Source organism: Porphyrobacter sp. SLTP, assembly GCF_009905735.1.
GTDB lineage: Bacteria > Pseudomonadota > Alphaproteobacteria > Sphingomonadales > Sphingomonadaceae > Erythrobacter.
In genome coordinates this window covers 111,902-168,759 of sequence record NZ_JAAALE010000004.1, presented here as the reverse complement: position 1 = coordinate 168,759, position 56,858 = coordinate 111,902, and the positions used below count along the sequence as shown (strand labels likewise).

Below are 56,858 nucleotides of genomic sequence, written 5' to 3'. Positions count from 1 at the left end.
CGCCGCTTGTTCGACATCTTCCAGGATCACATCACCCGGCCTGAAAACGTCGTGCGCTGGCGCTGGCAGGCAGGCGATGTCGCCTTCTGGGATAACCGCGCCACCCAACATCGCGCGATCGCCGACTTCGGCCTCCAGCGCCGGACGCTGCGCCGGGTGACGATCCAGGGCGATGTGCCGGTGGGGATCGACGGCAAGGCCAGCCAGACGATCCGCAGCGAGACGACGCAGGGGCTTCAGAACGCCTGACGTCTGCTTTTGTAACTCTCTTCCTCAGGCTGTGATGGGGACCTGATCCCGTCTCTGCCTCAGGCTTGGGCCGCGCCGCCTCCTCTCTGCCTCTCCCCTGCGGCGCGGCCCATTACCCTCGAAAGGTTCTCCCATGCGCAGACTGCTGTTCCGCCTGATCGTTCTTGTGCTCGGCGCCATGCCGGTGGTGGGTGCGGGGAAGGAGCCCGCAAAGCCCTCTCGGCCCAATTTCCTTATCATTGTCGCAGATGATCTGGGCTATTCCGATCTCGGCGCGTTCGGGGGCGAGATCCCGACGCCCAATCTTGATCGTCTGGCATTGAACGGCGTGCGCCTCACTGATTTTCACACCGCGCCGACCTGTTCGCCGAACCGCGCGATGTTGCTGACGGGGAGCGACCACCACGTCGCTGGCCTCGGCACAATGGCCGAACTGCAAGCACCCAACCAGCGCGGGCTGCCGGGCTACGAAGGCTATCTGCGCCGGGATGTGGCGACGGTGGCCGAACGGCTTGCTCCCCAAGGGTATCGCACGCTCTATTCGGGCAAGTGGCACCTCGGGCTGACTGACGATCAGGACCCATTTGCGCGCGGGTTCCGTTATAGCTTCGCGCTGCGTCCCGGCGCGCACAACCACTTCGGCACCGACGTGGTCAACCCGCTGACCGGCAAGCCCAATTACAGCGAGAACGGCAAACCGCTCGCCAGCCTGCCCGCGGGCTTCTATTCCTCGGATGCCTTTGCCGACCGACTGGTCGGTCAGCTGCGCGCGTCCTCTACCGATGAGCCATCACCCTTCTTCGCCGTGCTCGCCTTCACCGCGCCGCATTGGCCGCTGCAAGCCCCTGCCGCTGACATCGCCCGCTACAAGGGGCACTATGATGCCGGGTTTGACGTGCTGCGCCAACAGCGCACCGCGCGACAAGAAGCGCTCGGGCTGGTCCCGCGCGGCACGGCCGCCAATGCGCCAAGGCTCCCAGGCGGTGCTTGGGACAGCCTCTCGCCCGAAGCCCGCGCTGCTGCCGCGCGCGATATGGAGATCTATGCCGCGATGGTCGATCGGCTCGACCAGGCGGTGGGCCGGGTTATCGCGGAGCTGGAGCGCACCGGCGAGCTCGATAACACCGTGATCGTGTTCCTCGCGGACAATGGCGCAGAGGGGCTCGACCCCGAAGGCAGTGCCAAACCGCTGCTCGGCCCGGTTCTGGCCCGCGCGGACAACAGCCTTGTCAATCGCGGCGCAGCCAGTTCCTACGTGCTCTACGGCCCCGGCTGGGCGCAGGCCGCAAGTGCGCCGCGCTGGCTGGTCAAAGGATACGCAACTGAAGGCGGCAGCCGCGTGCCTTCCTTCGTGCATTGGCCCGCCTCGGCGCGCGGTGGGCAAATCGCCGACACCCTGGTCCATGTCAGTGACATTACCCCCACGGTGCTCGAACTTGCGGGAGTGACCGAAACGGGCAGCACACCGTCTGCTCTTGCGCCGGTACGGCCGATCACCGGGATAAGCTGGGCCTCCTGGCTGCGCGGCGAGGCATCGCAGGTGCGCCGACCGGAGGATGTGCTCGGCACCGAACTGTTCGGCTCGCGCGCCCTCCGGCAGGGCGAATGGAAGATCACTGACATTGGCGACGGGCGCTGGCACCTTTTCAACCTCGCCGCAGACCCCGGCGAGACGCGCGACCTTGCCGCTATCAACCCCGCCAAACTCGCCGAGCTGACACGACTTTGGGACGCCTATGCCACAGCTAACAACGTCGTGATCCCGACGGAGGCGCGTTACCGGCCATGAGAGTTTTCTGGTTCGGTGGCATCGTCACGGCCGCTTGCGCCTCATGGGCGGCATGGACAATGGCAAGCGTGGGCGGAGCAAACTCTCCGCCCACGCCGCGACACTGTGCCGGAGGCTCAGCGGGCTTCATCGCCGTTCCCGGGGGAACCGCCTTGATCGGCGATGATCGCGGCTATGCGGACGAGCGCCCGGCCATCGCCGTGCCGCTCGCTGCGTTCCGCTTCGCCCGCCACGAGGTCACCAATGGCGAATTTGCCGCCTTTGTCGCCGCAACGGGCCATGTCACCACGGCTGAGCTGCGGGGGGATTCGATCGTCTTTGCACCGCCGCGCGCGGGCGACATCCCCGTCTCGCCCGCACAGTGGTGGCGGGTGGTGGGCGGCGCGGACTGGCGGCATCCTGAAGGACCCGAGAGCTCTATCGCGGGGCGCGAACATTACCCGGTCGTCCACGTCTCGCTCGATGATGCCGAGGCCTATGCCAGATGGAAGGGCGCGCGCCTGCCGACCGAGGAGGAATTCGAATATGCAGCCCAAGGCGGCAAAGATGGTAGCCCCGGAGACGGTGAACAGCCCGCTCCGGATTTCGCCAACACATGGCAGGGACCGTTCCCCATCAGCGATCTGGCTAGCGACGGCCATGCGGGTCCTGCGCCGGTCGGGTGCTACCGGGCCAACGCTCTGGGGGCGCATGACCTGATCGGCAATGTCTGGGAGTGGACGGTAACGAGCTACCGCCCGGGCCATTCGCCGGGCCCCGCTTCCAGCGCCCTGATCGCCGCCTCAGCCCCATCAGCCGGGGAAGATCTGCGCGTTATCAAGGGCGGGTCATTCCTGTGTGCCCCCAATTACTGCGCCCGTTACCGCCCCGCCGCGCGCCATGCGCAGGCACGGCAGGAGACCGCCTCACACCTCGGCTTCAGACTTGCCGCAAACCCCTGAAATGATCGTGTCTCGACATCACCTTGCGGCACGCTATGTTACTCCTACGGGTTCAAGCAGCCTCCCGTCCAAGCGTCCTGTGCGCTCAAGCGTTGCCTCGTCAGGCCGCGTTTTCGCGGCCTTGAACTGTGCGAGGTAGACCGGACGTGATTTCTGGAAACTTTGGGCTCATCTGCGGCGCTCCTGCCGCCCTTGGCGCTGCGCTCTGCGTCTCTGCTCCTGTTTGCGCCGAAGACCCGCCACCGCGCCTGCCCAAAGATGAGGCTCTCGAACTCAGTGGATCGCACAGAGCGCGGTTCGAGACCATCGACGGGCAGGCGCGCACCGGGTTCAACAGCAGTGATGATCTGTTCAGCTTTCGGACCATCCTGACGGCCGATTATCACATCACCCCTGACGTGCATGTCGTTGCCGAATTGTGGGACAGCCGCGCATACAATGGCAATCGTGGCACGCCGATCTCGACCGGGGAGGTGAACACCCTCGAACCCGCGCAGGCCTATATCGGCGTCACACTCCCAGGCGCCCTTGGCAAGGGGAGCAAGATCGACTTTCAGGCGGGTCGTTTCCTGCTGGCGCTCGGCTCGCGGCGGTTGGTGGCAGCGGACGATTATCGTAATACCACCAACAGCTCCACCGGGATGCGGGCCGATGTTGCTGTCCCGGGCGGATGGAAGGCGACGCTGGTCTATATTCTGCCCCAGCAGCGCTTTCCCAACGATCTCGACAGCCTGCTCGATAACGACGCCGCGCTTGACCGCGAAAGTTTCGACACGGTGCTGTGGGGCGGGCTGGTGACGCGCACCAACACCGTAGTCGGCGCGATGGCCGAAGTCGGCTTCATCCATTTCGGAGAGCGGGACGCCCCCGGCCGCGCGACCCGCGACCGCTCGCTCGGCACGGTATCGGCCCGGCTGATCCGCGATCCCAAGCCTTCGACTTGGGACTTTGAGGTGGAGGGTATCGTCCAGCGCGGTACAACCTCCACCGGCCTTGCCGCCAATGCGCCAACGCAGGATGTGCGTGCGTGGTTCGTCCACGGTGACTTAGGCTACACCTTCGCGGGCGGATGGAAGCCCCGCTTTGCGCTCGAATATGACCACGCCAGCGGCGATAGCCGGGGCGGAAGCTATGGCCGTTTCGATCCCATCCTCGGCATGCGCCGCGCGGACCTGGCTCCCGGTGCGCTCTACAACGCGATCCTGCGGTCCAACTTCATCAGCCCCGGCGTCCGGCTGGAGGCCTTGCCGAGCGCCAGGACCGACTTGATGGTCAGCTACCGCCCCTTCTGGCTGGCGGCGCGCGAGGATGCATTCTCCTCCACAGGCGTGCGCGACGCGAGCGGGCGGTCAGGCAACTTTGCCGGCCACCAGCTCGATGCAAGGCTGCGCTACAGCCTCACGCCGAAGATCCGGCTGGAGGCCGATGTGGTGCTGCTCGCGAAGGGTAGGTTCTTGCGCGAGGCTCCGAATGCCCCGCTAGGCAATTGGACGCGCTACGCCTCGCTCAATGCGACCTTTCAATTCTGAGAGGTGGGCATTGTGAACCGCAGCTTCACCAGCCGCCCCCGCAAGCGGAATTGATTGCGTACCTGCCGCGGATGGACGACATTTCTGGTCATGTTTTCGACGCCAGCTTGTTGACGCTTTTTTTTGGCATTGAGCGTCCGGTGGTGTCTGCATGGATGCAAGGTTGGGCCACGCATTTCCGCGGTTTTTGGCGTTGCTGGTGCGCAAGGTGCGTCAACTCGACTGGCCGGTCAACCTGACGCCCCACATCGACGAGGAAGCCTGTGAGCTCCACCTAGAGGCCGGACTCATCAGGAACGGCGCGGATCAAACGGTTATCGCCTTGGTCCTGCTAACTGGTTCAGTGTTGGTGGATGATCGTTTCGCTTTGCTGGATGCGCTACTTTGGAGCGCCCTGCTATCCTGTGACGATCGGTCTTGCGTCGCACGGTCTGCCGGATTGGAAATGGAGGCCGTATCCCATCACCGTTAGGGCGATCAAACCCCTTCAGGTGTACCACCTTGAGTACCAGTGGGGCTCACAAGAGATAGGCAGGAAGCCTAAGTTAGGTTTACCTGTGCGTTAAGCGGGAATTGGCGGAGACGGAGGGATTCGAACCCTCGGTACCCGGATAGAGTACGGTTCCTTAGCAGGGAACTGGTTTCAGCCACTCACCCACGTCTCCGGACAGCTGCGAGGCTGCGAAAGCGGGCCTATAGTCAGCATGACGGGCAGCGGCAAGGTGGCTTGGACAAAAAAGCCCGCCGCCGCCTTGCGCGGGCTGCTGCCGCGGGGAGTGGAGGGCTGGTTCGGCGCGCGTTCAGGCTTTGCCGCGCAGTGGTTAACGGCTCGTCGCAAATCCGATTCGCTCCGGCGACGAGCGGTTGCGTCATGCGCGGGAAGCGATTCTGCTCAATGCGCAATAATCCGGGGCTGACACGTCGCTGCGAAAGGCTGCATGATGAGGATGATGACCGCCCGTTTTCCAGAGCTTGGTCGCCGGATCGCGGGGTTGGCGCTCGGCGCCATGGCTGCGCTGGCGTTGACGGCACCGGCAGCCGCGCAGGACCTCGAGACTTTTGACCCGGATGCTGCCTACAGCGCACAGAATGGCACAAGTGCGGGCGGGATCGATGGCGATCTGGCCGCGCCGGACGCGCAATCGGCACCGGTCAATTCCGCTCCGGCCGATCCAGCGTTCGACAACGAGTTCGGCACTTATGCCGCTGCGCCCGCCGATGCGACGGCGCCTTTGCCTGATCAGGGCGTGGCCCCTGTCACCACCGCCGCGCAGGCCACAGGTGAGACCTACGGCGAAGATGACCTGATCGGCGCAGCGGAAGGCGTGTTCGGCAAGGGCGCGGAGGGCCTCGCCAAGCTGATCGAGGATCTGCTGCAAAAGCAGGGCGAGCCCAATGGCTATATCGTCGGGCGCGAGGCGGGCGGGGCGTTCATTGTCGGCGCACGCTATGGCTCGGGCACGCTCCACCACAAGATCGAAGGCACGCAGCAGGTCTATTGGACCGGGCCTTCGATTGGCTTTGATGTCGGTGCCAACGCCGCCAATACCTTCGTGCTGGTCTACAACCTGTATGACACCGAAGACCTCTACAAGCGCTTCCCGGCGGGTGAGGGGCAGGCCTATTTCGTCGGTGGCCTCAACGCCAGCTACCTGCGGCGCGGTGATGTCGTGCTGATCCCCATTCGCGTGGGTGCAGGCCTGCGGCTCGGGGTCAATGCGGGCTACATGAAGTTCTCCAAGGAACAGAAGTGGTCGCCTTTCTGATTGCGATGATGCGTGTTGCGCGCCATTGCGCGCAGCATGATGCTTGACCGACTCAGCCCCCAGGCGCCCGACGCCCTTCTCGCCCTGATCCGCCTCCACGCTGCCGACCCGCGTGAGGACAAGATTGACCTTGGCGTCGGTGTGTACCGCACCGAATCCGGCGCGACGCCGGTGTTTGCCGCGATCAAGGCGGCAGAGCAGGTGTTGGTCGATACGCAGGATTCCAAGTCCTATCTCGGCCCCGAAGGCGACATGGGCTTCGTCAATGCGCTGATGCCCTATATCTTCGGCGCTGACCCGACGATGGGCGGGCGCATCAGCGGGATGCAGACCCCGGGCGGCACCGGTGCCGTGCGCCTCGCTCTGGCTCTGGCGCTGAAGGCGGGCGTGAAGCGCGTTCACATGGGCGTGCCAAGCTGGCCCAATCACGCGCAGATCCTCGCTGATCTCGGCATGGAGCTGGCGCCCTTCGATCACGCCAACCCCGACGGCACGGCGAACCTCGATGCGGTGCTCGCCGCGATCAACGGCGCGGGTTCAGATGAGGCGGTTCTGCTGCACGCCTGCTGCCACAACCCGACCGGTATCGATTACACTGCCGAACAGTGGGCCGCGATCGCCGAAGCCTTCGCTGCCAGCGGCACCTTCCCGATCATCGATTCGGCCTATCAGGGCCTCGGCCACGGGATGGAGGAAGATGCCGCCGGGATGCGCGCCGTGCTCGCTGCCGTGCCGGAAGCCTTCATCGCCTACAGCTGCGACAAGAACTTCGGCCAGTATCGTGACCGTGTGGGTGCGTTCTACGTGCTGGCCAAGGAGCAGGGCGCGCTCGACACCGCATTCTCCAACGCCAATGCGCTGGCCCGTGCGGGCTGGTCGATGCCGCCCGATCACGGCGGCGCTGCGGTGCGGATCATCCTGCGCGATCCTGACATGACCGCGCAATGGCTGGCCGAGCTGGACGACATGCGCGCCCGGATGCGCGGCGTGCGCGATGCGCTCGCCAAGGCGGGCACGGCCGGACGGATCGACTTGACGCCGCTGGCGCACCAGAACGGCCTGTTCTCGATGCTGCCGGTCACCAAGGAAGAGGTCGCGCAGCTTCGCGAGGAGCACGGTATTTACATGGCCGCATCAGGCCGGATCAACATTGCCGGTCTGACCCCGGGCAACCTGCCTAAATTCATCGCCGCGCTGGCGGCGGTGGCGGGCTGAGGGCGCCTGCGTGCTTGACCGTCAGCCGGTGCTCGAAGGCGAGCATGTCCGGCTGCGGCCCTTGCGCGCCGATGATTGGGACGCGCTGTTCGCGGTCGCATCCGACCCGCTGATCTGGGAGCAGCACCCGGCGCATGATCGTTGGCAGAAACCGGTGTTCCGGGCGTTCTTCGATGATGCCTTGGCCAACAAGGGCGCGCTGATCGCGATTGATACGGCAAGCGGCGCGGTGATCGGTTCCTCGCGCTATCAGGGCCTGGACGAAGCGGATGGCGGCTCGGTCGAGATCGGGTGGACGTTTCTGGCGAGGGCGGTCTGGGGCGGGACGCACAACCATGAGATGAAGCGACTGATGCTGGCCCACGCGCTGGGGAGCGTGGCCGAATGCCGCTTCCTCGTCGGCGAGAGCAACACCCGCTCGCGCCGCGCACTGGAAAAGATCGGCGCCCGCCTGACCGACCGCCGCGAGGAGCGGATCATGGCGGGGGGCGAGGTGATCCCGCATCTGACCTATGTCATCACGCGGGAGAGTTTCGCACAGGACCCGCTGGCCGGTTGATAGCTCTGCATATTGCAGTTCCCGTCACCCCAGCGGAAGCTGGTGCCTAGGGCTACGAAGTACGGTGCTTGCCGCCAGAGGTGCCAGCTTTCGCTGGGATGACGAAGGTGGGGGCGGTCGCAGTCCCTGCTTTCCTCCCAATACTCCCCTAGTCCCCGCGCCGGCTTTCGCGTAGCTTGCCGCGCAACGCATTGACCCGGGAGCCCCTCATCGCAAAGCGCCTGATCTATCGCTCGCAGCCGTTCGGCTTCGATACTGCCATGCTGGCTGGCATTCTGTCAGCCGCGCGGCGTAACAATCCGCGCCTCGGGATCACCGGGGCGCTGGTCTGCCGGCATGATCTCTATCTCCAGCTGATCGAGGGGCCGGATGAGGCGATCGACGCGCTTTATGCGCAGATCGAGGCGGATGATCGCCATTTCGATGTGCGGCTTCTGCTGTCCGAAGCTATGGGCGAGCGGTTGTTTCCTAACTGGGCGATGCTCGACGATACGGCGCCATCGCAGTTCTGGTCGGCGCAGGATGTGGCCGAAGGCGCGCTTGAGGCGGCCAGCCCTGATACTCTGCGCGCACCATTTGTCCGGCTCGCTGCGGCCAATCCGGGCTGATTCCCGCCCACTGCTTACCGCGCTGCGGCGAGGCTCTGCATCCGCTTGAGGTAGCGCGCCAGCACATCGATCTCGAGATTGACCTTGTCGCCTTCGGCCAGCGTACCGAGCGTCGTCACCGCAGCGGTGTGCGGGATGATGTTGAGCAGGAAATCGCAGGTGCCATCAGGGCGGTCGCGCACGTCGTTGACGGTCAGCGACACGCCGTTGACCGTGATCGAGCCTTTTTCCGCAATGAAGGGCGACATATCCGCCCGCGCGCGGATCGCGATCCGCCAGCTGCCCCCGTCCTGTGAGACCTTCACCACCTCGCCAACCGAATCGACATGGCCGGTCACGATATGGCCGCCGAGCTCGTCCCCGAGCCGGAGCGAGGGTTCGAGGTTGAGGAGCGCGCCCGCGTTCCACATGCCCGGCACGGTGCGGCTGACGCTCTCGCCCGACAGGTCGACATCGAACCAGGCATCGCCCGCCGTGCCGCCGCGTTCCACCACGGTCAGGCACACACCCGAACAGGCGATCGACGCGCCGATATCGATCCGCGCGGGATCGAGCGGGGCGGTGATCTTGAGCCGCAGGTCGCCGCGCTGTTCGGCGGCGGCGATGGTGCCAATGGCGGTGACGATGCCGGTGAACATGCTGGTGTCCTTATGAGTTTCGTGACCGCAGATAGGCGGTGAATTGGTCGCTGCCAAGCTGGCGGCGGTCGTGCAGTTGCCAGCAGCCATGGGCGTCGGCGAGACTCGCCAGCCCCAGCGCGCCAAGGCTGCGGCGGCCATCGCCGATCAGGATCGGGGCGGTGTAGAGGTGCAATTCATCGACGAGATCGGCGGCGAGGAAAGCCGCCGCCGTCTCGGCCCCGCCTTCGACATAGAGGTGAAGCACACCGGGAAGCCCTGCAATGGCTTCGGGCGAAGGGATCACCGCCACACCGTCAGGCGCGGCCCCGCGGGTCAGTACCACCCGTTGGGGCGAGCGGGCATCAAGGCCCGGCAGGCGCACATCAAGCCGCGGCGCGTCGGCCCGCCATGTCCCGCCGCCGACCAGAATCGCATCATGTCGCGCGCGCTGGGCGTGGACGTGGGCGCGGGCGGTCTCACCGGTGATCCACTGGCTCGTCCCGTCCGCCAGCGCGATGCAGCCATCAAGCGACATCGCCAACTTCAGCGTCACCCAGGGGCGACCGGCGCGCTGACGAGTAAGGAACCCGGTGAGGCTGGCGGCGGAGGCCGGGTCGCTGAGCAGCCGGGTTTCGATCCCCGCCGCCTGCAACCGCGCTATGCCTGCGCCAGAGGTGCGCGGGTCGGGGTCGCGCTGACCGATCACCACGCGCGCAGGCTTCGCGGCAACAATCAGGTCCGCACAGGACGGCCCGCGCGCCGATTGATGCGCGCAAGGTTCAAGCGTGACGTAGAGCGTCGCTTCGGCGAGCGCAGCGGCGCCAAGGGCCGCCAATGCCGTCGCCTCGGCATGAGGGCGTCCGCCCGCCTGAGTCCAGCCCCGCGCGATGACACGGCCGTGTTGCACCACCAAAGCGGCCACACCAGGATTGGGACGCGCGAGCGGCCGCGCGCGAGCAGCCAGCCGCGCGGTGGCGGCCATCCAGTCGTGATCGCTCGGGAGCAGGCTCGCGGCTATTGGGCTGCGCTTTCGCGGGCAGGGCTGGGCGCAGGCGTCGGGGACGCGGCGGCGGCCCGTTCGGCCTCAGCCTTGCGCTCGATTTCCTCGACATCCATGCCCGCGGCAGCGCCGAGCGCCTTGTACATGTTGCGCTTGGCCTCGGCGATCCGCGCTTCCTCGGCGGCACGCAGGTCTCTCACTTCCTGATTGGCGAGGTTCTCGGCGATGATTTCGGCATCTGTGCGGGCCGGGTCGAGCGTGGTGATATACGTCACCTTGGGCCGTTCCGGCTCGCCATAGACCGTGCTGTTCATGCCCCAATAGAACATCCCGGCGACCGGCAGGACCGACAGCGCCAGTATCGGCAGACGATAGGGCTGCGGGCGCCGGATCTCGTTCCAGAAATCCGCAAAGCCGGAGACGGGATTGAAGCGCGACTTGGAGAAGGACTTGGAGAACATGGCGCGCAATATAGGGGCAGCGGGCGCGAACGCCAAATGGTTCGCGTCAGCCGAAGCTGGCGTAAAGCCCGCGCCCGTGTTCCTTTAGCCAGCGGTCGGCGCTGGCGATCTCGCCTTCGAAGATGCGGGCCAGCAGCGCGTGGAAGGCGGGGCTGTGGTCGAAGTGTACGAGATGCGCGACCTCATGTGCGACGACCGAGCGGCGGACGAAATCGGGTGCCTGCACCAACCGCCAATTGATGCGGATACGGCTTTTGTCCGAGCATGAGCCCCAGCGGCGCTGGGCGCGGGTGAGGCCCATCGGCACCGGATCGAGCCCGGCGGCGGCGCAGTAATCGTGCATATCCGCTTCGGCGAGGCGCAGGGCTTCGGCCTCCAGCCAGCGGCGGATGCGCAGTTCCAGCCCTGTTTCCGGTCCGCCGATCCGCAGCGCATCCCCGTCCACCGCCGGACGCCGCGGCGCGCGGGCGTCCCACGCCACTTTCAGTGAAGCGCCGCGATAGCGCACCTCGCCGCCCGGCTCAGGCGCGGTGCGGGCGGGCAGTTTGGCGAGCTGGTCCGCCAGCCACCCCTTGCGCGAATGGGCAAAGGCAATCGCCTCGCGCGCCTGCGCCCAGGCGGGCAGGCTGATGCGCACCTCGCTGCCATCGGGCGCGAGCCGCAAAGTCAGCCGCCGCGCATTGTGCAGCCGCTTCAGCACGATCGGCAGGCGCTGGCCGCCAAGGTCGATCGCGGGATCGAGCGTCCGTTCGGTCGAAGCGCCGCGCAGCCAGTCGATCATACCCCCGCCTCCTCGTCGCGGGCAGGCCAGTGGCGCGGGGTGGGCCATTCGGTGATGTGATGCTCAAGCGGCCCGGCATCCACCTCGCTCACCACCCGGCCAACCACCGAAACCCCGGCGCGGCGCACCGCGTCACGGTCTCCGGAAAGGAGATAGTGCCAGCCCGGCAGCGGCCGATCATCGGCGCGCAGGCGGTAGGCGCAGGTGGAGGGCAGCCAGCTTACTTGCTCCACGATCCGCAAAGTCAGCCGCAGGCAATCGGGGACGAAGGCCTTGCGGTTGCGATAGTCGCTGCACTGCGCGGTTTGGGAGTCGAGCAACCGGCAGGCGATATTGGTGTCGAGGATTTCGCCGGTGTCTTCGTCTTCGATCTTGTGCAGGCAGCAGCGTCCGCAGCCATCGCACAGCGCCTCCCATTCGGGCCGGGTCAGCTCGCCCAGCGGCAGCTCCCAGAAGCGATCTCTCACTTCACCCATCGGTCCAGTTCCGCCGCAATGGCATCGGCGCCCTTGTCGGTCGGCAGAGTGGCTAGCGGCTCGCCATTGGGGCCGAACAGGTAGGTGATGTTGGTGTGATCGACGAGATAGCCGCCGCCTGCGACCGGCTCACCTTTCGCATAGTAAACCTTGAACGCCTTGGCAGCGGCAGCGATCTGTTCGGGTGTGCCGGTCAGGCCGATGATGTCCGGTGAGAAAGCGGCGGTAAATTCGCCGACCACCTTTTTCGTGTCACGCTCGGGATCGATGGTGATGAAGAGCGGCGTGATCATCGCCGCCTTGGCTGGGTCCTTGCCCTTCAGCGCCTTCAGCCCCTGCGCGATACGCTGCATATCGGTGGGGCAGACATCGGGGCAGAAGGCATAGCCGAAATAAACGATGCGGTATTTGCCCGCAAAATCGGTCCAGCGCACGGTCTGGCCTGCACTGTTGGAGAGCGCGAAATCGCCGCCGATGGCAGCGCCGGCCAGCGGTGGCTCCTCGGCTGGGGCGGCGGCGCCGCACCCGGCAAGCGACAGCGCGCCCGCAATCAGCAGAGCAAGGATGGGGGAAGGCTTGTTGATCTGGTTCATGCTCTGCTAACTGGTCGCTTGCGATGGGCGCCGATGACAGGCCAACGGGTCTGCCCCGCGCCCGGGCACACACGAGATGTGTGACAGGTAATGCGAAAGGATCAAACCGTGGCCTTCGATGTTTTGCGCAAATTAGGGCCTCGCCGCGGGATTGCCAGTGCTATCCTGCTGCTGCTGGCCGCAGCTGTTACCGTGCCGGCTGCGGCGCAGTTCCAGTCGGAGGGGTACAAGTTCCTCGAAGCGGTCAAGGATCGCAAGGGTGACGAGGCGACCGACATGCTCAGCAAGCCGGGCACCCAGATCGTCAACGCCCGCGATATCACCAGCGGCGATACCGGGCTGCATATCGTGGTAGCCCGCAGCGACGTCTTGTGGGTCCGGTTCCTGCTGCAACGTGGCGCTGATCCGAACATCCGCAACAAGAAGGGCATCACCCCGCTCCAGCTGGCGACCTCGCTCAGCTTCACCGACGGGGTTGAGGCGCTGATCAAGGGCGGGGCGAGCGTCAATGTCTCCGACCAGACGGGTGAGACGCCGCTTATCTCGGCGGTCCATGCGCGCAATGTCGCGATGGTGCGGCTGCTGCTGGAAAAGGGTGCAGACCCCGATCACAACGACAATTCGGGTCGCTCGGCGCGGGACTACATGGAACTGATGAGCGGCAACTCGCTGCTCAAGCAGGAATTCGCCAATGCCGATGCGAAGCGCGCCGAGTCGGGAACCAAAAAGAATTACGGGCCTTCCTTCTGACATGACCCAGACAGTGGATTTTGCCGACCTTACGCTCGACGAGCTGCGCGTTGCGCTGGCGCCCGACATTGCGGCGTCCGCGATTTTTGATGGGTGGAACGAGACCGCCTTGGTCGCCGCGGCCGAGATGGCAGGGTGCGATGTCGATGTGGCGAAGCTCGCTTTCCCCGGCAGCAAACCGATGGACATGGTCGAAGCGTGGATCACCAGCGTCGATCAGGCGATGGAGGCCGAATGGCCGCAGGAACGCCTCGCCACGCTGAAGATCCGCGAACGCATCCGCACGCTGGTCGCCTTCCGGCTGGAAGCGGTCGCGCATATTGATGAAGCCGTGCGCCGCGCCCTCGCCGTGATGGCGCAGCCGCAGAACGCGCGCCGCGCGCTGCGGCTGGGCTGGCGCTCGGCCGACATCATGTGGCGGCTCGCGGGCGATACCGCGACCGATTACAACCACTACACCAAGCGCGCGATCCTCGCGGGGATCTACTCGGCGACGCTCGCTGTGTTCGTGAACGATGACAGTGATGGGAAGACCGATACCCACGCCTTCCTCGAACGCCGGATCGACGGGGTGATGAAGTTCGAGAAGGTGAAGGCGCAGTTCCTCGGCAAGGACCGCGAACTGCCGAGCCTGACGCGGTTTCTGGGGCGTTTGCGCTATCCGGCGCGTTAAACCCATCCGAACTGGTGATTATCCGTAAGCCATAGTCGCGCTGGCGGCTGCCTTTGCCTATTGCCTGACTCGGATTCGCGGCGCATCTTGCGCTGGCGGGATCAAGACATTGATGGGAAGGGTATTTCGATGGCGGGTTCGCTCAACAAGGTCATGCTGATCGGCAATCTGGGCGCTGACCCTGAAATCCGCAGCTTCCAGAATGGCGGCAAGGTCGCCAACCTGCGGATTGCGACGTCGGAACAGTGGAAGGACAAGGCCACGGGGGAGCGCAAGGAAAAGACCGAGTGGCACACCGTCGCGATCTTTTCCGAAGGCCTCGTCAGCGTGGTGGAGCGCTACCTCAAGAAGGGCAGCAAGGTCTTCGTTGAAGGCAAGCTCCAGACCCGCAAGTGGCAGGACCAGAACGGTCAGGACCGCTACAGCACCGAAATCGTGATCCAGGGCCTTGGTGGCACGCTGACCATGCTTGATGGTCCGCAGGGCAGCGGTGGCGGCGGCATGGGCGGCGGCGGTGGCCGGTCGGGCGGTGGCAGCTATGGCGGCGGCAATGCTGGCGGCGGTGGCGGCTGGGATCAGGGCAGCGGCAGCAGCGGCGGATCGGGCGGCGGCTTCGGCGGCGGTCCTTCGGGCGGCGGCGGTGGCGGCTACGACGATCTGGACGACGACATTCCGTTCTGATCGGGTATCGTGGTCAACCGCAGGAACGGCTTGCTTGGAGAGGAGGGCTGCCGTTTGGCTAGCGCTACCTTGCGGCCAGTTTTCTCTCTCCCCTTGCGGGAGAGATACGAAGAATTGGCAGCTTGCTGCCTAGTCGCAGTTGAGAGGGGGTAAAGGCCGGAGCTTTGCTCCGGACCCCTCTCCCAACCCTCTCCCGCAAGGGGAGAGGGCTAAGGCGGCGGACCACCCAATCCCAGACATTCCCCTTCAGCAGCGGAAAGCCCAAAGCCGGACGCTAGCCAAGCCCATTTTCGCCCGCTGTTGCAGCTGAAACTCTGGCGATCAGTCGCGCCTCAGTCCCGCCAGCATCGCCGCCAGCGGCCCGTCCTGTTCGCCTTCTTTCACGATCCCGGCCGCAGCCCGCACCGCTTCGGCGTTCGGCCCTTCGGCGTAAGGATCGATGGCGAGGCCCAGCGTCTGCGCGACCGCTTCGCCCAGATCGAACATATCGCCCGAGTATTCGATCTCGTCGCAATCATCCGCTTCAAGCTCGATTTCGTCCCCCTCAGCCGCAGGACGAGCATTGTCCTCGACAAACCTGAGGTCGACCGGCTCATCAATGGTGACAGGGAAAAGCTCGGTCGAAATCGCACAGGGCTGCATGATCGCCGCCTGCAAACGCCCGGTGACCCGGATCGCCCGAGGCTTCTGCTCCAAACGCATCTCAGCCCGCAGGCTTTCAACCGCGCCCAGCCCGAACCGCGCGGCGAGCGCGGCGCGTTCTTCCGGGGTCGCTTCGATCACCACTGGCCCACCCGGCAGAGGGCGGACCTTGATCATGCGGGTGAGTTCGGAGGGAGGCAAAGGCGCGCTCACCAGATCGCGCTCGCTTTCAGCATTTCGGCATCGGAGAACCGCCCGAGCCGCTCGAACAGCTTCATCACCCGCTCGGCCACGGCGCGGGCGCTGGCCGCCTCGTCGGCGCCTTCGGCAAAGGTGACATTGCGCTGGATCGCAGCGGTCAGCTTGTCCAGATCGCCCGCGTTCAACGCGCTGCGATAGGCCCCGAGCCTGCCGCCCAGCACGCTCATCAGCTTGCCGATGCGCTTGCCCACGACAACGTCATTCACGCCGAATTCGCGCAATTGCCCGTCCATGTCTTCCACGAACAACTCGGCCAGCAGCGCGCTTTCGGCCCTGAGATCCGAGGCTTCGACCCGCACCATCACGGCGCTGAGCACAGCGGTGATCATGTCGAAGCGGCCCGCGATCGAATCTGCCACGCCGCACTCGGCATAATAGGCGGAATCGCGCGCCAGCTCGATCACGCGATGCCACAGCGGCCGCACGTTTTCGCGCGGGTCAGGAGCGGTGCCGAGCAGGCGGGAGAGGAAAGACATGGGATGCTTGGCCTTTTGCGCGGGTGTTCCAATGCAGGCGTGGGGCCGCGCGGCCCCTTCGCTTCCTACGGCAACGCACGAAGCGCGGATGCGTTCAACTGCCGTTCAACGCGAGCACGCCACCGCTTTGCCATATGGTGCGTTGCAAGCTTGCGCCTAGCCCCTTAAAGCACGTCGCCCAAGGGACAAGTGCGCGATTATGCGCGAGTGCAGGACGGGATTGAGACGGTTTGGCTCAGATGAATAAGGCGAGCGCAATGAATTTGAGCTGGCGCAGGCTCCGCAGCGTGTTGCTGCTGGCCGGCGTAGCGGCGACGCTGCCCGCGTGCACGGCCATCCGAGAATCGCGCGGCTACATCGTCGATCCGGTTCTGACGGGCGCGATCCAGCCGCAGATCGACAATCAGCAATCGGTGGAAGGCACGCTTGGGAGGCCGACCTTTACCAGTCAGTATGGTACGCCGACCTGGTATTATGTTTCCAGCATCACCGGCCAGCGCCCGTTCAACCGTCCGCGCATCCGTGAGCATTCGGTTCTGGCCGTCACGTTTGACGCGGCGGGCAAGGTGACCGGCGTCAAGCGCAGCGGTGTCGATCAGGTCGTGTTCCTCGATCCCAACGGCAACAAGACCCCCACCCTCGGCCGGGAGCGCGGCTTCCTTGAAGACCTGTTCGGCAATATCGGTCAGGTCGGCGGCGGCGGTCTGCCGGGTGGCGGCGGGCCGGGCGGCCCGTAATCGGTTGGCACTTGCGCGCTTGATCCTGCGAGAAGGCGCGCCATATTCCCCGACATGACAAGCGATAATGCCAGCCATGGCCTCGTCCAATGGCACGGAACCACCATCATCGGCGTGCGGCGTGACGGCAAGACCGTCATCGCCGGAGACGGCCAGGTCTCGATGGGCAACACGGTGATGAAGCCCAATGCCCGCAAGGTGCGCCGGATCGGAGACGGCTCCGTGATCGCGGGCTTCGCCGGAGCGACGGCGGATGCCTTCACCTTGTTCGAGCGGCTGGAAAAGAAGCTTGAGCAGTATTCCGGTCAGCTCATGCGCGCGAGCGTGGAGCTGGCCAAGGATTGGCGCACCGACAAGTATCTGCGCAACCTTGAGGCGTTGATGATCGTGGCCGACCACGACACGCTGCTGGTACTGACCGGCAACGGCGATGTGCTGGAGCCGGTGGGCGATATCGCCGCGATCGGATCGGGCGGTAATTTCGCCCTCGCCGCCGCACGGGCAATCGCCGATTACGAGGCCGATGCCGAAACCATCGCGCGCAAGGCCATGGCCGTTGCGGCTGACATCTGCGTCTTCACCAATGGCAACCTGACGGTCGAGACCGTTTAGCCCACATCCGTCACCCCGACGCAGGCCGGGGCCCAGCATCGCAACGCCGGAATCTGGGTTCCGGCCTCCGCCGGAATGACGAACAGGATTATGATCGAAAATCTCACCCCCAAGGCGATTGTCGCCGCGCTCGACGAACACATCATCGGACAGTCCGAGGCCAAGCGCGCGGTTGCCGTCGCGCTGCGCAATCGCTGGCGCCGCCAGCGGCTCGGCGCGGATCTGCGCGACGAGGTGACGCCCAAGAACATCCTGATGATCGGCCCGACGGGCTGCGGCAAGACCGAGATCAGCCGCCGGTTGGCGAAGCTGGCCGAAGCACCGTTCATCAAGGTCGAGGCGACCAAGTTCACCGAAGTCGGCTATGTCGGGCGCGATGTCGAACAGATTGCCCGCGACCTCGTCGAAGAAGCGATCCGGCTCGAAAAGGAACGCCGCCGCGAGAAGGTGCGCGAAGCCGCGTCGGAAGCCGCGATGGACCGGCTGTTGAACGCGCTGGTCGGCGATAATGCCTCCGAAGCGACCCGCGCCAGTTTCCGCCAGCGGATCGTCCAGAACGCGATGAATGATGTCGAGGTCGAAATTGAAGTGCGCGATACCCCTGCCGCCCCGTTCGACATGGGCAATATGAGCGGCCAGATGGGGATGATCGACCTCAGCGACATGATGGGCAAGGCGTTGGGCCGCAAACCCACCCGCCGCCAGAAGCTGCGCGTGCCCGAAGCGTGGGACCGGCTGGTGGACGAGGAAGCGGATAAGCGGCTCGATCAGGACGATGTTGCCCGCGCGGCGTTGCTGAATGCCGAGACCAATGGGATCGTGTTCCTCGACGAGATCGACAAGATCGCAGTCAGCGATGTGCGCGGCGGCTCGGTGTCGCGTGAAGGCGTACAGCGCGATCTGCTCCCCTTGATCGAAGGCACCACGGTTGCCACCAAATATGGCCCGATGAAGACCGACCATGTGCTGTTCATCGCGAGCGGCGCGTTCCACGTTGCCAAGCCTTCGGACATGCTGCCCGAATTGCAGGGTCGCCTGCCGATCCGGGTGGAGCTGCGCGCGCTGACCGAGGCGGATTTCGTCCGCATCCTCAGCGAAACCCGCGCCAATCTGGTTGCGCAATACAAGGCGCTGCTGGGGACCGAGCAGGTGACACTCGATTTCGCGGATGACGCGATCAGTGAGATTGCCCGCATCGCGGCGCAGGTGAACGCGACTGTCGAGAATATCGGCGCGCGGCGGTTGCAGACGGTGATGGAGCGGCTGCTGGAGGAAATCAGCTTCGAGGCGGAGGACCTCACCGGCCAGACGATCACGATCGACGCGGCCTATGTGAAGCAGCGGCTCGAAGGGCTGGCGGGCAACACCGACCTCAGCAAGTATATCCTTTGATGCGTTCAGGGCCGGTCAGCGACCTTGCGGGGATGCTGGCGGGCATGGCGCCGGTGCTGGACGCGCGCCGGGGGGATTTCGCTCTGGTCGCGGGCGATACGCCAGCCGATGCCTTTGCCCTGATCCGCGAGGACGAGGGGCTGACGGCGATTATCGCTGATGCAGACGGCGCCTTCGCCCGGATCACTCTGATGGTGCATTCCGCGCTGGACGGCGTGGGGCTGACAGCGGCGGTGTCCGGCGCGTTGGCGGCAGCCGGGATCGCCTGCAATGTCGTCGCAGGCTTCCACCACGATCACCTGTTCGTGCCGTGGGAGCGGCGCGAGGAGGCGCTGGCTCTTCTCCAGCGCCTCTCGCAATCCGGCTGATCACTCGCCCAGCAGGTGCTTCTTCCAGAACACCAGTTCGGCCAGAAAGGCGTAGTCCGAATTGGCTTTCTTGCGGAAACCGTGGCCTTCGTCTGCCGCCACCAGATGCCACACCTCGCCGCCATTGGCGCGGATCGCGGCGACCATCTGATCGGCCTCGGACTTGGGTACGCGCGGATCATTGGCGCCGGTGATGACGAACATCGGCTTCGTGATCTCGTTCACGCGGGTCAGCGGGCTGATTTCGGTGAGCTTGGCGCGTTGCACCGGATCGCGCTCGTCGCCGTACTCCACCCGGCGCAGGTCCTGACGGTACGGGTTGGTGTTTTCGAGGAAGCTGACGAAGTTGCTGATCGCCACGGTGCACTGAGTCGCTGCGAGCTTGTCCTTCAGCTGCACCGCTGCGGCATAGCACATATACCCGCCGTAAGACCCGCCGCTGACACCGACCTTGGTCGGATCGACCGCGGGATCGGCACGGACGGCGTCAATCAGCGCGGCCATGTCCTTGACCGAATCCTCGCGCTTGAACGGGCCATTGTCGAGGCTGACGAAGGTCTTTCCGAACCCGGTCGAGCCGCGCACGTTGGGCAAGAAGACCCCGATGCCCATTTCGTTGAGCATGTAGTTGCCCGCCCCGGCAAAGCCCGTCTTGCTCTGCCCTTCCGGGCCGCCATGGACATCGACGATCAACGGGCGCTTGCCCGGAAACTTGGCCGGATCGGGGAGATAGAGCAGGCCGGTGACCTCAAGCCCGTCAAAGCTCTTGGTCGTCACGATGCGGGGTTCGACATTGACGGACGGATCAAGCCCGCCCGTCTCGCTTGTGGTCCAGCGGGTCAGCTGCATCGTTTTGGGGTCCAGCGAGCACACATCCGCCGCGCTCTTGGCACTGGAGAAGGAAAAGCCGATCTCGCCCCACGGCGCGATTTCCAAGCCGCCGATCTGGCCTGCGGGCAGAACATCGACCTCGGTTACCTTGCCGCTTGCGACGTCAAGGATGCGCATCCGGTCCGACCCAGCCTCGTTGACCTCATAGACGATGGTCTTGCCGTCATCGGAGACGTCGAAGCTGTCGACGTCCCATTGCTCCTTGGAGACTGGCGTGAACTTGCCCGACGCCGGATCGAGGCGGCCGAGACGCTGGAAATCGGAGCCGGCATCGCTTGTCACCCACAACGTGCCGTCGGGCGCGATCTCCATGCCGCTGAAGGCAATCTCCGCCTTCGGGTCGCCAATCGGTGTCATCGCGCCGCTGGCGAGATCGAGCCGGTAGATATCGACATCCTGCACCGAGTTGTAATCAGCGACATAGGCAAAGCTCTTGTCGGGCGAAAAGGCGATGATCGCCCAGCCGCCGCCCTTGCTTTCATGCACCAGCCGGGCCGAGGCGGGATCGCGCGGGTTCATCACATAAAGGTCAGAATCCATCCCGTTGCGACGGGTCGAGCTGAAACCGATCAATTCGCCATCCTTGCTCCAGGCGTTCGGCTGGTTGCGGCTCTTGCCGTCGGTCAGCAGCGTGAGGCGGCCATCTTTGAGGGTGTGGAGCTGATAATACTCGTCCCCGCCGCGATCCTTAGTGACGAGGATCACGTCGCCCTTGGTCGGGGCATAAGAGCCCGACACCGGCTCGGCTTCAAAGCTAATCTGCGTGCGCGCGCCCATCGGCATCGCGATCCGGTGCAGCTGGCTGACATTGGCGAAGCGGGTGGTGATCAGCACCGCGCGGGTTTTCGGGTCCCACCCCGCGAAACCGGCGCCACGCGATTCGAGATAGGGGCGGACGTGGGCCGCCAGTTCGAGCGGGATCGGCGGCATCTCCTCAGCGGTGAGCGCAGCGGGCACCGGCACGGTCGGCACCTCGGCGGGTGGTGCAGCGGTATCCTGCGCAGCGGCGGGGGTGAGGGCGGCGCTGCCGAGCAGCAGGGCAATCAGACGAGCGTGACGCATGTTGTTAGGTCTCTCTCCATGGGCACCCCGCGCAAGGGCGGGGGTGATGGAGCAGAGGTAACGCCGCCCTAGCGTGCTAGCAATCCTGCCCCGCTACTCGGCTGCCTCGGCATCGACTTCGACATCTTCCTCGCGCCGCTCCGCAGCCTGGCGCGACCACATTTCCGCATAAAGCCCGCCGCGCTTGAGCAGACCGACGTGATCGCCGCTCTCCACCAGCCGTCCGTGGTCCAGCACCAGAATATTGTCAGCATCTGCAATGGTCGACAGCCGGTGGGCAATCGCGATCGTGGTGCGGCCCTGCGCAATCCGCCGCAGTGTGCCAAGGATTTCCTGTTCGGTCCGGGTGTCGAGCGCGCTCGTCGCTTCGTCGAGCAACAGGATCGGCGGGTTCTTCACCAACGTGCGGGCAATGGCGACGCGCTGCTTTTCCCCGCCCGAAAGCTTGAGGCCGCGTTCACCCACCATCGTCTCGAACCGGTCGGGCAGGCGCTCGATCAGCGGGGAGAGCGCTGCATCGCGGGCGGCCTGCTCCACCATCGCCTGATCCGCGCCTTCCGCACCATAAGCGATGTTATAGGCGAGGTTCTCGTTGAACAGCACCGAATCCTGCGGGACGATCCCGATCGCCGCGCGCACGCTTTCCTGCGTGACGCTGGCGATATCCTCGCCCCCCACCAGAATGCGGCCGGACAGCGGGTCATAGAAGCGGAACAGCAGACGCCCAATCGTGCTCTTGCCCGCGCCCGAAGGCCCGACAATCGCGGTGGTGCTGCCGGCTGGCACTTCAAAGCTCAAGCCGTTGAGGATCGTGCGACCCGGATCATAGCCGAAGGTAACATTGTCGAAGGCGACCGTCGGCGTGCGGATGATCAGCGCAGGCGCGCCCGGCTTATCTTTCACCTCGATATCGGTGTCGATCAGGCGGAACATCTCGGCCATGTCGATCAGGCCCTGCCGGATCGTGCGGTACACCCAGCCCAGCACATCGAGCGGGCGGAACAGCTGGATCAGCAGCGAATTAACCAGCACCAGATCACCCACGGTCATGGCGCCGGTGCTCCAGCCCCACACGGTATAGGCCATCGCCGCGCCCACCAGCGCATTGGTGATGACCGATTGCGCCATATTGAGCAGCCCGACCGAGTTTTCGGACTTCACCGCCGCTTCGGCATAGGCGCGCGCGGCTTGACTGTAGCGCGCTTCCTCGCGCTTTTCGGCGCCGAAATATTTCACCGTCTCGTAGTTCAGCAGCGAATCGACGGCGCGGTACAGGGCCTTGCCGTCGAGCTCGTTCATCTCGCGCCGCAGCTTGGTGCGCCATTCGGTGATTGCGCGCGTCACCCAGACATAGGCGACCACAGTGACGGCTGTGGCCAAGACCAGCTCGATGCCGAAATTGATATAGAAGATGATCCCGACCGCGATCAGCTCGACGATGGTGGGGGCGATGTTGAACAGCAGGAAATACAGCATTTGGTCGATGCTCTTGGTCCCGCGCTCGATGATCTTGGTGACCTCGCCCGTGCGCCGCGCCAGGTGGAAGCGCAGGGACAGGCGGTGGAGGCGGTGGAACACGTCCTCGGCCAGATGGAGAGTGGCGATCTGGCCGACCCGCTCGAAGGCGATGTTGCGCAGATTGTCGAAGGCGACCGAGGTGAAGCGCCCCAGCGCATAGGCGGCCACCAGCGCGAGGGCAACGGTGGCACCGTCGCTCGCCGCGTCCGCGCCTGAGGCTGACATGGCATCGACCGCACCCTTATAGGCAAAGGGCAGGGCGAGCGTGACGCCCTTGGCCGCCAGCACCAGCACCATCGAAACCGCAATCCGCATTCTGAGGCCAGGATTATCCTTGGGCCAGAGATAGGGCAGGAATCGCTTGAGCGTCGCCCAGCTTTCGACGTCGCGCGCGCGAGTCTTCTTATTGGCGTCGGCAGGATCGGCGGGAGCGGAGGTTTCAGGCGGCATGGGCCCTGATGTGGGCGTGCTGCTGCCTTACCGCAAGGCGAGCATGACTCTAGTAGCGCGGGCGATAGTTCGCCGATTGCTTGGCCTGCCGCAGCGCCCGGGCAACATCGGCGGGGACATCGAACAGAATGCGCTGGCGGCCAAAGTCGATCGCCACCCGGTCGAACAGCGCGAGATGCTGCATCCCGATCGAGAGCACCGGCTGATCGCGCAGTCCCAGTGCATCAAAGGCCGGGGTATCAGCAAAGGTCAGCGGTACATCGGTCAGCGCGAGGCCTTCAATGTTGAGCGAGCGCACGATCGCCAGCTCGCCGACGATATCGACTCCATTGACGTCGGTTGTGATGACCTCCTGCGCGCGCTTGGCCCGGATCTTGTCGCGCAGCGCCATATTGCCAAGGCTCGCCTGCGCGCCGGTATCAATGATGACCGTCACCTTGACGCCTTCAACGGTCGCGTCGGTGATCAGCAGCTGACCGAGGCGGCTCCGCGCCCGCACCACGATTTCGAACCCGCCGCGCTTCTCCTTCACGCTGGCATCTTCGACCGCGATGGTCTGCTTGCGGAAATCGATCAGGACGCGGAAGTCCTGAAGCGCGTCCAGCCCGATGATCCCGTCCGCCCCGACATTCTCACGTGAGAGCACGGGGGCAGAGAAGTTGGTATAGCTGTTGGTGCCAAACTCGATCCGTCTGACACTGGCGAGTTCCACCTCCCGCCGGCTCGCCATCCCGACCAGCACCGCTGTGCCCGCAGGCGCGAGATTGGCCGTGGTGCGGATCTCGTGGGTGACGGCGGTCGCCTGGCTGCCGGTGTCGATCATGAAGGCGAACGGCCCGGTGCCTTCAACCAATACAGGGAGAGTCAGGCGGCTGTGGCGCTCTGTCTCAAACGTAAGGACTTCCGCGGCAGGATCGATTGCTGCGCTGACCGGCGTGGGAATCGTCGGGCCGGCAGTCGGGGTCTCTGCCATTGCGGGTGCGCTGGTGGCGAGAACGGCTGCGGCCATAAGGGTGCGAGCGGACATATAGGCTATCTCCCCATGCGGCAGGATACTGACGGCCCTGTCCGGCGCCGGCCATTCTAGCACCGCTGAGGAGACATCCCAACAGCGCGAAGGCGAGGGGACGAATCATGGTGGCGTAGTGAATCGGGTCTGTTGGGTCGGGAATCTCGGGCAGACCGGGGGAAACAGAGGATCTGTCCTCCAGAATGAGGCTCAAAACCCGATTCAGACCCCCGATTCACCCGGATTCGGGCCGTCAAACAGGCGATTCACCCCGGCACAAAGGCCCTATGGGGGGGTGAATGATGGGAAAAAATGGCGGAATTCTGCGGTTCTTGCGTGCCAGTGAAATAAAATTGCAAAAAGCCGTTGACCGAATCACGAACCCCTCATAGATGGGCTCCACCGACGCGGCGCTGACGGCTTCCACCGCCACCGCAACGACCGGTCGCCAACATAAACGGATAGCCGGTCCCCCGGTGTAAATCGGGGAACCAAGCGCTGTCCGCTATTACTGTCTGGTGGCTCTTTGACATTGTTGGTTTTTGATGAAGGGACATGTGGGCGACGGCGCCCGGTCCGGGGAACTCAAGGCTCCGGTAACCGGTTAATTTAAGCCGATGCCACATTCGTCGCAGACACCACGTCTGCGCGGATGGTAAGCATGTTCATTCGTATCCATTACGTTTGACAGTGCAGGTATTGGCTCCTTGCAGCTCATGCTAGACTGGAGGGTGGGGTTTTCCCCATGCTAGTTTAGTGTGTGACACAACTTGAGAGTTTGATCCTGGCTCAGAACGAACGCTGGCGGCATGCCTAACACATGCAAGTCGAACGAACCCTTCGGGGTTAGTGGCGCACGGGTGCGTAACGCGTGGGAACCTGCCTTTTGGTTCGGAATAACAGTGAGAAATTACTGCTAATACCGGATAATGTCTTCGGACCAAAGATTTATCGCCATTAGATGGGCCCGCGTAAGATTAGCTAGTTGGTGGGGTAAAGGCCTACCAAGGCGACGATCTTTAGCTGGTCTGAGAGGATGATCAGCCACACTGGGACTGAGACACGGCCCAGACTCCTACGGGAGGCAGCAGTGGGGAATATTGGACAATGGGCGAAAGCCTGATCCAGCAATGCCGCGTGAGTGATGAAGGCCTTAGGGTTGTAAAGCTCTTTTACCCGAGATGATAATGACAGTATCGGGAGAATAAGCTCCGGCTAACTCCGTGCCAGCAGCCGCGGTAATACGGAGGGAGCTAGCGTTGTTCGGAATTACTGGGCGTAAAGCGCACGTAGGCGGCTTTTTAAGTCAGGGGTGAAATCCCGGGGCTCAACCCCGGAACTGCCCTTGAAACTGGGAAGCTAGAATCTTGGAGAGGCGAGTGGAATTCCGAGTGTAGAGGTGAAATTCGTAGATATTCGGAAGAACACCAGTGGCGAAGGCGACTCGCTGGACAAGTATTGACGCTGAGGTGCGAAAGCGTGGGGAGCAAACAGGATTAGATACCCTGGTAGTCCACGCCGTAAACGATGATAACTAGCTGTCCGGGCTCATAGAGCTTGGGTGGCGCAGCTAACGCATTAAGTTATCCGCCTGGGGAGTACGGTCGCAAGATTAAAACTCAAAGGAATTGACGGGGGCCTGCACAAGCGGTGGAGCATGTGGTTTAATTCGAAGCAACGCGCAGAACCTTACCAGCCTTTGACATCCTAGGACGACTTCTGGAGACAGATTTCTTCCCTTCGGGGACCTAGTGACAGGTGCTGCATGGCTGTCGTCAGCTCGTGTCGTGAGATGTTGGGTTAAGTCCCGCAACGAGCGCAACCCTCGTCCTTAGTTGCCATCATTAAGTTGGGCACTTTAAGGAAACTGCCGGTGATAAGCCGGAGGAAGGTGGGGATGACGTCAAGTCCTCATGGCCCTTACAGGCTGGGCTACACACGTGCTACAATGGCATCTACAGTGGGCAGCTATTCCGCAAGGATGCGCTAATCTCCAAAAGATGTCTCAGTTCGGATTGTCCTCTGCAACTCGAGGGCATGAAGGCGGAATCGCTAGTAATCGCGGATCAGCATGCCGCGGTGAATACGTTCCCAGGCCTTGTACACACCGCCCGTCACACCATGGGAGTTGGATTCACCCGAAGGCAGTGCGCTAACCGCAAGGAGGCAGCTGACCACGGTGGGTTCAGCGACTGGGGTGAAGTCGTAACAAGGTAGCCGTAGGGGAACCTGCGGCTGGATCACCTCCTTTCTAAGGATATTCACGAAAGCGCCGGGGCTAGCCTCTGGAAGAGCTTCGTGGCTTCCAAAGAACATTGCCGTCGTCCTCATGTCCTTTCATCAATCGGATACAGCTTGCAGCACTTCTGTGCCTGTAAGCTGTGTGCCTGAGCCGGCTCACGCCCACGCGGCAGCCTGTTCCTTCGGGAATGGCGGCCGGATGCGGTGGTGTGGGCCTGTAGCTCAGTTGGTTAGAGCGCACCCCTGATAAGGGTGAGGTCAGTGGTTCGAATCCACTCAGGCCCACCATTACCTGTAAGGGGCCTTAGCTCAGCTGGGAGAGCACCTGCTTTGCAAGCAGGGGGTCATCGGTTCGATCCCGATAGGCTCCACCAGGTACACATGATGCGGCGCGGCTTTATGCCAGCGCGCTCAACATATCCGATAGATGAAACGAAAACTGATCCCGCTTCGGCGGGTTAGGTGATCGCCATGTTTTGCATGGGATTACCGCTCTTTGACATTGTGAATGGGTTTTTAAATCGATGCCGTGGCGGTATCGTCGTGCTGGTGCAGACCTTTGGGTTTGTGGCTGGGCGGCGAATATCATCACATTAATCAAATTGATTATCTGGCTGAGATAATTCTCCTCACTATCGCAAGACGCCAGGCTCTATGCAGGCCTGTCGTTGATAGTGTGGATTCTCAAGCGTGAGGTAAGAGCATTTGGTGGATGCCTTGGCATGTACAGGCGAAGAAGGACGTGGCACGCTGCGATAAGCGTCGGGGAGTTGTGAGCAAACTTTGATCCGGCGATTTCCGAATGGGGAAACCCACCTTCACCATTTCTTCCAGTTGGCTTTCGGGCCAGCCGGGCGAGGTGGATAAGGTATCACCGAGCTGAATAAAATAGGCTTGGTGAAGCGAACCCGGGGAACTGAAACATCTCAGTACCCGGAGGAAAAGACATCAACAGAGATTCCCGTAGTAGTGGCGAGCGAACCGGGACCAGGCCAGTGCCTTCATTTCAACTAGCAGAACACTCTGGAAAGTGTGGCCGTAGCGGGTGACAGCCCCGTATGCGAAAGTGATGATGAAGGACTAGAGTAGGGCGGGACACGTGAAATCCTGTCTGAACATGGGGGGACCACCCTCCAAGCCTAAATACTCGTACATGACCGATAGCGAACACAGTACCGTGAGGGAAAGGTGAAAAGCACCCCGATTAGGGGAGTGAAACAGTACCTGAAACCGAATGCTTACAAGCAGTTGGAGCCCCATAGGGGGTGACAGCGTACCTCTTGCATAATGGGTCAGTGACTTAATCTAGCATGCGAGCTTAAGCCGTTAGGTGTAGGCGAAGCGAAAGCGAGTCTGAATAGGGCGACTGAGTATGTTGGATTAGACCCGAAACCCGGCGATCTAGGCATGAGCAGGTTGAAGGTGCGGTAACACGCACTGGAGGACCGAACCGTTTAATGTTGAAAAATTATCGGATGACTTGTGTTTAGGGGTGAAAGGCCAATCAAGCCGGGAAATAGCTGGTTCTCCGCGAAATCTATTGAGGTAGAGCGTCAGATGTATGCCGATGGGGGTAGAGCACTGGATGGGCTAGGGCTGCGCGAGCGGTACCAAACCTAACCAAACTCCGAATACCATCGAGTCTTGTCTGGCAGACAGACGGCGGGTGCTAAGGTCCGTCGTCAAAAGGGAAACAGCCCTAACCTACAGCTAAGGTCCCCAAGTCATATCTAAGTGGGAAAGCATGTGGGAATCCCAAAACAACCAGGAGGTTGGCTTAGAAGCAGCCATCCTTTAAAGAAAGCGTAACAGCTCACTGGTCTAAATAAGGGTTCCTGCGGCGAAGATGTAACGGGGCTAAAGATATGCACCGAAGCTTAGGGTTGCAGTTTACTGCAGCGGTAGCGGAGCGTTCCGTAAGCGAGTGAAGGCGAAGGGTAACCGACGCTGGACGTATCGGAAGTGCGAATGCTGACATGAGTAGCGACTAACAGGGTGAGATACCCTGTCGCCGAAAGACCAAGGGTTCCTACGCAATGCTAATCAGCGTAGGGTGAGCCGGCCCCTAAGACGAGCCCGAAGGGGGTAGTCGATGGGAACCACGTTAATATTCGTGGGCCTGGTGGTGTGTGACGGATCTCGTAAATTGTTCCTCCTTATTGGATTGGTAGGGGCAGTGAAGAGGTTCCAGGAAATAGCCCCACCGTATAGACCGTACCCGAAACCGACACAGGTGGTCAGGTAGAGTATACCAAGGCGCTTGAGAGAAGTATCCTGAAGGAACTCGGCAAATTGCCTCCGTACCTTCGGAAGAAGGAGGCCCCATCTTAAGGCAACTTTTGGTGGGGGGCACAGGCCAGGGGGTAGCGACTGTTTATCAAAAACACAGGACTCTGCTAAGTCGGCTTCAAGACGACGTATAGGGTCTGACGCCTGCCCGGTGCTGGAAGGTTAAGAGGAGGAGTGCAAGCTCCGAATTGAAGCCCCAGTAAACGGCGGCCGTAACTATAACGGTCCTAAGGTAGCGAAATTCCTTGTCGGGTAAGTTCCGACCTGCACGAATGGCGTAACGACTTCCCCACTGTCTCCAGGATATGCTCAGCGAAATTGAATTCTCCGTGAAGATGCGGAGTACCCGCGGTTAGACGGAAAGACCCCGTGCACCTTTACTGCAGCTTCAGAGTGGTATTAGGAAAGAGTTGTGTAGCATAGGTGGGAGGCTTTGAAGTGTCGGCGCCAGCTGACATGGAGCCATAGGTGAAATACCACCCTGCTGTTTTCTGATATCTAACCTCGCGCCGTTATCCGGCGTAGGGACCCTCTGTGGCGGGTAGTTTGACTGGGGCGGTCGCCTCCTAAAGAGTAACGGAGGCGCGCGATGGTAGGCTCAGGACGGTTGGAAACCGTCTGTTAGAGTGCAATGGCATAAGCCTGCCTGACTGCGAGACTGACGAGTCGAGCAGAGACGAAAGTCGGTCATAGTGATCCGGTGGTCCCTCGTGGAAGGGCCATCGCTCAACGGATAAAAGGTACGCCGGGGATAACAGGCTGATGATTCCCAAGAGCTCATATCGACGGAATCGTTTGGCACCTCGATGTCGGCTCATCACATCCTGGGGCTGGAGCAGGTCCCAAGGGTTTGGCTGTTCGCCAATTAAAGTGGTACGTGAGCTGGGTTCAGAACGTCGCGAGACAGTTTGGTCCCTATCTGCCGTGGGCGTCGATACTTGAAAGGAGTTGCCCCTAGTACGAGAGGACCGGGGTGAACATACCTCTGGTGTACCTGTCATTCTGCCAAGAGTGCCGCAGGGTAGCTATGTATGGACGGGATAACCGCTGAAAGCATCTAAGCGGGAAGCCTCCCTTGAGATTAGGTATCTTTGAACCGTGATAGACCATCACGTTGATAGGCCGGGTGTGGAAGTACAGTAATGTATGGAGCTAACCGGTCCTAATAGTTCATATCATGCTTGAGAATTCGCACTGTCAACGACAGCCCTGCCTTCTGGTGGCGCACGTTGGTGGAGAATGTCTCCGGCCAGATACGCCCTTTACCACTCACCCAAGTGAGTGTGCATCGATTTAAAAACCCGCATCCACTGGCCCCATTGCTTGGTGGCCATAGCGTCTGTGACCCACCCGATCCCATCTCGAACTCGGCCGTGAAACCAGACAGCGCCGATGGTACTAACGCTCAAGCGTTGGAAGAGTAGGTCGTCGCCAGGCATTGAGGCCAGTGGGAGCGGGTATAACCCATTCACAAGTCAACAGGGCTGACCCGCAAGGGCGGCCCTATTGGCGTCTTTGGTGCATATGCATCAATAGCGCCCTCCCTGATGCCCTTGGCAGACGGGAAGGCCGCGAAACCCAGGTTTCGCAGGGCCACCAAGATCGGTATCGCGGGATGGAGCAGCCCGGTAGCTCGTCAGGCTCATAACCTGAAGGTCGTTGGTTCAAATCCAACTCCCGCAACCAATCTTTTCAAGCGCTTATGCGAAATTCTTTCAACCTCAGAGCCGCGCGTGTCCGTGTGATGTCCGCGGTTCTTATCGCCTGTGGGACTCCGCGGTTCCGCCGACTGGATCTGGCGCAGCTTGAAAGATCGCCTTAGTTGAACACCCATTTTCCGCACATTGGGATACGACCTTGGCGTTAGGCGGCTTGCTTGGCAGCTACTGCGCTCGTTCCCCGAAATGCAGACATTCAGCAATCGACCCCGAAGCGGCCATAGCGATAGCTCTTGCGCTTAAGTCGTTGGTGCTGCGATAAACCTTTCAGAGCCGGCAAGAAATCGCCGTTTCCCGCAGCGGAGTTACATGGTTCGACGGATTGGCTTCTGGTCGCTGGGCATCCTTGGGGCGCTCACCCTTGCCTTACTGCTGGGCGTTTGGATGCTGTTGCCGCCCGATGTTCCGGTGCCGCCTCGTTCCAACCAGATGATTGCGATGGTCACGATCTGGAATCCCGGCGAGCCCTTGCAGCCCGATCAGACTATCATCGTCAAAGACGGCCTCATCACCGAAATCAGACCAAGTCGACCAGACGATGATCCGCCGATCTGCCCGGGCTGTATCGCCATGCCCGGCCTGATCGACGCCCATGTCCACACACCGCCAAAGCTTGCGATCGGCAACCAGCGACTGTTTTCGCTGCTCTACCTCAAATATGGCGTGACGAGCGTTCGTGACCTTGGCCAGACCGATGACAGCATCGCCGATCTGCAAGCCGACATTTTGGCCGGGCGCATTGCGGGCCCACGGATGTATCACTGCGGACCGGTGCTCGATGGCGAGCGGCCAAGCTGGCCAAGCGCCTTGCGGATCGTTGACGGACCGCAAGCGATCAGTGCTGTGAAAACCCTCAAGGCAGGCGGCGCCAGCTGCATCAAGACCTACACGGGGTTACCCAAAGCCGCATTTGTCGCGGCTGCTGCCGAAGCGAAGCGGCAGGGCTTGCCGCTGCTCGGCCACACGCCGCATGCTGTGAACCTGCGTGATGTGTCCGACTTCGAGGTCCAGCACTTCAACGGCATTCCCTATCTCCACAAACCACCCCCCGAGAATGCCGATTATCGCAGTCAGGATGTGTCCGCGATGACCGGAAGCGACATTGCCGAAGTCATCGCGCTGATGAAGGCCAACCGCATTTCGATTCTGCCGACACAGGCGAACCAGAAAGCCCGGTTGACTGCATCAGACCGGCAGCGGTTCCCTCCGACCGAGGGCCTCCGGCATCTCCCGGCGTTCTGGGAGCAGGCCTGGCCGATGATCGTCGCGCACCCGGAAACCGCCGAAGCCGTCGCAGCCGACCTTGATGGCATTGCGGCAGAAATCGCCTTTGTCGGCAAGGCCCAGTTGGCAGGTATTGATGTGCTGGCGGGAACGGATGTCGTCATGCCCTATGTCGTGCCGGGCGAGTCCCTGCATCTCCAACTGGCGATGCTGTCCGAGGCATTCGGCGGCGACGAAGCTGCGCTTGCCGCTGCGACCGGGGTCAATGGCCGCCATGTCGATCGGGGCAAGGTTGGCCGGATCGCGGTTGGTAACTTTGCCGATCTGCTGATCCTGCCCAAGGGCGCGCGTCGCGATCTGGCAACAGTGCGAAGCTGGCAGTTCGTGATGGTCGGCGGACGAATGTATCCGCGCGCGCAAATCGAGGCTGCGGTCGAGCGCCACGACCAGCATTTCCGCGGAGCCTATTACGAGACCGTGATGAACGGGCTCGCCCGTACTCTGGCTTCAGCCTTTGGCCGCGAGGAGAGCCATTAGTCCGATGGATTGAAACCGGAATTGTCGAGCCCCAGCCGGCGGCCGACAGGCCCCTCCCGTGGCGGCAAGATCCGCCATTCAGAAATCCACCCACTAGCAGTCATCAGCCGCGAATACGCATGAACCTGAAACCAGCCGGGCAGCTATGGCCTCGCTTGTGCCGAAAGTTGCCTTTCAGCAAACGACCCCAATTCTGTCTTTCAATGGCTATTGGCCATGCAGCCGACCTCATTTTTGAGGAAGGTGGACATGGGCGACCTGTGCCACAACCACAGCCGGGCAAATCACCGTTCAACAACCGAATTTTGCATTTTACCAATGAACGTGCAGGCCCCGGCAAAGAAGCCTGTCGCAAGGGCGACGACGTGACCTACTTTTACACCGCCATGTGCGCTGACGAACACATCGAGTATGATTGACGCAGCAATTCCGGCCACAGCCACCCACCATGCTACCGACATCCGCCCGACCAGCAGCATCGCAAAGCCACAGAGGGCGAGATACGCCTGCGAAGCCCCGGAAATGTAGGTCTGGGGTTGTAAAATTAGTGTTGCAAGCTGCGCGAGTGCGCCACCACCAATTCCCACGCAAAGCATCATCCGCCAACCAAAGGCTTGCTCGACCGCGCTGCCAACGACGGCAATGACCAAGACGTTGAACAGCATGTGCGCCGGCTTCACATGCAACCACTGAGAAGCAATGAGCTTCCAGGAATCAATGACCTCAAAGTAGGCGCCTCTTTCCGCTCCAAACTGTATGAGGTCTCTTGAATGCTGCGGATGCCAGACGGGTTGATCGAGCAGCAGTGCTGTTGTCAGCCAAGCCAGCAAGATGCTGACCGACCATAGCAAAGCAACAGGGGAATGCGCCGCGCCGCAGTTCCACCGGGCCGTTGCTCCTCTCATTGAAGCGCGCAACCTGCCAGCCAGACATCGTTCAGTCCCGTTGGGCGGCAGCGACCTTGCACGAGGCGTTCAATCCGCACTGTGCGTTCCGCAAGCGCTTGATTTCGCCGTTGCAGATTAAACTTTCTCGGAGCAATTGGCACTGCGACTAAGGAAAAGAACTCTCTGTCCGTAAGCTCCGATGGAGGCTTGCCATATATCCGTTCGCTCGCGGTGTAGAAACCGATCATCCAACCGTCGGGTCCACGGCCCATCCCGACCCAATCCAGCCAGAGTGCGATGATCTGCGCCTTGGTCAGGCTGTGCTCAAGGCCGATAGCATAGCCGATCAAGCGGATCTTCATGAAGCCCGGTTCGAAGCGGTCAAATCCCGCTCGTTTCGCGACCGACTGGCTGAGCGTAGTCAGCCCTGCACCTGCGCTTGAGAAATCGACACCCGAATGCCCCTCAAAGGCTGGGTCCTCGACCATGAGAAGTTGTTCAATTCGCCCTGGCCCCAAGCCTGCACCGCCCCTGCCATTGGCAATTAGCATGTTTGCTCTCTCACCCAGTTCGGCGGAATCGGAGCGCGCGTCGACATAACCCGAAAGGCCATAGGCCAGTGCAGCTGCAAGCGCTCCACCCGCCAAGGCAGCGACAGATTTGCCTACCGGCTTCCACCTCGAACGTTCAGTCATGGGCCAATCGATATCCGTACCATAGCTACGGATAACGTCTAACTGCTGCGAAGATCGTTTTCAACTCCGGTTGCAAATCGCTCCGCAACAGCGAGAAGTTCGTCGACGGTTTCAGGTTTGAGCTGCGCGATAATCAAGCGGAACAGCATCACGCGGCGCTGGGCTACCTCGATGTAGAGCTGTTCTCCAGCGGTGCTAAGCCGCACTACACTGACCCGTTTGTCTCTGGAATGCGGCTTACGCTCGACAAGACCGGATCGCGCCAGCCCGGCGACAATCCTGCTGATGGTCGGATGAGCCACGCCCTCGCGCTTTGCCAATTCAACTATGCTGGTATCCGGATGCTCGTAGAGCAGCGCCATCAATGAGTATTGCGAGCTGGTGAGTGCATGACCCTTATGTGTGGTTCGGGCGATCCGAAGCAGCCTCGTTGCAAAATGCTGGAGGCGGGCAGCAGGGTCAGATGCGTCAACTGTCATCGGCAAGAGAATATGTCACTTTGCGCTTGCGGGAAAGCGAGTGGGAGCTTCGTGCACTCATAGCCGTTTGCACGTCCACCATACCAAATCCGTGGGTAATCAGATCAGAAGTGCAACAAGCAGAGAAATCCGCAAGAGCCACCATTCGCCTATCCACCCACTTCCAGTCATTCCCGGCAGCACGCCGCGCGCCTGAAATCGGACGTTCTTCCTTCAACAAAACGCAATATCGAGGGCGCATTGGTATGTTGGTTTCTTACTGTGCGCACTATGTTTTCAGAGGCAGGCCAGCGCGTTCCAAAATGCAGTCACCAAATGCCTCCGCATCGCCACCGACATCGTCCAGCAAGCGCAAAAGGTGAGCTCGATACTGCTGCGCCATGAATCGAAGGGCCCTTTGATAATCCGCCTCTCTGCGCTCTGTGACCTTGATCTTCTTGGCTTGGATCTCGAATGCCTTGCTCGAGAACTCGACGAGCCACTCTGTCACTCCCCAGAGTTCATCGGGCCTGATCGTGATTGCTTGCTTTCTCGCTGTGCGATTTTGCGGTTTGAATTCAACTTCTGCGCGAACAAGGCAGCGTAGCTCCTCCGTCAGTTCGAGTCCTTGCTTTGCCGCGAGCTCAAGACCCTTCTCGTACACGCGGAGGACTACTTGGGATGACCGAGAACCAAGCACGATGGTGCGCCCCGCATCTGGGGTGATCCAGTCGCCTTTTGGCTCCCATTTCAAACCATAAGTTCTAGCTAGCTTGCGCGTAATTCGGACGTGGCGTTGGAACAGCTTCGGCGCAGAGCGGTCAATCGCCACATCTAGTCGGGCGGGGCGATGGTCGAATTCACGACGGAGCAGCGACGAAATAAGAGGCGAGACCGCACCTTTGCACTCTACGAAAGGAGTGCCGTTAGCGCCTCCCCAGCGAACTGAGCAAAGGCGCTTGCCGAACTCATCCAGCAGAACCGCATTTTCCTCATAGAAGCGAACAGGAGGACCGCTTTCGCAAGTTGGCTTCTCGCCCGCGTCAGTCAACTCATGCAGCAGTTGGTCGATTAGCCAGCGGGGCTCATCATAAACCGAAGCACAGTACGCATCAAATTTCGATTCAGCGGCAACACTTCCGGCATTCTCATTTGAAGGGTAGACCCCCCTATTAGGGTAGACCCCCCTATTAGAGTAGGGGAGCCTAGCGCCGACCTTTGATGCAGAAACTCCTCGCTCGATGCACTCGCTGCGAGTTTCTGCCTCGTGCATAGAACCTCGAGCAGGACCTTCGGCTTGCTGGGGAGTGCGACCGCTCAAGATCCGTTCCTTGGGGGAGTTTTGATGTGCTGAGCCAGCCAGCAATACAGGCCGCTGCGAGGGTAGAGCACTCTCCCGGCCTCTTGATGGTAAGCGGGACCAGTGCCTTCCGCACGCTTCCGCGCAAGAGTACGAGGGCTCCGCCTGAGTAGCTTTGCAGCTTCAGCAGGTGTCAGATATTCATCGAAATTCGGACGATTGTCCATCGAGAGGGCTCCAAAGCTAAAGGTGCCTTGGCTGCGTACAGCTTTAGAGGGCACCCATATGTGAGAAGGGTGCGGGACTGTTGCCCTCAACTCTTTCGTGGTGGTGCCTCTATGGACCGACTTGCTTTGGGTGGTCTAAGATCTCAACGCCGTGCCCAATCTCTTCGGGGCATCACGGAAACGTGCCTAATGGTATGACCTATCCCTACCGCATCCCTCTTTTGGCTCTCGAAATTCTCTAGGGATGGGCATCCCGCAGAAGCAGAATGCTCCGTAAAACCAGAAGTTCAAGCAGATTGTGCAAGTTGGCCTAAAATGTCTTCCTATGGCTACGTTTGGCACCTCGCGCCTTTGAGTCTGCTCATCGAAGGGCAATCGACACGCTCTCAGCGGCTGCACGCAGCGAGTCATCGTACAAATTGGCGTACCGCTTTGTCGTCTGAGGCGTTGAATGGCCAAGGAGCTCGCCCACCACGAGGAGAGATTGCCCGGAGGATGCCAACAGGCTGGCAAAGGTGTGCCGTAGGTCGTGGATGCGAACTCCACTAAGACCAGCCTTTTCGCAGGCAGCTTTCCATGTCCGTCGCACATCGCACAACGGCGCGCCGAGACTTCCGGGAAATATGGAGGTCCCTACAGTCTCGGCGCGCCTCCTGTCGAGAATGTCCGCGACTGCTTGGGAATAGGGAACCCGGTGTTCACGGCGCTGCTTTGTTTCCGCGCTGGCTTTCGTCCAGACACGCCGCTCAAGGTCGAATTGCCCCCAAGTCGCGTTCAGCGCTTCACCTCGCCGACAGCCAGTTAGCATCATAAAAAGCAGCGCATCGGCCGAGGATCGCTCCGGATGTTCTTCAAGCGCTGCCATCAAGCGAACAACCTCGACTTTGGACAAGTACCGAGTTCGCTTCGGCTCGGGATTGCGCCGAGCTCCCGACGCGGGGTTACGCTCGATCCAGCCCCAGCGGATTGCGAGGTTCAGCGCCTTGCGGAGTACCTCAATAACGCGGTTGGCGCGCGTAGGACGGGTCGTTGAAATGGCTCGGTGCAACTCGTCACAATCGCGTGGACTAATCTCGGCAACCTTTTTGGGGCCGAGAACCGGAAGGATATCCTTTTGCCACATAGAGCGATCATCTGCCGCAGAGCGTGGAGCCTTGGTCGGCAGGTGTTCAGAAGCATAGCGGTCGAATAGCTCACGAACGGTTGGTGCGGACCGCTCTGCGATACGCTCGTCGAGGGGATCCTGTCCGAGATCAATCTGGCGACGCAGTTGTTCGGCTTGCTTGCGGGCAGCAAGCACTGTCCACGTAGGATACTGACCGATAGTAATCCGCCGCTCACGTCCCTTGGCCCGATAGTTGAGGACGAATGCACGTGCTCCGCTGGCTGTGATCCGCACACCGAAGCCGCGAAGGTCGGCGTCGTAGAGAACCCTGTTCCCAACATCAGGGGCAACTATTTCGCGTACCAGCCTATCCGACAGCCTCTCACGGATCGCTCGTGTCCGCACTGTGTCCGTGCTCGAACGAGATGTAGTTGGCATTCAGTGTCCTCCTGCTGCTGCAATTGGCACTATCGAAGTGCCTGTAGATCAACGGTTTAGTCCAAGTTTGCCCGAACAATCAATAGCTTCCGGAAGAGCGTTCTGTCAGGCTCATAACCTGAAGGTCGTTGGTTCAAATCCAACTCCCGCAACCACTCTAAACATACATCCGCCGCTGGCCCTAGGGTCTGCGGCTTTTTTTGTTTGGGGAGTGCGAGACGGAAGATAAACGCCAGCTGATCGAACAAGATCAGATCGACGCCAACCTTCCCGTTAAGGCGCTGAGTGCCCTCAACTTAATCAACCAAACGGTTACGCAGTCAGCGGGCCTGCTGCATCGTCGCGCTATTTGTGCAGTTGCCAGTCTGACGACGGGCTCCGCAGACCTGACGACTTGTCGATATGGCCTGCAGTCCCCCCGAAACGCGGCGGGGCTCAGGATTGCCGGAGCAATCACGTCCAGCCACGGGGTTCGGCCAAGTCAGTCTGCCGCGTCGGTATCGACCACAGGCACTTCTAGCGTCAGGCGTGTGCCATCCGGCCCGCTGTCGATGGCCAACACACCCCCAAGGTTGCGGGCGCGGGTCTCCATGCTGGTGAGCCCGCGGCCCCGACGATAGCCTTCGGGAAGGCCGTTGCCGTCGTCCTCGATGACGATCCGGATCGGCCCCAGCGCTGATGCGCTGCCTCTGACCGCGATCCGCCGCGCGCCTGAATGGCGCAGCGCATTGGTCACCGCTTCCTGCAAGATCCGCAGCACCTGCAAGGTCGGGCGCGGACCGAGATCGATCGCCTCGTCCACCTCCGACACGAAATCGAGCGCGATGCCGGCTGCTTCGATCTGGGGGCGCACCCGATGCTCGAAAGATCGCAGGGTTTTCGCGAGGCCATCTTCCGCGGAATCCATCGAATCGACGATCAGCCGCAAGTCGGCAATACTCGCCTGCAAGCCCTGCTCGACCTCGACCGGGCTGGCCCCGCCGCTCCTCACCTGCATCATCAGCCCCAGCAGCTGCCCCCCGATCCCATCATGCATGTCGCGCACGATGCGCTGGCGCTCGACCAACATGACCTCGCGCTGGAGCATCTGCTTTTGCGCATCATAGCTGCGTTCGAGCTTGGCGGTTTGTTCGGTCAGCTGGGCGGCGAGGATTTCATTGGAGCGCACCACGGTGCGCCGCGCCTCACTCGCTTCGCGCGCAATTGATGCGACCACCCCGAGGCCAAGCAGCAGCCCTGCGGGCGCGGCGGCATAGAAAGTCAGCGCAAGTTTCTCGGCGAAGGGCAGGGCAAGGTCGAACACGGTGTCGGCCGCATCGACCGACAGGGCGAGAAGGCAGAACATCAGCGCGATCCGCTCCAGCCAGCGCCCGTCGCGTCGCACGGCGACGCCCCAGGCGAGCACCGCCAGCCCGCCGAGCGCGAGCACCAGGAGCATCCCGGCATTGCCCATCGCCAGATATTCGAACCACGGCATGATGGCCGGCCCCACCATAAAGCCCGCCGCCGTCACGACCGTCAGATAGAGCAGCAACGCCGCCCACAGCCAGCCGAGCCAGTGCTGCCAGCGCTCCGTCCCCGTTTCGCCCGCCAGCAGATGGCGCGCGAAGGCGATCACCACTGAAAAGCCGAGCAGGTAGTAAAGGAAGGCGGTGATCAGGAAGGGCACCTCGAACGGCGTCTGAAAGCTGATGAAATAGGTGCGCGCGGCCCATACCCCCATCAGCCCCATCAGGCTGCGGATGCGTGCGCGGTCTTCGGCGGGCCAATTCGTGACGAGGCAAAGCAGGGTCGCGAAGACCAGCACCGAAATGGCGATGGTGGGGGTAATTCTGGTGATGATGTCAACCGCACCTGCCGCACGCGCCGCTTCGACCGCTGGGCCGATGTGGAACGGGGCTAGCGCGTGGATGCTGCTCTGGGTCTCGATCAGAACCGTGACGCGGTTCTCGCCCGCACGCAGCAGAGCCGTCGGGATCGGGTAATAGTGCGCGGTCCCATCGGCCGCGCCGCGCAGCGTGTCGAGCGGGATGTTGGGCTGGATCACGGTGCCGTTGAGCTTGATCTCCTGCAGGCCCGGCGTTGCGCCGATGAAGAAGGCCAGGTCGTCCTGCCCCGGCGGCGGGGTGAAGGGGATGAGGAATACGACCCGCGGGCCTTCCTCGCCGACCGGCGCGCGGTAGATCGGGTTGGGTTGAAAGGCGGCCTGCTTGTGCATTGCGCCGGGGACGGGATCGCCTGCGGCATCGGCCGGCACGTAGTCCAGCATCGGCGGCGGCGCCATGCCGTCCGGGCGCACCGCGCGCTCCCCCAGATACAACGCCCCCCAGAACGCAGCGAGCACCGCCAGCAGCGCGAAGCCCGCCTTTGCCCGGTTCAGCCAGATTGCCACCCGCCAATTCCCCCCCCGAATATCCTGCGCCCGCCTGTGCCAGTCCTTGCCCCCCGGCACCTGCGATGCGGTTTTGCTCTAACCCGGTATGGCCCGGTAGGTCTGGAGCCATTGATGCAAGGGTATTCCGTAACAGCTCGGCATTTCAACCGCGTCGACCATGTCGAACACCCGGCCCGTCCACGCCCAACGCCGCCGCCATCCGCATTTCCCGTCAGAATAGGCGGTGAGCAGGCCGCTGTCCGGATCGAAATCGCTGTTGGGCAAGATCGGCATTTCTGCCGGACGGCCTTGTTCGGGGCGCGGCAGCAGGAAGGGCGCAAAGCCCTGTCCGGGCGTCTCGATCAACCACAAACGGCGCGGCGCGTGACGATTGTCCGAACAGCCGACCGCGATCAGAAACTGGCCGGTCGCAAGCCGGTAACGGGCATATAGCGGATCACGGGCGGCGAGATCTGCCACGGGACACAATTGGGCGCGGGACGCAAGCACGCCGACCGCGATTCCGACCGGCATGTCGAGCGCCGATTCCTCACCGCGTACGACGGTAAGGCGGGGGCGCGAAGGTTCGGGCGGAACGGTGCGCGCTGGCCTTGGCCCCTTGGCGAAGATCGCGGTCACCGTGCCGCGGCGCTGCTGTCTTTCGTCGATGTAGCGCATCGCGGCTGTCAGCCCGCTGGTCGAGATGATCCCGTGCATGGTCCCGTCGGCAAAGCGGGTTGCAGCGCGGCGGCTGGCGACGCTTTCCGCCATGAAGGCGGCGACCTCGGCGGGGGCGAGTTCGTAGCGCCCTCGCTCGATCGGGATCAGGCGATAGGCGCGTCCGGTGCAGTCGCCGTCGCAGTCGTAATAGACATGCAGGGTGGCAGGGCCGGGGCCTACGCCCGCCTCACCCCATACCGTGGTGTCGACGAACACCCGCGCCGGCTCGCGCGGCCCTGCCCGACGCTTCACCCATAGCTTGGGCATCGCATAATCGCCGGGATCATGGGCGGTTACGCGTGCGACATATTCGCGCGATACGCTCAGCGCAGTGCAGTCCCGGGCGTTGTCGCAGGCCACCGACCAGTCGGAGAACTCGTTTACTTCGGGCGCTGTCCACTGGCCGGGCGGCGAATCCTCCGCGCGCGCGCTGCCACCAAACGCGGCCAGCGCAAGCACGACGCAGACAGAAGCGCGGGCCAAAGCGCTAACCACGGCCCGCCATGCGTTGCCGCCAGCCGCGCCGCATCAGCCATGCACCAGCCAGCATCATCGCCGCCATCGCGGCATAATACTGGACGAAATAGACCGCAGAGGTCTGTGCCTCGACAGTCGAGACCAGCTTCATTGTGCTCGGATCACGCGGCAGGAAAGTGACCGTCTGGCGCGAACCGACCGGGCTGGCCGCCAGTTCGGGCTGAGAAACCTCGAAGGTCGTTGTCGACAGCGCCGGAAAGCGCGAGCGGGCCAGTTCCGCCCCTTTGGCCCAATCGGCATAGGAGGTGCGTGCCATGACATCAAAGCGCACTTCGAGGAGGTAGGAGGTGGTCGAGCGGTCCCGCCCCTTGCGGCTGGTGCTGCCGTTTTCGCGTCTGTCGTGGGAAATGATCTCCCCTTCAGCGACCACGCCATTGGCTTTGAGCAGGGCGAGCTCGTCGGCTTCGGTGTGGATGATCACCAGCACGAAAGGCGCGATCAGGAACAGCGCCAGACCGATCATCAGCGTCAACTCGCCCGGCTTGCCCCGGTTGCGCACCGGTAGGGCGTAGTCCGCGCCGCTCATCCACCTGCGCCCGGTACAGGGAGCGGGAACACCTCCGCCGCGCCTCGAACGGCCGAGGCGCGGCTGATCCGCCAGCCAATCACGGCAAATACCAGCATCGCTATCAGCGACAGGGCGATGCCGGGGTAATAGCTGGACGGATCGAAATCGCGGATGTCATCAAACAGTTCAGGCCCGTCGCCGCTGTAAGGCGTGTCCACCACCACAAAGCTGTCCCCCACCTTGGTTGCTTCGAAAGCGGCGTTGGACACCCAGATTACGTCGCTGAATTCCGAATCCGCCATCGGATTGCCTGTCGGCGGCGGAGCCGAGGGAATGTCGGCCTGTCCGGTATAGTCGGCATATTTGAGGCCGGACTTGGGGTTGAACCGCACGGTCAGCACCTGAATGTCGGTGCTGCGCGAGCGGCCCTTGCGGGTGGTGGTGGTCAGCGTATCCCGCTCCATCCCGATAATCACTGCGCGCGACACCGTGCCTTCGGCGCGGTAGCGGTCGATGAAGGACTGATCCTCCTGCATCCGCATGAATAACACGAAGGCGACAATCAGCGCGAGCGCCGCGCAGCATTTGAAGACGAGGCCAATCCACGGCCGGGCAATGGCATTCATATGACGTCCCCCTGTCAGACGGTGATCAGGGTGGACTTACTCCCTCGGCCGAGAGGGGCGCATTCCCTCCATCTGAGGGGGTGCATCGGCATAGCGCCAACTGGTCGGATACCAGACCTTGGGCCAGAAATCGTAAGGCACCAGGCGGCAGCGGTCATAGCGGCGGTGGAGGATCATCTCGAACGCCTGTCCCGAAAAGCCGAACTTGGCCCAATGGCCGCAATCGATCCGCCCCTTGCGCGGGAGTTGCACCGCCAGGAGCGAGTCTCCGCCGAACCCGGCATAATCATGGCGGCGGATTTCTCCTGCCGCATTGCGCAGTTTGAAGTGGATCGGATCGGCGCCATCGGGGTGCATGAAGATGTGATTGCCTTCGGGACATTCGGCGATCCACAGCCTGTGCTGCGGGCCAATGCGATAAACGAAAGGCCGGTTGGGCAGCGCGCGGTCGGCGCAGGCGTGCTCGACTGCGTCGGGAACCGCGCCCGGCTCGGCAGTCTTGGCGCGTAGCACGGTGTAGTGATATTCCTTGAGCCACTCCGTACGCTCGGCATCGGTCAGGCGCGGGCGGGCAGGGTGTTGCAGACGGTCCATCCGCCGCATCAGCCGGTCCAGATTGCCACGCGGGATCCGGGCGATCACCCTCTCCCCGTTGTGCACCGCAGCCCCCGGCCAACGGCGCAGCGCGGCAATGATGGCGGCAGCAGCCTCGGGCGAGGCGCGGTAGGCGCCGTCGGCTTCGCGCTCACCGAAGCCGAGCGGCAAGGCCACTTCGCGCCGCAGCCGTCCGCGCGGGATCAACCGCCAGTGATCCTCCGGCGGCGGCACGGCGAGGGCGCCGGTCGAATCGAGGAACGCCATGCGCAGGCGCGGTCGCGCATCGCGGGCAACCCCGCGGTCGATCATCACCACCGTGCGCACGCCCACATGATTACGCGGCGGGGTGACCACGCCGATGATCTGGCAGACCAGCGAGGCGTTGCACTGCAACGTCCAGTCACCCGCATTCACCGGACGATCGAGCTCACGCAGATAGTCCGGCATCTTGTCACCGGCGCTGGCTGGGCCAGCCATGACCAACAGCATCGGACCAAAAAACAGGGCGGCAAGGCGCACGTCAAATGTCCGATGTGTGGCGGATGCGGCACATGGGCACACCTCTCAAGATGCTGATTTCCCATGTTGCTTTCGACCTATCACGAGAAGGATCATATCCCCTCAGAGGAGGGGATGATCCGGCCGCGCTTACTCGCGGTCGATGCGGATCAATTTGGCCTGGATCGCCTCGAACACCGCCTCGCCGCGCGATCTGACGTGCAGCTTGCGGTAGATGCCCTGCACATATTCGGCGACCGTGTAAGGCGAGAGGTTCATCACCCGCGCCGCTTCCTTGCGGCTTAACCCGCGCGCGAGATATTCCAGCAGTTCGCGTTCACGCGGGGAGAGGTGCGGTGCATCGGGCCCGGCAGTTTCTGCGACAGGCTCATCGCGCACAAGGCTCAGCAAGTGGCTCGCGGCGCGCGCGCTGATCGGGGTCTCGCCCGCCAGCGTCGCCCGGACATGAGCGAGCACCATGTCGGCGCTCGTATCCTTGAGGATATAGCCATCCGCCCCGGCCTTCAGCGTGCCGAGCACACTTGCCCGGTCCTCGAACACGGTGAAGACCAGCACCCGGCAGGCCGGCACCTTGGTGCGGATCGCCTCAATCACAGTGATCCCGTTGCCATCGGGCAGGCCCAGATCGAGCAGCGCCAGATCGGGCATCAGATCGACCAGCGGCAGGCCATCGGCCAGCGTGCCTGCATCGCCGACAACGGCGATATCCCGAGCCGCCGCCAGCGCCCCTTTGGCATAGCTCCGCAGCCGCTCGTCATCCTCGACGATGATGACGCGGGCCGGGCGCGGCGGTGCCTCGGGGGCGGGATGCTGTGTGCCTTGCGCCATGGTGTTGCTCGTGGTGCCTTGCGGTCGGGGCCTTGTCCACTCTCCGGTGGCACTATCGCCTTGCCCGACCTCAATCGCATCCCCGCCAGATGAGGGGATGGCCCGCACGGCGTCATCGCCGCACCATGGGAGCGTCAAAGCCGCAAGGGGAGGGCATCATGCGCAAAGTCTGGATCGCCGCTTTAACATTGGGATGCACGGCGCTGGCTGGGACGGAAGCTGCTGGGCAGGATCCGTTCAAGCGGTTGCGTGACGTGATCGGCAAACCCGCGGCCCCCACGCGGGAACGGCCCACGCGCCGCCCGCTCCCGCAGCCCGCCGTCGGCCCGGCACCGGCCTCGTCCTTGCAAAGCAGTGGCAGCATTCCCGATCAGGGCGTCCACAATGCCGTTCACGCCGCCCATCAGAGCCAGATCGTGTTCACCCGCCGCGATCTCGGCATCAGCGCAATCACCGAAAGCGACATCGCAACTGACTTTACGTTGGGCGAACCGATGTTCTTCCGCGTCTTCACCGAAAAGTCCGCCGTCAACGCTATCGCCGCCGCCAACAGCATGGGCGCGCGCGAGGTCTATGCCGACGGCGTCCACTACATCGCCCGCTTTACGGTGGGCGGGCAGACGTTCGACACCGACATCTTCCCTTGGGGCAATCGCAAGGATCACGAGACCTGGACCACCTGGCGCGGACAATTCGTCAATCCCGGCAACGCACAGCTGACGCCCGGAACCGACGCCTTCCTCGAACTGCTCTCGCGCGCCACAATGGCGGGTGTGCTGAACCCGGGGACGCACACGGTGACGATGGAGGTGATCCCCCAGACAAACACCGAGGCTCAGACCAAGCTGAAAGCGGACGTCGTCGCCAAGGGCAGTTTCACACTGCGCGTTCCGCCCGGCATCTTCAAAGCGGGCAACACCGCCGTCTGCGGCGCAGGGCGCGGCGGGGCGGGAACCGCGGCAACCGAGGCCCGCGCGCTGAGCGAAGCCAAGCGCTATTGGGACTGGCCCGATCTCACTCCGGTCAAAGCGGTCGCGGTGGGGCGCGAATGGAAAATCACCGTCAATGAATTGACCAGCGTGCCCATCGAACGCGCGACGGACGTGACGATCATGTCGCGCGGCGCGAAGTATTGCGCCGCACACCGTCACACCGTGACCGAAGCCTATGCCGGCGGCGGCACCTATGCGCCCGGCGGGCTTTCGGTGAATTTCACCCCCGGATACATCCCCTGCGGCTGTCTGGACTGAAGCCCGCTCATTTCCAAGGAAATCTCTATGAAACAGCTGCTTGCCACCTTCCCCCTGATCGCGCTCCTCGCCGCCTGCGGGCAGGCCGACGGAGAACTCAATCCGGGCAACTGGAAAAGCACGATGGCCATGAGCAAGTTCGAAATCCCCGGCGCGCCCCCCGAAGTCGCAGAGCGTGCCAAGACCATGCTCGGTCAGAGCCAGACCACTGAGGCTTGCATGAGCGAGGCCGAGGCCAAGGCCGGGGTGCGCTCGATGTCCAACTCGATGCAGCAGGGCGACTGCACGATGGAAGATTTCAAGCAGGGCGGCGGCACCATGTCGGGCACGATGGTGTGCAAAGGCACCGGCGGCGGCTTCGGCGCGCCAAAAATGGCGATGACCGGAACGTACACCGCCGACAAGGTGACAATGCTCATGGCGGGCGAGATCACCGACGACAAGCTGCCCGGCGGCAAGGCCAATATGGAAATGAGCCTGACCAGCGAACGCACAGGCGAATGCAAAGGCTGATGGGATATGGCCCGTTCGGGAAGGGCATGCCCAAATGCGCCGATGTTCAGCCGAGGGATATTGGCTCAATCCGGCCGTTGGACAGTCGCCAGATAACGTCCTGAGGCACTGGCAAGCACAATGCTTCTGCTCTGGGCATCCCGCTGTATGCGCCTCTGATGATCCGGCTGACCAGCCCGTGAGATACGGCGATCATCACACCCTGTCGTTCGCGCAACCAGCTTTCGGCTCTCAGGAAAGCAGCGTCGTAGCTCTCCCCGTCAGGTGACCTGAAAAACCAGTCGAAGGGTGTCGCGCCATCCAGCAACCCCGGCCATTGTGCGTCGATATCGATGTCAGTCAAACCATCCCATGAACCCAAGGACACCTCGGCAAGACGATCATCACACTCAGCGGCAGGCAGATTCGCGCTTTCAGCAATGATGGCTGCGGTCTGGCGCGTTCTTCCCAGCGGACTGGAGACGAACGCATCGATTGAGAGCTCCAACCCGGCGAGGCGTCTGCCGATCGCCTCGGCTTGCCTGACGCCAGTCGCAGTCAGGGCTGAATCCAGCTTTCCCTGGAAACGGCCCTGAACATTCCATTCCGTTTCCCCGTGGCGGATCAAATAGATTTCGGTCATTGGGGCCGCACTATGCCGATTGGCGGAGCGTGCGCAAACCTTCCGCAATGTCCGTAAGTGACCCGATCGCTGCGCGCGAGAAGACCTCCGGGAGCAAAATCGTCACACGCTCCACTCGGCAGGATTGGGATCATTGCCAATCAGCGCAAGACCATGCGCAATGGAGGTCAGCTCCCCGCCGGTCGCAATCTGCTCGGCACTGAACCGCCGTTCAAACAGGGCGCGGATAGCTGGGATGAGTGACGACCCGCCGGTGAGGAAAACGCGGTCGATGGCGGCAGGCTCGAGTCCGGCCTTCGCCAGCGCGGCATCCATTGCGGCTTCGATCCGGCGCAAATCCTCTGCGATCCACTGCTCAAATTCTCGCCGGCTGACGACCGCATTGATTGCAACGCCGCCGCCAGAAAATGTGAACTGCGCTTCGTCACCGCTCGATAGCGCGCGCTTGGTCCGGCCGACGGCTTCGTAGAGCGGAAAGCCCTGTTCATGCTCAATGAGTGCGATCATGCGCCCGATCGGGGCGGGATCGATCGCGTTGCGTTGCAGCTTGCGAAGCTCCTCCAGCGTGCGCTTGTTGCGCATCAGTGCAAGCCGGGACCAATCGGCAAAGTCGTTGAAATAGCCGCCTGGTATTTCGAGGATCTTGTCGAAGGACCGATACATCCCGCGCTTGCCAAGCAGCGGCAGGACGAGATGGTCGACGATCCTCTTGTCGAAGAGATCTCCCGCGATGCCGACGCCGGACGAGGCCAAGGGCTGACAGCGCCGCCTGCTGCCCGGCTCTGCCACGCGAACCACGGAAAAGTCGGTCGTGCCGCCCCCGAAGTCAGCGACGAGCAAGGTCGTTGGACGATCAAGCCGTGAGGCAAAGCTGAATGCGGCACCCAATGGCTCGTAAACATAATGGAGCTGCGAGCCCCATTGCGCAAACATCAGATCATAGCGCTGCCGCGCCAAGGCTGAATCAGGCCGCGCGCCGGCATATTCGACAGGCCGGCCGACGACGATGCGCGGCGGCAAGCTTGATAGCTGGCCGCCGGCATGATCGCGGAGCTTTTGCAGAAACAACTGCCCGAAATCTTCGAACCGGAACGACCGTCCGAAGATTTGCGCGCGCTCGAATAGTGCACTTGCGGCAACCGTCTTGAACGATTGCACGAAGCGGCTGTCGAGGGGCGACTGAAGAAACTCGGCGATTGCCCACGGACCGGCCTCGCTGGCAATGCTGTTCGGCCCGCTGCCTTCTTCCCAGAAGCATAGCGCCGACCGAAAAATCTCGCCCGTCGCCTCCTCACCCTCAAAGGCAATCAGTTGCGACTCGTCTCCGCCGCCGCTGAGCGCAACAACGGTATTCGTTGTGCCGAAGTCGAGGCCGAGCGCTGTCGGCGCAATACCAGTCACGGGGCCGAGCCTTTCGATTTGAGCATGAATCAGGAGGGCGGCGCCTATTGCACGCCCCGCTGGGACCCACAAGGCCGCCAAGTGCGGGACCTGTGGCCCGACATGCTCACGCTGACCGTCAGGTCGTGCTCGACTCTACGCCTGCCGTCGACGTCAAGCCGTCAGAAAAATGCTGATCAGGATTGCCAATATTCCCGCACGGCCGGCGACACCCGTTGGATCAGCCCTTTCGCCGCGGAACACGTTGCCGCGACGACGGGATCACCCCATCCGCACCGTGCGCAGGAAGCCGCGAACCTGTTCGCCCAGATGCGAGGCCTGCGCCTCCAGCTCGTTGGCGCTTAGCAGCACCTGCGAGGCGGCCGCGCCGGTTGAGAGCGACAGCTGACGCACATCCTCGATATGGCCGGAGACCTTCTCGGTTCCGCGTGCGGCCAGATCAATGCTCTGCGCCAGATCGCGCCCGGCGACGGACTGCTGATCGACTGCGGTGGCGATGGAGACGGCGGTGGATTCCAGATCCTTCACCTGTCCAGCAATCGCTCGCAGCGCCTTGACGCTGGCGCCGGTGGTGGATTGCATCGCGCGGATCTGGTCGGCGACCTTTTCGGTCGCACGGGTGGTTTGCATCGCCAATTCCTTGACCTCGCTCGCCACCACCGCGAACCCGCGTCCAGCCTCGCCGCCGCGCGCCGCTTCGATGGAGGCGTTGAGGGCGAGCAGGTTGGTGCGCTGGGCGATGGTCTGGATCAGTTCGACGATCTGGCCGACTTCATCCGCCGAGGCAGCGAGTGCCGAAATCGTCTCATCCGCTTCACCGGTCGCAACCGTCGCGAGCCGTGCGAGTTCGCTCGACGACGCGGCCTGACGGCTGATCTCGCTGATCGACAGGGCGAATTCGTCGCTCGCAGCCGCAGCGGCTGTGGCGCCTGCGTTCGCTTCTTCCATCGACAGGGCGACCTCGCCGGTGCGGCGGCTGGCTTCCTCGGCGCTGGAGGCCATGCGGCTCGCTGTGGTGTGGAGCTGGCTCGATGCGGCGGCGACCCCATTCACGACTTCGCCGACGGTGCGTTCGAACTGGCGCGCGACTTCATCCAGCAGCGCGGCCTTGCGCGCTTCGCCCTCGAGCCGTTCGCGTTCGCGTTCCTGTTGCAGCTGCAATTCCTGCTCTGCACGTTCCGAGCGTTCACGCGCGCGGTCTTCCATCCACTTGTTCGCGCGCTTGAACAGATCGAGCGCGCGGACCATCTGGCCGACCTCATCCTTGCGCTCGGCGCCTTCGATGGTGAAATGCCGGTCGCCCGCTGCCAACTGGTTCATGCCGCCTGCAATCTCGACGATCTTGCGCGAGAAATCGCGCGACAGATAGGCAAGCCCGAGCAGCAACACCACGCCGCCAACCAGAGCCAGCGCCCCGAGGATCAGGATCATGTTGAAGAAGTAGCCGATGCCGGTGGTCTTTTGGGTCTCGCCGAGGGCCGCCAGGTCGGCGGAAAGGCGCGCGCTGGCGCCCATCAGAGCGCTGCCTTGGGCAGAGACTTTCTCGGCTGCGGCGTTGGTATCCGCCCCGCCGCGCACGGCTTCGCTGGCGCTGTCGAAGGTGCTTTCGAACTGGCTGAGTTCTTCACGCAGCGTTACCACGCGCGGAGCGAGTTCGGGGGCGTCCTTCGCGAGCGCAGCTTCGATCGCCGTCACTTGCGACAAGAGGGCGCTTTCGCCTTTGCGCTGCTGTTCGCGAAGATCGGGGTTGCGGTCATACAGCACCCGCACCGAGTGATAGCGCAGTTCGCCTGCGGTCGATTGCAGCTGCCCTGCGGCGACGAGCGTTTCCTGCACCCGCGCTGAAGCATTGTAGCGGTTCCAGAGTTCGCCGAGGCCTGCACCCAGCACCAGCACCATGAGCACGCCGGTGGCAAGGAAGGTGCCGAAGATCGCGTTGATCTTGCCCGAAAGCGAGAGGTCGCGGAACCAATCGATCCGCTCCAGCATCGTCGCGCGTGGCGCGGTGGGATGTGCGGCCGCAGCCTCGTCGCTATGGTCGAAGTTCTCTTCCATTCTGATCTGGCGCACGAAGTCGGGAACAGCCTGTTCCTCGCGTCGCTCCTGCAAGCTCATCATGTTCATGCCGCAATTCCCCGGGGTCCTGTTTCAAGCAATTGTGAAGGAAAATCCTTTCCAAATGCTTGAGTCGCGTGGATTTATTGGCGGTTAGCCCGCGCGTACTCGCGAAAGGAAGCTCTGGACCTGCGTTCTCAGGGTCGCGGCCTGCGATTCGAGGCTGGTGGCGCTGGAAAGCACCTGGCTTGCTGCAGCCCCGGTTGACAGCGACAGGGCACGAACGTTTTCGACGTGGCCGGCAACCTTCTCTGTCCCGCGCGCGGCGAGATCGATGCTGCGGGCCAGATCATGGCCGGCGACCGATTGTTGATCGACCGCGCTGGCGATGGACACCGCTGTGGTTTCGAGACTTTCGATCTGGGCAGCGATGTCGCGCAGCGCACTGACGCTGGCGCCGGTGGTGGATTGCATCGCGCGGATTTGATCGGCGACCTTTTCGGTGGCGCGGCTGGTCTGATTGGCGAGTTCCTTGACCTCACTCGCGACCACCGCGAACCCCCGGCCCGCTTCGCCGCCGCGCGCGGCTTCGATGCTGGCATTCAGGGCAAGCAGATTGGTGCGCTGGGCAATGGTCTGGATCAGTTCGACAATCTGGCCGACTTCCTGCGCGGACGCGGAAAGCGCGCCGATGGTGCTGTCTGCCCGCCGCGCCGAGACGCTCGCCTCGCGGGCAAGTTCGGCCGACGAGGCGGCCTGACGGCTGATCTCGCCGATCGACATGGCGAATTCATCGCTGGCCGCCGCTGCTGCCGTGGCGCCAAGGTTCGCTTCCTGCATGGCGGAGGATGCTTCGCCGGTCCGGGCGCTGGCGTCTTCAGCGGTGGTCGCCATCAGAGTGGCGGTCGATTGCAACTGGCTGGAAGCGGTGACGACCCCTGTCACGACTTCTCCCACCGTGCGTTCGAACTGGTCCGCGATGCCTTGCAGCACCCGTTCCCGCTCAAGCCGCGCTTCCTCACGCAGCACCTGCTGACGGGCCTGTTCGTCCAGCTCGGCCTTGGCGCGTTCGGCGCGTTCGCGGCTGAGGCGTTCGAGCCTGATCCCGGCGCGGTGGAACACTTCGGTGGCGCGCGCCATCTCGCCGATTTCGTCCTGCCGGTCTTTGCCGCTGATCGTGACATCGCGCTCCCCGGCAGCGATCCGGCTCATCTGCTGGGCAATCGCATTCAGCGTCGCCCCCACGGTACGGTTGAAATAGCGCTGAGCAAACAGAGTGATCAGCGTGAGGATGGTGGCGAGCACGATCCACATCACCAACAGGCGCGAAATCAGCGCCGCGCCGTTATCGGCCATGGAGTCGGCTTCTTCGCCGAGCGTCACGGTCATCGCCCGCGCGGCTTCGAGCACGGTGCTGCTGGTGGCGGCAATCTCGGCGGCTTGGCTCCGGCGGGCGGTGGCATCGGCGGTTTCGCCATCAAATGCGGCGACCTGACCGCCCAAATCGGCCACCCCTTCGCGGATCAGGGCGAGCCGGTCATCCGCGTCGATGCCGGCGGCATCGGCCCGTTCGGTCAGCGCAGCAACGCTCGCGGCGGCCTGTTCAAAGGCTTCGCGTGCCGCGCGGGCGCGGGCGCGATCGCCATCGGCGACCAGCAATTCGGCATGGCGCTGGCCCTCGGTCAGCTGGACCAGCAGCCGTTCGGCCTTGAGCGCGGCCTCGTGGGTCGTGCGGATCCGCTCCCCGCGCTGACCAAGTTCAACATAGCCGCCGACGACGAACAGCCCGGCCAGCAGCGCGAAGGCGAGGTTGCAGCTGAAGAACAAGGTGATCTTGCTGCCGATCGAAAGCGTGGCGAACCAGCGCTGCGCACGGCCCACCCGGCTCGCGGGCGCGCTGTGCTCGTGCGCGGCCTGTTCGGCGTCAAGGTTGAGGGCAATATCCTGGAGCGCGCTCATGCCGCGTGTTCGTCCTTTTTGTCCGGCCCGGCGACCTGTGTGTCGGCGCGGTTCTGTTCGGCCATCAACCGGTCGATTTCGGTGGCGGGCAGCGCGCGGTAGTAAAGCCAGCCTTGGATCTGATCGCACCCGGCGAGTCGAACCAACTCGGCCTGCTCTTCGGTTTCGACGCCTTCGGCGGTGACGCCCATGTTGAGCGCGCGGGCCAGTGCAATGCTGGAAAGCATCATGGCGCGGCTTCCTTCATCGACGCCGGCAAGTTCCACAAGGCTGCGGTCAAGCTTCAGCTTTTCGAACCGGAAGCGCCGCAGGAACCCGATCGAGGCGTAGCCCGTGCCGAAATCGTCCAGCGCGATCCGCACGCCGAAGCTGCGGATCACATCCAGCGTGCGTTCGGCAACAACGGGATCGAGCACAAGGCAGGTCTCGGTCACTTCGAGTTCGAGCCGGTGGGGCGGAAAACCGGTTTCTTCCAGCACTTCGCCGAGCTTGATCGGGAATTCGGCATTGCGCAGCTGGGCGGCGGAAATATTGACGGACAGCGTGATGTCGCCCCAGCGCAATGCATCGCACACCGCCTGACGCAGCACCCAAAGGCCCAGCGGGTTGATCAGGCCCGAATCCTCAGCCACCGGCACGAAGACATTGGGGCCGAGCGGGGGGCGATTGCCCCGATCCCAGCGCAGCAGCGCTTCGACCGCGACGATCCGCGCATCATCGGCGCTGACCAGCGGCTGATAGGCGAGGTTGAATTCGCCCGTGGCGATGCCGCTGCGAATCTCGTCCTCGATCTCGCGCAGGCGTTCGCGGCGGCGGTCGAAGCTTTCGTTGAACCAGGTGCAGCGCATCTTCCCGCCGCGCTTGGACATGTCCATCGCCACATCGGCGCGGCGCAGCATTTCGGATGAGGGCACGCGATTATCGGCGGTCGAGCGGGTCAAGCCAATGCTCGCGCCAACCGCGATCTGGCGGTGACCGAGCGTGACCGGGGTGCCGAGCCGTTCGAGCAGCGTGCGGCACATTCCCTCAAGAATGGTGCCCGACACCTTGCCCGCCATCACGGCAGCAAATTCGTCTCCACCAAGGCGGTAGCAGCGCGCTTCCTCGCCGCAGACGTCCCGGATCAGCTGCGCGCACAGCTCGATCAGCTGATCGCCGACCGCGTGGCCATAGTGGTCGTTCACCTGCTTGAAGCTGTCGAGATCGATCATCGCCAGTGCGACTTCCTCGGTCCCGTTGGAGATGTGCAGAATATCTTCATGCAGCGCGTGCCGATTGGGCAGGCCGGTCAGCACGTCGGTGTTGGCGCGCAGTTCCAAGCCGCGGACGCTGGCCATGCCGCTGCGGCCAAGGAAGAACAGCGTGGCGGTGTAGATCAGGATCGCGGTAACCATCAGGCTGCTATGCGATCCGATGACCCAGTGATCGCTGAAGCTGACCGCCAGCACCAGCGCGCCGGTCATGACGCTGGCCACTCCGATGGGAATGAGCACCAGTCCGACCGAGGTCAGATGCAAGGGTTGCTTCGCCGTGAACACGATCAGGTTTCCCGATAGGCACGCCGTCTGGCGGGCTGTTACTCGATCATGCTAAACAGAAGCGGCTAAGGAAGGGTAAAGCCCGCGACCACGTCGGCCGCGGGTTTACGCGATCTTCTGAAGTGCGGCGGGCAGGCCGACGGGCTCGAAAAAGCTCGCGCGCCGGGCTGTGGGGACGAAGCGGTCAGTCTGACCAACCACAGTTTCGCCCGCGCCAAGCATCAGGAACCCGTCTGGCATCACCGCGCTCGACAGGCGGGCGAAGGCCTGCGTGCGGACCTGCCGGTCGAAATAGAGCAGCACGTTGCGGCACAGCACCAGATCGAACGGCATCCGTCCGGGGAAGGGGCCGAGGATGTTATGCTGATGAAAGCGCACCTTGCAGCGCACATCCTCGCGCACTTGCCACCCGCGCGGGGTCTCGTCGAAGTGGCGCAGCATCTGGGTGACGCCGAGCCCACGCTGCACTTCGAACTGGCTGTAGCACCCGCTGCGCGCGGCGTTGATCGCGCGGTGCGACACGTCGGTGCCGAGGATATCGATCGTCCAGCCCTGCCACCGTTCCGCCTGTTCGTTGAACAGCATCGCAAGCGAATAGACCTCCTGCCCCGTCGAACAGCCCGCTGACCAGATCGAAAGGCGCCGGACATCGCGTCGGCGGTGGGCGATTTCGGGGAGGATTTCCCCGGGAAGCTGGTCGAAGGTCGGCTTGTCGCGGAAGAAATAGGTCTCGTTGTTGAGCAGCGCCTCGACCACTTCCTGCGACAGGTCGGGGGTCTCCGGGCCACCCGGAGGCGCGGCGAGCAGGCACACGAGCTGATCGACATTGCTGATCCCGTGCGCGCGGAAAATCCCCGCGAGTGCCGAATTGACGCGCCAGCGGCGGCTTTCGGTCAGGTGCTGCCCGGTCCGTGCTTCGAGCAGATCGGCGATGATCTGGTGGGAGGCTTCGCTGACTTCGATCACGCGCGCGGCCTACCGCAGGGCCGGGGAAGCGGGTGTGGCGGCTTGAGCCATCACCGCATCGCCGAGCCGGTCGGGCGGTGCGATCATGCTGGCGAGCCCCGCGCGCGCGACGGCACCCGGCATGCCCCACACCGCGCTCGAATCGGCATCCTGCGCGTAAATCGTTCCCCCGGCATCGACGAGGTCCTTGGCCCCAAGCGCTCCGTCGCGGCCCATGCCGGACAGGATCACGCCCAGCGCGCGGCCGTCGCAGGCTTCGGCAAGACTGGTCAGCATCGGATCGACCGAAGGCATGCAGCCGCTCGCCGCAGGTGCAGTGCTGACCTGAATGGTGAGGGCGGAGGCGCCCTTGCGGCGCACCACCATGTGGCCATGGCCCGGCGCGATCAGAATCCGCCCTGGGCTCAGGATCAGGCCATCCGCGGCAATATCGGCAGCACGTCCGCAAGCAGCCTCAATCTGGCGCGCGAAGACCGGCATGAACGATCCGGGCAGGTGCTGGGTGATCAGAATCGGCAGATCGAAATCCGGACCGAGCCGCCGCAGCATCAGGCCCAGAGCGTGGATCCCGCCGGTCGAAGCGCCGATCGCGATTGCCTCGGGCCGCGAGCTGCGCCGGGAATAGCCGGTTCGGGCAAAGCTGGGTTCGGCAAGGCGGGCGGGCAGTCGGTCACTATCGTCGAGGCGGCTGCCCAGCGCGCGGATCTTGCCGAGCAATTGAGCGCGGTACTCATCGGTAAAGCCGCCGGGCCGCGGTTTGAGCAGCGTATCGGCGGCGCCCATCTGCAAGGCGGAGAGCGTGTGTTCGGCCCCGTCCATCGTCAGCGACGATACGACCAGGACCTGCGGGCGGCCGGGCGTGGCGAGGATCGCAGGCAGGGCGTCCAGTCCGCCCATGCCGGGCATTTCGAGATCGAGCAGCACCACATCGGCAGGCTCGGCGGCAAGCTGGGCGATAGCGCGCTCGGCGCTGCTGGCGGTGCCGACGATCATCAGCGCGGGATCGCTGTCCACCATCCGCTTGAAGATTGTGCGGACCGTGAGCGAATCATCGACGATCATCACCCGGATCGCGGCGGCGGCACCGGCGCGGGCGAAGGGGCGGCGATCGCTCCCCTCAGCTAGGGCTGGCGGGGGCGTCCGGGGAATGAAGGAGGAGCGGTTCACGCAAACCCGACAAGCTGCAACTTGATCTGGAGCGTCTCGTGATCAAACGGCTTCATGACATATTCGTCTGCGCCAGCCTGAATCGCCTCGCGGATATGGGCCACGTCGTTTTCTGTGGTGCAGAACACCACCTTGGGCCGCTCACCGCCGGGGCGCTGACGCAGGTGGACGAGGAATTCGATCCCCGTCATCACCGGCATGTTCCAATCGAGCAGAACCACATCGGGCATCGACGCATCGCAGGCGTCCAATGCCAGCTTGCCGTTCTCGGCTTCTTCCACGGCAAAGCCGAGCGTCTCGAGGATATGCCTCGAAACCTTGCGGATAACCCGGGAATCATCGACGATGAGGCATGTTTTCATGGGCGTTCCTGCGGTTTGAACCCTGAAACTAGGCGCACTTGGTAAGCATAGGATTAAGCTGCGGCTTCGATTTCGTGTCTTGCGGTCTCCGGCCCGGCCAGGAGGGCTGCCAGATCGAGCATCAAGGCGGGGCCCGCCATGGTCTCGACCATGCCTGTGGCAACGCGCGACCACTCCGGCCCGAACCCGCCCGGCACTTGCCCCGCTTCGTCCGCCGCCGTGGTGATGTCTTCAATCGAATCGACCATCAGCGCATAGGAGTGACCCCCATCCGCCACGACGGCAGCGCGGTGGTCGGTCGGCCAGTCCGTGTCGTCAGTCCCGCCGCCAAAGCCGAGCGCGCGGCGGCAGTCGATCACGGTCAGCGCCTGACTGCGCAGGGCGGTAATCCCCGCAATCCAGACCGGCGCGCGCGGGATGGGTGTGATGGTGCCGATTTCGATCACGGATTTCACGTCGAGCGCGGAGAGCGCGCAGCGGCGACCGGCGATCTGGGCGATGACAAGCAGGTCTCCGGTCATGCAGCCTCTCCTTCGGCGCGGGCGGTGCGGTTGGCTTCGGCCAGCGCGGCGAGCAGGCCTTCGCGGTCATAGCGGTAGATCGTTGCGCAGCCCGGTGGCGCGTCGGGCTGATCGCGCAGGCGAATCACCCGTGCTGGCAGTGCGCGGCCCAGCGCTTCGGCGACTTCGAACACGTCTTCGAACACGATTCCAATCGCCGCGGCGTCCGTCGTGCCTTCGGGCAGGATGTCATACCCGGCGCTGGCAACCAATGGGGCGAGGATGGTGCGCGCCCATTCGCCATCGGGCAGCACGCAGCGCGGGCGGGCGGCGGCCAGCGGCGGCTCGCCATGCAGCGCGAACAGCGCGTGAGCATCGATCAGCGTGACCGGCTGGCCGCCGATCAGCGTCATGGCTTCGGCCAGCGGATCTTCCGGCACGGGGTGCAGCGCGTCCTTGAGCTCGACCGCATCTTCGACTTCGCGCACCGCATACAGCAGTTCGCAGGCTCCGTCGGACAGGCGCAGCAGGCGCAGGCGCGGCATGCCAAGGGCTTCTTCGGGCAGGCCGATCAACGGCAGGATCAAC

Annotated in this window: 51 protein-coding genes, 4 tRNA genes and 3 rRNA genes (2 of these 58 running past the window's edge); 24 read left to right on the top strand and 34 right to left on the bottom strand. The window is 63.0% G+C overall.

Going from position 1 to position 56,858, the window contains the following annotated elements; genetic code table 11:
• From GVM20_RS05050 to GVM20_RS05035, 4 genes are all read left to right on the top strand, one after another.
• Positions 1-249, top strand: the end of a protein-coding gene (locus GVM20_RS05050; RefSeq protein ID WP_166546195.1) for a TauD/TfdA dioxygenase family protein. 699 nt of this gene lie to the left of the window's left edge; 249 of the gene's 948 nt are visible here — the last part of the coding sequence; its start codon lies off the left edge, out of view; it ends in the stop codon at positions 247-249.
• Positions 250-382: 133 nt separating this feature from the next.
• Entirely contained in the window at positions 383-2,038 is a 1,656-nt protein-coding gene (locus GVM20_RS05045) for an arylsulfatase (protein ID WP_166546194.1), read from the top strand.
• Complete coding sequence (locus GVM20_RS05040) at positions 2,035-2,979, top strand: formylglycine-generating enzyme family protein (protein WP_502706186.1); 945 nt, start codon at positions 2,035-2,037, stop codon at positions 2,977-2,979. The genes GVM20_RS05045 and GVM20_RS05040 overlap by 4 nt, the downstream gene beginning before the upstream one ends.
• 146 nt (positions 2,980-3,125) lie before the next feature.
• Positions 3,126-4,508 carry an alginate export family protein gene (locus GVM20_RS05035; protein ID WP_353653105.1) on the top strand — a complete coding sequence of 461 codons (1,383 nt, stop codon included), beginning with the start codon at positions 3,126-3,128 and terminating at the stop codon, positions 4,506-4,508.
• 574 nt (positions 4,509-5,082) lie between these two features.
• Here GVM20_RS05035 and GVM20_RS05030 read toward each other — a convergent pair.
• Positions 5,083-5,173: transfer RNA gene (locus GVM20_RS05030), tRNA-Ser, on the bottom strand.
• A 276-nt stretch (positions 5,174-5,449) separates the two neighbouring features.
• Between GVM20_RS05030 and GVM20_RS05025 the strand changes: the two genes are divergently transcribed.
• From GVM20_RS05025 to GVM20_RS05010, 4 genes are all read left to right on the top strand, one after another.
• Positions 5,450-6,274, top strand: a complete 825-nt coding sequence (locus GVM20_RS05025; RefSeq protein WP_166546193.1) for a DUF1134 domain-containing protein — start codon at positions 5,450-5,452, stop codon at positions 6,272-6,274.
• A gap of 39 nt (positions 6,275-6,313) precedes the next feature.
• Positions 6,314-7,489: an amino acid aminotransferase gene (locus GVM20_RS05020; RefSeq protein WP_166546263.1), complete on the top strand. Its 1,176-nt coding sequence runs from the start codon at positions 6,314-6,316 to the stop codon at positions 7,487-7,489.
• A 10-nt stretch (positions 7,490-7,499) separates the two neighbouring features.
• Positions 7,500-8,048 carry a GNAT family N-acetyltransferase gene (locus GVM20_RS05015; protein WP_166546192.1) on the top strand — a complete coding sequence of 183 codons (549 nt, stop codon included), beginning with the start codon at positions 7,500-7,502 and terminating at the stop codon, positions 8,046-8,048.
• Between the two features lie 191 nt (positions 8,049-8,239).
• Positions 8,240-8,656, top strand: a complete 417-nt coding sequence (locus GVM20_RS05010; RefSeq protein WP_199799466.1) for a BLUF domain-containing protein — start codon at positions 8,240-8,242, stop codon at positions 8,654-8,656.
• 14 nt (positions 8,657-8,670) lie between these two features.
• Here GVM20_RS05010 and GVM20_RS05005 read toward each other — a convergent pair whose 3' ends face one another.
• Genes GVM20_RS05005 through GVM20_RS04980 form a run of 6 tightly spaced genes read right to left on the bottom strand, consistent with a single transcriptional unit; the run spans position 8,671 to position 12,587 of the window.
• Positions 8,671-9,294 carry a riboflavin synthase gene (locus GVM20_RS05005; RefSeq protein ID WP_166546191.1) on the bottom strand — a complete coding sequence of 208 codons (624 nt, stop codon included), beginning with the start codon at positions 9,292-9,294 and terminating at the stop codon, positions 8,671-8,673.
• 10 nt (positions 9,295-9,304) lie between these two features.
• Positions 9,305-10,258 carry a bifunctional diaminohydroxyphosphoribosylaminopyrimidine deaminase/5-amino-6-(5-phosphoribosylamino)uracil reductase RibD gene (gene ribD / locus GVM20_RS05000; protein ID WP_166546190.1) on the bottom strand — a complete coding sequence of 318 codons (954 nt, stop codon included), beginning with the start codon at positions 10,256-10,258 and terminating at the stop codon, positions 9,305-9,307.
• Between the two features lie 32 nt (positions 10,259-10,290).
• On the bottom strand, positions 10,291-10,737 hold the full coding sequence (locus tag GVM20_RS04995; RefSeq protein ID WP_166546189.1) for a hypothetical protein: 447 nt from the start codon (positions 10,735-10,737) through the stop codon (positions 10,291-10,293).
• Positions 10,738-10,783: 46 nt separating this feature from the next.
• Positions 10,784-11,518: a M48 family metallopeptidase gene (locus GVM20_RS04990; protein ID WP_166546188.1), complete on the bottom strand. Its 735-nt coding sequence runs from the start codon at positions 11,516-11,518 to the stop codon at positions 10,784-10,786.
• The gene (locus GVM20_RS04985) at positions 11,515-11,994 is read right to left on the bottom strand and encodes a YcgN family cysteine cluster protein (protein WP_166546187.1); all 480 of its coding nucleotides are present in this window, start codon (positions 11,992-11,994) and stop codon (positions 11,515-11,517) included. The genes GVM20_RS04990 and GVM20_RS04985 overlap by 4 nt, the downstream gene beginning before the upstream one ends.
• Positions 11,982-12,587 carry an SCO family protein gene (locus GVM20_RS04980; RefSeq protein ID WP_166546186.1) on the bottom strand — a complete coding sequence of 202 codons (606 nt, stop codon included), beginning with the start codon at positions 12,585-12,587 and terminating at the stop codon, positions 11,982-11,984. The genes GVM20_RS04985 and GVM20_RS04980 overlap by 13 nt, the downstream gene beginning before the upstream one ends.
• Positions 12,588-12,695: 108 nt before the next feature.
• On the opposite strand from GVM20_RS04980, the gene GVM20_RS04975 reads away from it, so the two are divergent.
• The 3 genes from GVM20_RS04975 (at position 12,696) to ssb (ending at position 14,691) form a co-directional block, all read left to right on the top strand.
• Positions 12,696-13,337 carry an ankyrin repeat domain-containing protein gene (locus tag GVM20_RS04975; protein ID WP_353653104.1) on the top strand — a complete coding sequence of 214 codons (642 nt, stop codon included), beginning with the start codon at positions 12,696-12,698 and terminating at the stop codon, positions 13,335-13,337.
• 1 nt (position 13,338) lies between these two features.
• Positions 13,339-14,010 (top strand): COQ9 family protein, encoded by a 672-nt coding sequence (locus GVM20_RS04970; protein WP_166546184.1) that lies wholly within the window; start codon positions 13,339-13,341, stop codon positions 14,008-14,010.
• 129 nt (positions 14,011-14,139) lie between these two features.
• Positions 14,140-14,691, top strand: a complete 552-nt coding sequence (gene ssb, locus GVM20_RS04965) for a single-stranded DNA-binding protein (RefSeq protein ID WP_166546183.1) — start codon at positions 14,140-14,142, stop codon at positions 14,689-14,691.
• Positions 14,692-15,012: 321 nt separating this feature from the next.
• On the opposite strand, the gene GVM20_RS04960 is transcribed toward ssb, so the two are convergent.
• On the bottom strand, positions 15,013-15,510 hold the full coding sequence (locus GVM20_RS04960; RefSeq protein WP_199799465.1) for a YceD family protein: 498 nt from the start codon (positions 15,508-15,510) through the stop codon (positions 15,013-15,015).
• 32 nt (positions 15,511-15,542) lie between these two features.
• The gene (locus GVM20_RS04955; RefSeq protein ID WP_166546181.1) at positions 15,543-16,070 is read right to left on the bottom strand and encodes a ubiquinol-cytochrome C chaperone family protein; all 528 of its coding nucleotides are present in this window, start codon (positions 16,068-16,070) and stop codon (positions 15,543-15,545) included.
• A gap of 257 nt (positions 16,071-16,327) precedes the next feature.
• On the opposite strand from GVM20_RS04955, the gene GVM20_RS04950 reads away from it, so the two are divergent.
• From GVM20_RS04950 to GVM20_RS04935, 4 genes are all read left to right on the top strand, one after another.
• Entirely contained in the window at positions 16,328-16,807 is a 480-nt protein-coding gene (locus GVM20_RS04950) for an outer membrane protein assembly factor BamE (RefSeq protein WP_234031857.1), read from the top strand.
• A 54-nt stretch (positions 16,808-16,861) separates the two neighbouring features.
• Positions 16,862-17,419 (top strand): ATP-dependent protease subunit HslV, encoded by a 558-nt coding sequence (gene hslV, locus GVM20_RS04945; protein WP_160759260.1) that lies wholly within the window; start codon positions 16,862-16,864, stop codon positions 17,417-17,419.
• Positions 17,420-17,509: 90 nt separating this feature from the next.
• Positions 17,510-18,811, top strand: coding sequence for an ATP-dependent protease ATPase subunit HslU (gene hslU / locus GVM20_RS04940; RefSeq protein WP_166546260.1), 1,302 nt, complete (start codon positions 17,510-17,512; stop codon positions 18,809-18,811).
• On the top strand, positions 18,811-19,179 hold the full coding sequence (locus GVM20_RS04935) for an ACT domain-containing protein (protein ID WP_166546180.1): 369 nt from the start codon (positions 18,811-18,813) through the stop codon (positions 19,177-19,179). The genes hslU and GVM20_RS04935 overlap by 1 nt, the downstream gene beginning before the upstream one ends.
• Here the strand turns inward: GVM20_RS04935 and GVM20_RS04930 are convergent, their stop codons facing one another.
• The 3 genes from GVM20_RS04930 to GVM20_RS04920 form a co-directional block, all read right to left on the bottom strand.
• Positions 19,180-21,132, bottom strand: coding sequence for a S9 family peptidase (locus GVM20_RS04930; protein WP_166546179.1), 1,953 nt, complete (start codon positions 21,130-21,132; stop codon positions 19,180-19,182).
• A gap of 93 nt (positions 21,133-21,225) precedes the next feature.
• Positions 21,226-23,100, bottom strand: coding sequence for an ABCB family ABC transporter ATP-binding protein/permease (locus GVM20_RS04925; protein ID WP_166546178.1), 1,875 nt, complete (start codon positions 23,098-23,100; stop codon positions 21,226-21,228).
• Positions 23,101-23,149: 49 nt separating this feature from the next.
• On the bottom strand, positions 23,150-24,127 hold the full coding sequence (locus tag GVM20_RS04920) for a retroviral-like aspartic protease family protein (RefSeq protein ID WP_166546177.1): 978 nt from the start codon (positions 24,125-24,127) through the stop codon (positions 23,150-23,152).
• 748 nt (positions 24,128-24,875) lie between these two features.
• Here GVM20_RS04920 and GVM20_RS04915 point away from each other — a divergent pair.
• The 7 genes from GVM20_RS04915 to GVM20_RS04885 all read left to right on the top strand — a co-directional run bounded on the left by GVM20_RS04915 (position 24,876) and on the right by GVM20_RS04885 (position 32,118).
• Positions 24,876-26,360: ribosomal RNA gene (locus tag GVM20_RS04915) — 16S ribosomal RNA — on the top strand.
• Positions 26,361-26,561: 201 nt separating this feature from the next.
• Positions 26,562-26,638: transfer RNA gene (locus GVM20_RS04910), tRNA-Ile, on the top strand.
• A 10-nt stretch (positions 26,639-26,648) separates the two neighbouring features.
• A tRNA-Ala gene (locus tag GVM20_RS04905) sits at positions 26,649-26,724 on the top strand.
• Between the two features lie 311 nt (positions 26,725-27,035).
• Positions 27,036-29,825 (top strand): 23S ribosomal RNA (locus GVM20_RS04900).
• Between the two features lie 136 nt (positions 29,826-29,961).
• Positions 29,962-30,076 (top strand): 5S ribosomal RNA (rrf, locus tag GVM20_RS04895).
• The 16S, 23S and 5S rRNA genes sit together here with 3 tRNA genes alongside, the layout of an rRNA operon.
• Positions 30,077-30,248: 172 nt before the next feature.
• A tRNA-Met gene (locus GVM20_RS04890) sits at positions 30,249-30,325 on the top strand.
• Positions 30,326-30,666: 341 nt separating this feature from the next.
• Positions 30,667-32,118, top strand: a complete 1,452-nt coding sequence (locus GVM20_RS04885; RefSeq protein WP_166546176.1) for an amidohydrolase family protein — start codon at positions 30,667-30,669, stop codon at positions 32,116-32,118.
• Between the two features lie 284 nt (positions 32,119-32,402).
• Here GVM20_RS04885 and GVM20_RS04880 read toward each other — a convergent pair whose 3' ends face one another.
• From GVM20_RS04880 to GVM20_RS04825, 12 genes are all read right to left on the bottom strand, one after another.
• Positions 32,403-32,948: a rhomboid family intramembrane serine protease gene (locus GVM20_RS04880; protein WP_166546175.1), complete on the bottom strand. Its 546-nt coding sequence runs from the start codon at positions 32,946-32,948 to the stop codon at positions 32,403-32,405.
• 71 nt (positions 32,949-33,019) lie between these two features.
• Positions 33,020-33,700, bottom strand: a complete 681-nt coding sequence (locus GVM20_RS04875; RefSeq protein WP_166546174.1) for a transglycosylase domain-containing protein — start codon at positions 33,698-33,700, stop codon at positions 33,020-33,022.
• A gap of 38 nt (positions 33,701-33,738) precedes the next feature.
• Complete coding sequence (locus tag GVM20_RS04870; protein ID WP_286165995.1) at positions 33,739-34,179, bottom strand: MarR family winged helix-turn-helix transcriptional regulator; 441 nt, start codon at positions 34,177-34,179, stop codon at positions 33,739-33,741.
• Positions 34,180-34,447: 268 nt separating this feature from the next.
• Positions 34,448-35,209, bottom strand: coding sequence for a replication initiation factor domain-containing protein (locus tag GVM20_RS04865; RefSeq protein ID WP_166546172.1), 762 nt, complete (start codon positions 35,207-35,209; stop codon positions 34,448-34,450).
• Between the two features lie 266 nt (positions 35,210-35,475).
• A complete protein-coding gene (locus GVM20_RS16520; protein ID WP_166546171.1) occupies positions 35,476-35,685 on the bottom strand; it encodes a helix-turn-helix domain-containing protein in 210 nt (69 codons plus the stop codon).
• A 361-nt stretch (positions 35,686-36,046) separates the two neighbouring features.
• Positions 36,047-37,228, bottom strand: a complete 1,182-nt coding sequence (locus tag GVM20_RS04855) for a tyrosine-type recombinase/integrase (protein WP_166546170.1) — start codon at positions 37,226-37,228, stop codon at positions 36,047-36,049.
• Positions 37,229-37,709: 481 nt separating this feature from the next.
• Positions 37,710-39,620 carry a sensor histidine kinase gene (locus GVM20_RS16515; protein ID WP_166546169.1) on the bottom strand — a complete coding sequence of 637 codons (1,911 nt, stop codon included), beginning with the start codon at positions 39,618-39,620 and terminating at the stop codon, positions 37,710-37,712.
• Positions 39,621-39,698: 78 nt separating this feature from the next.
• The gene (locus GVM20_RS04845) at positions 39,699-40,805 is read right to left on the bottom strand and encodes a DUF1176 domain-containing protein (protein ID WP_166546168.1); all 1,107 of its coding nucleotides are present in this window, start codon (positions 40,803-40,805) and stop codon (positions 39,699-39,701) included.
• A 4-nt stretch (positions 40,806-40,809) separates the two neighbouring features.
• Positions 40,810-41,385 (bottom strand): DUF3592 domain-containing protein, encoded by a 576-nt coding sequence (locus GVM20_RS04840; RefSeq protein ID WP_166546167.1) that lies wholly within the window; start codon positions 41,383-41,385, stop codon positions 40,810-40,812.
• A complete protein-coding gene (locus GVM20_RS04835; RefSeq protein ID WP_166546166.1) occupies positions 41,382-41,993 on the bottom strand; it encodes a hypothetical protein in 612 nt (203 codons plus the stop codon). The genes GVM20_RS04840 and GVM20_RS04835 overlap by 4 nt, the downstream gene beginning before the upstream one ends.
• A gap of 36 nt (positions 41,994-42,029) precedes the next feature.
• Positions 42,030-43,067, bottom strand: coding sequence for a hypothetical protein (locus tag GVM20_RS04830; protein WP_166546165.1), 1,038 nt, complete (start codon positions 43,065-43,067; stop codon positions 42,030-42,032).
• Between the two features lie 171 nt (positions 43,068-43,238).
• Positions 43,239-43,937 carry a response regulator gene (locus GVM20_RS04825; RefSeq protein ID WP_166546164.1) on the bottom strand — a complete coding sequence of 233 codons (699 nt, stop codon included), beginning with the start codon at positions 43,935-43,937 and terminating at the stop codon, positions 43,239-43,241.
• 158 nt (positions 43,938-44,095) lie between these two features.
• On the opposite strand from GVM20_RS04825, the gene GVM20_RS04820 reads away from it, so the two are divergent.
• Both GVM20_RS04820 and GVM20_RS04815 read left to right on the top strand, forming a co-directional pair.
• Complete coding sequence (locus GVM20_RS04820) at positions 44,096-45,187, top strand: hypothetical protein (RefSeq protein WP_166546163.1); 1,092 nt, start codon at positions 44,096-44,098, stop codon at positions 45,185-45,187.
• A gap of 27 nt (positions 45,188-45,214) precedes the next feature.
• Complete coding sequence (locus tag GVM20_RS04815; RefSeq protein WP_166546162.1) at positions 45,215-45,700, top strand: DUF3617 domain-containing protein; 486 nt, start codon at positions 45,215-45,217, stop codon at positions 45,698-45,700.
• Positions 45,701-45,746: 46 nt separating this feature from the next.
• Here the strand turns inward: GVM20_RS04815 and GVM20_RS04810 are convergent, their stop codons facing one another.
• The 10 genes from GVM20_RS04810 to GVM20_RS04765 all read right to left on the bottom strand — a co-directional run.
• Positions 45,747-46,322, bottom strand: a complete 576-nt coding sequence (locus tag GVM20_RS04810) for a histidine phosphatase family protein (protein WP_166546161.1) — start codon at positions 46,320-46,322, stop codon at positions 45,747-45,749.
• A gap of 102 nt (positions 46,323-46,424) precedes the next feature.
• Positions 46,425-47,714, bottom strand: coding sequence for an Hsp70 family protein (locus GVM20_RS04805; RefSeq protein WP_166546259.1), 1,290 nt, complete (start codon positions 47,712-47,714; stop codon positions 46,425-46,427).
• 270 nt (positions 47,715-47,984) lie between these two features.
• Positions 47,985-49,847 (bottom strand): methyl-accepting chemotaxis protein, encoded by a 1,863-nt coding sequence (locus GVM20_RS04800; protein ID WP_234031856.1) that lies wholly within the window; start codon positions 49,845-49,847, stop codon positions 47,985-47,987.
• An 84-nt stretch (positions 49,848-49,931) separates the two neighbouring features.
• Positions 49,932-51,737: a methyl-accepting chemotaxis protein gene (locus tag GVM20_RS04795; RefSeq protein ID WP_234031855.1), complete on the bottom strand. Its 1,806-nt coding sequence runs from the start codon at positions 51,735-51,737 to the stop codon at positions 49,932-49,934.
• A complete protein-coding gene (locus GVM20_RS04790; protein WP_353653103.1) occupies positions 51,734-53,275 on the bottom strand; it encodes a putative bifunctional diguanylate cyclase/phosphodiesterase in 1,542 nt (513 codons plus the stop codon). The genes GVM20_RS04795 and GVM20_RS04790 overlap by 4 nt, the downstream gene beginning before the upstream one ends.
• Before the next feature lie 105 nt (positions 53,276-53,380).
• Positions 53,381-54,241: a CheR family methyltransferase gene (locus tag GVM20_RS04785; RefSeq protein WP_353653102.1), complete on the bottom strand. Its 861-nt coding sequence runs from the start codon at positions 54,239-54,241 to the stop codon at positions 53,381-53,383.
• A 9-nt stretch (positions 54,242-54,250) separates the two neighbouring features.
• A complete protein-coding gene (cheB, locus tag GVM20_RS04780) occupies positions 54,251-55,408 on the bottom strand; it encodes a chemotaxis-specific protein-glutamate methyltransferase CheB (RefSeq protein WP_353653101.1) in 1,158 nt (385 codons plus the stop codon).
• A complete protein-coding gene (locus tag GVM20_RS04775; protein ID WP_166546160.1) occupies positions 55,405-55,770 on the bottom strand; it encodes a response regulator in 366 nt (121 codons plus the stop codon). Before GVM20_RS04775 ends, cheB begins: the two co-directional genes overlap by 4 nt.
• A 53-nt stretch (positions 55,771-55,823) precedes the next feature.
• Positions 55,824-56,291 carry a chemotaxis protein CheW gene (locus GVM20_RS04770; protein WP_166546159.1) on the bottom strand — a complete coding sequence of 156 codons (468 nt, stop codon included), beginning with the start codon at positions 56,289-56,291 and terminating at the stop codon, positions 55,824-55,826.
• Positions 56,288-56,858 carry the final stretch of a chemotaxis protein CheA gene (locus tag GVM20_RS04765; protein ID WP_166546158.1) on the bottom strand. 1,868 nt of this gene lie beyond the right edge of the window, so the window shows 571 of its 2,439 coding nt (coding positions 1,869-2,439); its start codon lies beyond the right edge, outside the window; its stop codon occupies positions 56,288-56,290. Before GVM20_RS04765 ends, GVM20_RS04770 begins: the two co-directional genes overlap by 4 nt.

What these genes read in the sequence shown, in the direction of transcription:
- GVM20_RS16520 (WP_166546171.1), bottom strand. Translation starts at nt 35,685, where the DNA reads ATGGACAATCGTCCGAATTTCGATGAATATCTGACACCTGCTGAAGCT.
- GVM20_RS04870 (WP_286165995.1), bottom strand. Translation starts at nt 34,179, where the DNA reads ATGACAGTTGACGCATCTGACCCTGCTGCCCGCCTCCAGCATTTTGCA.
- GVM20_RS04935 (WP_166546180.1), top strand. Translation starts at nt 18,811, where the DNA reads ATGCGTTCAGGGCCGGTCAGCGACCTTGCGGGGATGCTGGCGGGCATG.
- GVM20_RS04980 (WP_166546186.1), bottom strand. Translation starts at nt 12,587, where the DNA reads ATGAACCAGATCAACAAGCCTTCCCCCATCCTTGCTCTGCTGATTGCG.
- GVM20_RS04985 (WP_166546187.1), bottom strand. Translation starts at nt 11,994, where the DNA reads ATGGGTGAAGTGAGAGATCGCTTCTGGGAGCTGCCGCTGGGCGAGCTG.
- GVM20_RS05025 (WP_166546193.1), top strand. Translation starts at nt 5,450, where the DNA reads ATGAGGATGATGACCGCCCGTTTTCCAGAGCTTGGTCGCCGGATCGCG.
- GVM20_RS04930 (WP_166546179.1), bottom strand. Translation starts at nt 21,132, where the DNA reads ATGCGTCACGCTCGTCTGATTGCCCTGCTGCTCGGCAGCGCCGCCCTC.
- hslV (WP_160759260.1), top strand. Translation starts at nt 16,862, where the DNA reads ATGACAAGCGATAATGCCAGCCATGGCCTCGTCCAATGGCACGGAACC.
- GVM20_RS04925 (WP_166546178.1), bottom strand. Translation starts at nt 23,100, where the DNA reads ATGCCGCCTGAAACCTCCGCTCCCGCCGATCCTGCCGACGCCAATAAG.
- GVM20_RS04970 (WP_166546184.1), top strand. Translation starts at nt 13,339, where the DNA reads ATGACCCAGACAGTGGATTTTGCCGACCTTACGCTCGACGAGCTGCGC.
- GVM20_RS04810 (WP_166546161.1), bottom strand. Translation starts at nt 46,322, where the DNA reads ATGACCGAAATCTATTTGATCCGCCACGGGGAAACGGAATGGAATGTT.
- GVM20_RS04830 (WP_166546165.1), bottom strand. Translation starts at nt 43,067, where the DNA reads ATGGCTGGCCCAGCCAGCGCCGGTGACAAGATGCCGGACTATCTGCGT.
- GVM20_RS04990 (WP_166546188.1), bottom strand. Translation starts at nt 11,518, where the DNA reads ATGATCGACTGGCTGCGCGGCGCTTCGACCGAACGGACGCTCGATCCC.
- GVM20_RS05045 (WP_166546194.1), top strand. Translation starts at nt 383, where the DNA reads ATGCGCAGACTGCTGTTCCGCCTGATCGTTCTTGTGCTCGGCGCCATG.
- GVM20_RS04825 (WP_166546164.1), bottom strand. Translation starts at nt 43,937, where the DNA reads ATGGCGCAAGGCACACAGCATCCCGCCCCCGAGGCACCGCCGCGCCCG.
- GVM20_RS04815 (WP_166546162.1), top strand. Translation starts at nt 45,215, where the DNA reads ATGAAACAGCTGCTTGCCACCTTCCCCCTGATCGCGCTCCTCGCCGCC.
- GVM20_RS04835 (WP_166546166.1), bottom strand. Translation starts at nt 41,993, where the DNA reads ATGAATGCCATTGCCCGGCCGTGGATTGGCCTCGTCTTCAAATGCTGC.
- GVM20_RS04820 (WP_166546163.1), top strand. Translation starts at nt 44,096, where the DNA reads ATGCGCAAAGTCTGGATCGCCGCTTTAACATTGGGATGCACGGCGCTG.
- GVM20_RS04840 (WP_166546167.1), bottom strand. Translation starts at nt 41,385, where the DNA reads ATGAGCGGCGCGGACTACGCCCTACCGGTGCGCAACCGGGGCAAGCCG.
- GVM20_RS04775 (WP_166546160.1), bottom strand. Translation starts at nt 55,770, where the DNA reads ATGAAAACATGCCTCATCGTCGATGATTCCCGGGTTATCCGCAAGGTT.
- GVM20_RS04875 (WP_166546174.1), bottom strand. Translation starts at nt 33,700, where the DNA reads ATGACTGAACGTTCGAGGTGGAAGCCGGTAGGCAAATCTGTCGCTGCC.
- ssb (WP_166546183.1), top strand. Translation starts at nt 14,140, where the DNA reads ATGGCGGGTTCGCTCAACAAGGTCATGCTGATCGGCAATCTGGGCGCT.
- GVM20_RS04795 (WP_234031855.1), bottom strand. Translation starts at nt 51,737, where the DNA reads ATGAGCGCGCTCCAGGATATTGCCCTCAACCTTGACGCCGAACAGGCC.
- hslU (WP_166546260.1), top strand. Translation starts at nt 17,510, where the DNA reads ATGATCGAAAATCTCACCCCCAAGGCGATTGTCGCCGCGCTCGACGAA.
- GVM20_RS05020 (WP_166546263.1), top strand. Translation starts at nt 6,314, where the DNA reads ATGCTTGACCGACTCAGCCCCCAGGCGCCCGACGCCCTTCTCGCCCTG.
- GVM20_RS04955 (WP_166546181.1), bottom strand. Translation starts at nt 16,070, where the DNA reads ATGTCTTTCCTCTCCCGCCTGCTCGGCACCGCTCCTGACCCGCGCGAA.
- GVM20_RS04950 (WP_234031857.1), top strand. Translation starts at nt 16,328, where the DNA reads ATGAATTTGAGCTGGCGCAGGCTCCGCAGCGTGTTGCTGCTGGCCGGC.
- GVM20_RS05005 (WP_166546191.1), bottom strand. Translation starts at nt 9,294, where the DNA reads ATGTTCACCGGCATCGTCACCGCCATTGGCACCATCGCCGCCGCCGAA.
- GVM20_RS04960 (WP_199799465.1), bottom strand. Translation starts at nt 15,510, where the DNA reads ATGATCAAGGTCCGCCCTCTGCCGGGTGGGCCAGTGGTGATCGAAGCG.
- GVM20_RS05040 (WP_502706186.1), top strand. Translation starts at nt 2,035, where the DNA reads ATGAGAGTTTTCTGGTTCGGTGGCATCGTCACGGCCGCTTGCGCCTCA.
- GVM20_RS04920 (WP_166546177.1), bottom strand. Translation starts at nt 24,127, where the DNA reads ATGTCCGCTCGCACCCTTATGGCCGCAGCCGTTCTCGCCACCAGCGCA.
- GVM20_RS04855 (WP_166546170.1), bottom strand. Translation starts at nt 37,228, where the DNA reads ATGCCAACTACATCTCGTTCGAGCACGGACACAGTGCGGACACGAGCG.
- GVM20_RS04770 (WP_166546159.1), bottom strand. Translation starts at nt 56,291, where the DNA reads ATGACCGGAGACCTGCTTGTCATCGCCCAGATCGCCGGTCGCCGCTGC.
- GVM20_RS04800 (WP_234031856.1), bottom strand. Translation starts at nt 49,847, where the DNA reads ATGAACATGATGAGCTTGCAGGAGCGACGCGAGGAACAGGCTGTTCCC.
- GVM20_RS04885 (WP_166546176.1), top strand. Translation starts at nt 30,667, where the DNA reads ATGGTTCGACGGATTGGCTTCTGGTCGCTGGGCATCCTTGGGGCGCTC.
- GVM20_RS04995 (WP_166546189.1), bottom strand. Translation starts at nt 10,737, where the DNA reads ATGTTCTCCAAGTCCTTCTCCAAGTCGCGCTTCAATCCCGTCTCCGGC.
- ribD (WP_166546190.1), bottom strand. Translation starts at nt 10,258, where the DNA reads ATGGCCGCCACCGCGCGGCTGGCTGCTCGCGCGCGGCCGCTCGCGCGT.